At 62.4% G+C, this 56,425-nt stretch carries 51 protein-coding genes and 2 pseudogenes (2 of these 53 cut by a window edge); 24 read left to right on the top strand and 29 right to left on the bottom strand.

Annotated features, from left to right (window positions below; translation table 11 throughout):
* From LZK81_RS22105 to LZK81_RS22070, 8 genes and pseudogenes are all read left to right on the top strand, one after another.
* Positions 1–365 carry the 3' portion of an ABC transporter permease gene (locus LZK81_RS22105; protein WP_233954690.1) on the top strand. It extends 595 nt beyond the left edge of the window, so 365 of the gene's 960 nt are visible here — the last part of the coding sequence; the start codon falls outside the window, past its left edge; the stop codon is at positions 363–365.
* Complete coding sequence (locus tag LZK81_RS22100; RefSeq protein WP_233954689.1) at positions 331–1,242, top strand: ABC transporter permease; 912 nt, start codon at positions 331–333, stop codon at positions 1,240–1,242. The genes LZK81_RS22105 and LZK81_RS22100 overlap by 35 nt, the downstream gene beginning before the upstream one ends.
* Positions 1,243–1,252: 10 nt before the next feature.
* Positions 1,253–2,170: a dihydrodipicolinate synthase family protein gene (locus LZK81_RS22095; protein ID WP_233954688.1), complete on the top strand. Its 918-nt coding sequence runs from the start codon at positions 1,253–1,255 to the stop codon at positions 2,168–2,170.
* A gap of 2 nt (positions 2,171–2,172) precedes the next feature.
* Positions 2,173–3,183 carry an ABC transporter ATP-binding protein gene (locus tag LZK81_RS22090; protein WP_046605069.1) on the top strand — a complete coding sequence of 337 codons (1,011 nt, stop codon included), beginning with the start codon at positions 2,173–2,175 and terminating at the stop codon, positions 3,181–3,183.
* A gap of 3 nt (positions 3,184–3,186) precedes the next feature.
* The gene (locus LZK81_RS22085; RefSeq protein ID WP_233954687.1) at positions 3,187–4,155 is read left to right on the top strand and encodes an ABC transporter ATP-binding protein; all 969 of its coding nucleotides are present in this window, start codon (positions 3,187–3,189) and stop codon (positions 4,153–4,155) included.
* A gap of 111 nt (positions 4,156–4,266) precedes the next feature.
* Positions 4,267–4,522: pseudogene (locus LZK81_RS22080) on the top strand (MFS transporter); the annotation flags it as partial.
* A 152-nt stretch (positions 4,523–4,674) separates the two neighbouring features.
* Positions 4,675–5,217 (top strand): sigma-70 family RNA polymerase sigma factor, encoded by a 543-nt coding sequence (locus tag LZK81_RS22075; protein ID WP_233954685.1) that lies wholly within the window; start codon positions 4,675–4,677, stop codon positions 5,215–5,217.
* On the top strand, positions 5,214–5,930 hold the full coding sequence (locus LZK81_RS22070) for an anti-sigma factor (protein WP_046611159.1): 717 nt from the start codon (positions 5,214–5,216) through the stop codon (positions 5,928–5,930). The genes LZK81_RS22075 and LZK81_RS22070 overlap by 4 nt, the downstream gene beginning before the upstream one ends.
* A gap of 15 nt (positions 5,931–5,945) precedes the next feature.
* Here the strand turns inward: LZK81_RS22070 and LZK81_RS22065 are convergent, their stop codons facing one another.
* From LZK81_RS22065 to LZK81_RS21990, 15 genes and pseudogenes are all read right to left on the bottom strand, one after another.
* Positions 5,946–7,334, bottom strand: coding sequence for a M20 family metallopeptidase (locus LZK81_RS22065; protein WP_233954684.1), 1,389 nt, complete (start codon positions 7,332–7,334; stop codon positions 5,946–5,948).
* Between the two features lie 18 nt (positions 7,335–7,352).
* Positions 7,353–8,360 carry an ABC transporter ATP-binding protein gene (locus tag LZK81_RS22060; RefSeq protein ID WP_233954683.1) on the bottom strand — a complete coding sequence of 336 codons (1,008 nt, stop codon included), beginning with the start codon at positions 8,358–8,360 and terminating at the stop codon, positions 7,353–7,355.
* Positions 8,357–9,345: pseudogene (locus LZK81_RS29465) on the bottom strand (ABC transporter ATP-binding protein). Before LZK81_RS29465 ends, LZK81_RS22060 begins: the two are co-directional and overlap by 4 nt.
* Positions 9,342–10,286, bottom strand: coding sequence for an ABC transporter permease (locus LZK81_RS22045; protein WP_046626189.1), 945 nt, complete (start codon positions 10,284–10,286; stop codon positions 9,342–9,344). Before LZK81_RS22045 ends, LZK81_RS29465 begins: the two are co-directional and overlap by 4 nt.
* On the bottom strand, positions 10,283–11,251 hold the full coding sequence (locus tag LZK81_RS22040) for an ABC transporter permease (protein ID WP_326491516.1): 969 nt from the start codon (positions 11,249–11,251) through the stop codon (positions 10,283–10,285). Before LZK81_RS22040 ends, LZK81_RS22045 begins: the two co-directional genes overlap by 4 nt.
* A gap of 13 nt (positions 11,252–11,264) precedes the next feature.
* A complete protein-coding gene (argE, locus tag LZK81_RS22035; RefSeq protein ID WP_233954681.1) occupies positions 11,265–12,419 on the bottom strand; it encodes an acetylornithine deacetylase in 1,155 nt (384 codons plus the stop codon).
* Positions 12,419–14,023, bottom strand: a complete 1,605-nt coding sequence (locus LZK81_RS22030; protein ID WP_046605076.1) for an ABC transporter substrate-binding protein — start codon at positions 14,021–14,023, stop codon at positions 12,419–12,421. Before LZK81_RS22030 ends, argE begins: the two co-directional genes overlap by 1 nt.
* A gap of 322 nt (positions 14,024–14,345) precedes the next feature.
* Positions 14,346–16,307 carry a 3-hydroxyacyl-CoA dehydrogenase NAD-binding domain-containing protein gene (locus tag LZK81_RS22025; protein WP_233954680.1) on the bottom strand — a complete coding sequence of 654 codons (1,962 nt, stop codon included), beginning with the start codon at positions 16,305–16,307 and terminating at the stop codon, positions 14,346–14,348.
* 7 nt (positions 16,308–16,314) lie between these two features.
* Positions 16,315–16,710, bottom strand: coding sequence for a RidA family protein (locus tag LZK81_RS22020; RefSeq protein WP_046611152.1), 396 nt, complete (start codon positions 16,708–16,710; stop codon positions 16,315–16,317).
* On the bottom strand, positions 16,688–17,119 hold the full coding sequence (locus tag LZK81_RS22015; RefSeq protein WP_233954679.1) for an acyl-CoA thioesterase: 432 nt from the start codon (positions 17,117–17,119) through the stop codon (positions 16,688–16,690). Before LZK81_RS22015 ends, LZK81_RS22020 begins: the two co-directional genes overlap by 23 nt.
* Before the next feature lie 8 nt (positions 17,120–17,127).
* Positions 17,128–18,303 carry an acyl-CoA dehydrogenase family protein gene (locus LZK81_RS22010; RefSeq protein ID WP_233954678.1) on the bottom strand — a complete coding sequence of 392 codons (1,176 nt, stop codon included), beginning with the start codon at positions 18,301–18,303 and terminating at the stop codon, positions 17,128–17,130.
* Entirely contained in the window at positions 18,303–19,145 is an 843-nt protein-coding gene (locus tag LZK81_RS22005; RefSeq protein ID WP_233954677.1) for an enoyl-CoA hydratase family protein, read from the bottom strand. The genes LZK81_RS22010 and LZK81_RS22005 overlap by 1 nt, the downstream gene beginning before the upstream one ends.
* A gap of 60 nt (positions 19,146–19,205) precedes the next feature.
* The gene (locus LZK81_RS22000; RefSeq protein ID WP_038594288.1) at positions 19,206–19,652 is read right to left on the bottom strand and encodes a cupin domain-containing protein; all 447 of its coding nucleotides are present in this window, start codon (positions 19,650–19,652) and stop codon (positions 19,206–19,208) included.
* A 43-nt stretch (positions 19,653–19,695) separates the two neighbouring features.
* Entirely contained in the window at positions 19,696–20,508 is an 813-nt protein-coding gene (locus LZK81_RS21995; RefSeq protein ID WP_046626198.1) for an SDR family NAD(P)-dependent oxidoreductase, read from the bottom strand.
* 10 nt (positions 20,509–20,518) lie between these two features.
* Complete coding sequence (locus LZK81_RS21990) at positions 20,519–22,861, bottom strand: bifunctional salicylyl-CoA 5-hydroxylase/oxidoreductase (RefSeq protein WP_233954676.1); 2,343 nt, start codon at positions 22,859–22,861, stop codon at positions 20,519–20,521.
* Positions 22,862–23,159: 298 nt separating this feature from the next.
* On the opposite strand from LZK81_RS21990, the gene LZK81_RS21985 reads away from it, so the two are divergent.
* The 4 genes from LZK81_RS21985 to LZK81_RS21970 all read left to right on the top strand — a co-directional run bounded on the left by LZK81_RS21985 (position 23,160) and on the right by LZK81_RS21970 (position 30,917).
* Entirely contained in the window at positions 23,160–25,316 is a 2,157-nt protein-coding gene (locus LZK81_RS21985; protein WP_233954675.1) for an indolepyruvate ferredoxin oxidoreductase subunit alpha, read from the top strand.
* Between the two features lie 3 nt (positions 25,317–25,319).
* On the top strand, positions 25,320–26,867 hold the full coding sequence (locus tag LZK81_RS21980; protein ID WP_233954674.1) for an indolepyruvate oxidoreductase subunit beta family protein: 1,548 nt from the start codon (positions 25,320–25,322) through the stop codon (positions 26,865–26,867).
* 100 nt (positions 26,868–26,967) lie between these two features.
* A complete protein-coding gene (gene mprF / locus LZK81_RS21975; protein ID WP_233954673.1) occupies positions 26,968–29,550 on the top strand; it encodes a bifunctional lysylphosphatidylglycerol flippase/synthetase MprF in 2,583 nt (860 codons plus the stop codon).
* Complete coding sequence (locus LZK81_RS21970) at positions 29,547–30,917, top strand: virulence factor family protein (protein WP_233954672.1); 1,371 nt, start codon at positions 29,547–29,549, stop codon at positions 30,915–30,917. The genes mprF and LZK81_RS21970 overlap by 4 nt, the downstream gene beginning before the upstream one ends.
* A 5-nt stretch (positions 30,918–30,922) precedes the next feature.
* Here the strand turns inward: LZK81_RS21970 and LZK81_RS21965 are convergent, their stop codons facing one another.
* From LZK81_RS21965 to LZK81_RS21955, 3 genes are all read right to left on the bottom strand, one after another.
* Entirely contained in the window at positions 30,923–31,432 is a 510-nt protein-coding gene (locus LZK81_RS21965) for a MarR family winged helix-turn-helix transcriptional regulator (RefSeq protein WP_038549831.1), read from the bottom strand.
* 29 nt (positions 31,433–31,461) lie between these two features.
* The gene (locus tag LZK81_RS21960) at positions 31,462–33,051 is read right to left on the bottom strand and encodes a phytoene desaturase family protein (RefSeq protein ID WP_233954671.1); all 1,590 of its coding nucleotides are present in this window, start codon (positions 33,049–33,051) and stop codon (positions 31,462–31,464) included.
* 66 nt (positions 33,052–33,117) lie between these two features.
* Positions 33,118–33,900: a cyclase family protein gene (locus LZK81_RS21955; protein WP_046605089.1), complete on the bottom strand. Its 783-nt coding sequence runs from the start codon at positions 33,898–33,900 to the stop codon at positions 33,118–33,120.
* A 453-nt stretch (positions 33,901–34,353) separates the two neighbouring features.
* On the opposite strand from LZK81_RS21955, the gene LZK81_RS21950 reads away from it, so the two are divergent.
* Entirely contained in the window at positions 34,354–34,869 is a 516-nt protein-coding gene (locus LZK81_RS21950) for a MarR family winged helix-turn-helix transcriptional regulator (protein ID WP_046605090.1), read from the top strand.
* Between the two features lie 18 nt (positions 34,870–34,887).
* On the opposite strand, the gene LZK81_RS21945 is transcribed toward LZK81_RS21950, so the two are convergent.
* Together LZK81_RS21945 and LZK81_RS21940 are read right to left on the bottom strand one after the other, a co-directional pair.
* Positions 34,888–35,562: an amino acid ABC transporter permease gene (locus tag LZK81_RS21945; protein WP_046665284.1), complete on the bottom strand. Its 675-nt coding sequence runs from the start codon at positions 35,560–35,562 to the stop codon at positions 34,888–34,890.
* Between the two features lie 76 nt (positions 35,563–35,638).
* Positions 35,639–36,436: an ABC transporter substrate-binding protein gene (locus LZK81_RS21940; protein ID WP_233956660.1), complete on the bottom strand. Its 798-nt coding sequence runs from the start codon at positions 36,434–36,436 to the stop codon at positions 35,639–35,641.
* 373 nt (positions 36,437–36,809) lie between these two features.
* On the opposite strand from LZK81_RS21940, the gene LZK81_RS21935 reads away from it, so the two are divergent.
* Positions 36,810–37,514 carry a hypothetical protein gene (locus LZK81_RS21935; protein ID WP_046605093.1) on the top strand — a complete coding sequence of 235 codons (705 nt, stop codon included), beginning with the start codon at positions 36,810–36,812 and terminating at the stop codon, positions 37,512–37,514.
* A 16-nt stretch (positions 37,515–37,530) separates the two neighbouring features.
* Here LZK81_RS21935 and LZK81_RS21930 read toward each other — a convergent pair whose 3' ends face one another.
* From LZK81_RS21930 to LZK81_RS21910, 5 genes are all read right to left on the bottom strand, one after another.
* Positions 37,531–38,709, bottom strand: coding sequence for an alpha-hydroxy acid oxidase (locus LZK81_RS21930; RefSeq protein WP_233954670.1), 1,179 nt, complete (start codon positions 38,707–38,709; stop codon positions 37,531–37,533).
* Positions 38,706–40,562 carry an ABC transporter ATP-binding protein gene (locus LZK81_RS21925; protein WP_233954669.1) on the bottom strand — a complete coding sequence of 619 codons (1,857 nt, stop codon included), beginning with the start codon at positions 40,560–40,562 and terminating at the stop codon, positions 38,706–38,708. Before LZK81_RS21925 ends, LZK81_RS21930 begins: the two co-directional genes overlap by 4 nt.
* A 1-nt stretch (position 40,563) precedes the next feature.
* Positions 40,564–41,439, bottom strand: a complete 876-nt coding sequence (locus tag LZK81_RS21920; protein ID WP_046611134.1) for an ABC transporter permease — start codon at positions 41,437–41,439, stop codon at positions 40,564–40,566.
* Position 41,440: 1 nt separating this feature from the next.
* The gene (locus LZK81_RS21915; protein ID WP_046605374.1) at positions 41,441–42,457 is read right to left on the bottom strand and encodes an ABC transporter permease; all 1,017 of its coding nucleotides are present in this window, start codon (positions 42,455–42,457) and stop codon (positions 41,441–41,443) included.
* An 81-nt stretch (positions 42,458–42,538) separates the two neighbouring features.
* A complete protein-coding gene (locus tag LZK81_RS21910) occupies positions 42,539–44,074 on the bottom strand; it encodes an ABC transporter substrate-binding protein (protein ID WP_233954668.1) in 1,536 nt (511 codons plus the stop codon).
* Positions 44,075–44,474: 400 nt separating this feature from the next.
* On the opposite strand from LZK81_RS21910, the gene LZK81_RS21905 reads away from it, so the two are divergent.
* The 6 genes from LZK81_RS21905 (at position 44,475) to LZK81_RS21880 (ending at position 50,231) form a co-directional block, all read left to right on the top strand.
* The gene (locus tag LZK81_RS21905; protein ID WP_233954667.1) at positions 44,475–44,903 is read left to right on the top strand and encodes a hypothetical protein; all 429 of its coding nucleotides are present in this window, start codon (positions 44,475–44,477) and stop codon (positions 44,901–44,903) included.
* A gap of 10 nt (positions 44,904–44,913) precedes the next feature.
* A complete protein-coding gene (locus tag LZK81_RS21900; protein WP_233954666.1) occupies positions 44,914–46,527 on the top strand; it encodes an AMP-binding protein in 1,614 nt (537 codons plus the stop codon).
* A gap of 71 nt (positions 46,528–46,598) precedes the next feature.
* On the top strand, positions 46,599–47,024 hold the full coding sequence (locus tag LZK81_RS21895; protein WP_046605100.1) for an organic hydroperoxide resistance protein: 426 nt from the start codon (positions 46,599–46,601) through the stop codon (positions 47,022–47,024).
* The gene (locus LZK81_RS21890; protein ID WP_233954665.1) at positions 47,024–48,202 is read left to right on the top strand and encodes a thiolase family protein; all 1,179 of its coding nucleotides are present in this window, start codon (positions 47,024–47,026) and stop codon (positions 48,200–48,202) included. Before LZK81_RS21895 ends, LZK81_RS21890 begins: the two co-directional genes overlap by 1 nt.
* Entirely contained in the window at positions 48,199–49,443 is a 1,245-nt protein-coding gene (locus tag LZK81_RS21885) for an SDR family NAD(P)-dependent oxidoreductase (RefSeq protein ID WP_233954664.1), read from the top strand. The genes LZK81_RS21890 and LZK81_RS21885 overlap by 4 nt, the downstream gene beginning before the upstream one ends.
* Positions 49,440–50,231, top strand: a complete 792-nt coding sequence (locus LZK81_RS21880; RefSeq protein WP_233954662.1) for a cyclase family protein — start codon at positions 49,440–49,442, stop codon at positions 50,229–50,231. Before LZK81_RS21885 ends, LZK81_RS21880 begins: the two co-directional genes overlap by 4 nt.
* Here the strand turns inward: LZK81_RS21880 and LZK81_RS21875 are convergent.
* On the bottom strand, positions 50,210–50,752 hold the full coding sequence (locus LZK81_RS21875) for a winged helix DNA-binding protein (RefSeq protein ID WP_051903914.1): 543 nt from the start codon (positions 50,750–50,752) through the stop codon (positions 50,210–50,212). The two genes, LZK81_RS21880 and LZK81_RS21875, sit on opposite strands and share 22 nt — an antisense overlap.
* 98 nt (positions 50,753–50,850) lie before the next feature.
* Here LZK81_RS21875 and LZK81_RS21870 point away from each other — a divergent pair, with 98 nt between their 5' ends.
* Positions 50,851–51,657, top strand: coding sequence for an aspartate/glutamate racemase family protein (locus tag LZK81_RS21870; protein WP_233954661.1), 807 nt, complete (start codon positions 50,851–50,853; stop codon positions 51,655–51,657).
* Positions 51,658–51,663: 6 nt separating this feature from the next.
* On the opposite strand, the gene LZK81_RS21865 is transcribed toward LZK81_RS21870, so the two are convergent.
* Both LZK81_RS21865 and LZK81_RS21860 read right to left on the bottom strand, forming a co-directional pair.
* Positions 51,664–52,590, bottom strand: a complete 927-nt coding sequence (locus LZK81_RS21865; protein ID WP_233954659.1) for an NADP-dependent oxidoreductase — start codon at positions 52,588–52,590, stop codon at positions 51,664–51,666.
* 28 nt (positions 52,591–52,618) lie between these two features.
* Positions 52,619–53,374 carry an HpcH/HpaI aldolase family protein gene (locus LZK81_RS21860; RefSeq protein WP_233954657.1) on the bottom strand — a complete coding sequence of 252 codons (756 nt, stop codon included), beginning with the start codon at positions 53,372–53,374 and terminating at the stop codon, positions 52,619–52,621.
* A 195-nt stretch (positions 53,375–53,569) separates the two neighbouring features.
* On the opposite strand from LZK81_RS21860, the gene LZK81_RS21855 reads away from it, so the two are divergent.
* Genes LZK81_RS21855 through LZK81_RS21845 form a run of 3 tightly spaced genes read left to right on the top strand, consistent with a single transcriptional unit; the run spans position 53,570 to position 55,874 of the window.
* A complete protein-coding gene (locus LZK81_RS21855) occupies positions 53,570–54,277 on the top strand; it encodes a GntR family transcriptional regulator (protein WP_233954656.1) in 708 nt (235 codons plus the stop codon).
* Positions 54,274–55,368, top strand: coding sequence for an LLM class flavin-dependent oxidoreductase (locus LZK81_RS21850; RefSeq protein WP_233954655.1), 1,095 nt, complete (start codon positions 54,274–54,276; stop codon positions 55,366–55,368). Before LZK81_RS21855 ends, LZK81_RS21850 begins: the two co-directional genes overlap by 4 nt.
* Positions 55,365–55,874, top strand: coding sequence for a flavin reductase (locus LZK81_RS21845; RefSeq protein WP_046605108.1), 510 nt, complete (start codon positions 55,365–55,367; stop codon positions 55,872–55,874). The genes LZK81_RS21850 and LZK81_RS21845 overlap by 4 nt, the downstream gene beginning before the upstream one ends.
* Before the next feature lie 43 nt (positions 55,875–55,917).
* Here LZK81_RS21845 and LZK81_RS21840 read toward each other — a convergent pair whose 3' ends face one another.
* Positions 55,918–56,425: the final stretch of a cysteine desulfurase-like protein gene (locus LZK81_RS21840; protein ID WP_233954654.1), read on the bottom strand. 770 nt of this gene lie beyond the right edge of the window; only the last 508 of its 1,278 coding nucleotides appear in the window; its start codon lies off the right edge, out of view; its stop codon occupies positions 55,918–55,920.

Genomic DNA, 56,425 nt, shown 5'->3' with positions numbered 1-56,425 from the left:
CACTGATCATGCGCTACATGCGCTCCTCCCTGCTCGAAGTTCTGTCGCAGGACTATGTGCGCACGGCGCGCGCCAAGGGCGTCCGGGAGTTCTGGGTCATCGTCAAACATGCCGTCCGCAACGCCCTGCTGCCGGTGATCACCCTGATCGGCTCCACCATCGGCATCGCCATCGGGGGCGCGATCTTCATCGAGAGCGTGTTCGACTGGCCGGGCATGGGCCTGCTGATGGTCAATGCCGTCGTCAGACGGGATTATCCGGTCATCATGTGCGCTACGCTGCTGACCGGCGCCTGCGTCATCCTGGTCAACCTGCTTACCGACATCGCCTATGCCGCTGTCGATCCGCGCATCAAGGTGGCATAAGATGGCGAGCTTGACGCATGCCGGCTCCGCCGGTCCCATCCGACGCGCACTTTCCCGCTTTTTCGAAAACGGCGCGGCCGTGGTCGGTTTGGCCATCCTGACCCCGATCCTGGTCCTTACGCTCACTTACGATCTCTGGTGGCTCCACAAGCCCAACGACATAGACCTGCTGGCGATGAACCAGGGGCCGTCGTCGGCCCATTGGCTCGGCAGCGACGGGGTGGGGCGCGATATCATGGCGCGGCTGCTGCAGGGCGGGCGGATTTCGCTTCTGGTGGCGACCGTGTCGATGGCGATCTCCACGTTCCTCGGTTTCTTCATCGGAGCCATCGCCGGCTTTGCCGGGCGTTTCGTTGACGGTGCCGCGATGCGGTTCGTAGATCTCGCGATGACCTTGCCGCCGGTCATTTTCCTCCTGGTTCTCGCCTCGATCGTCGGCAGCGGCATAATGCCGACCATCTTCGTGATTTCGCTGCTGTCGTGGCCGGTTCTCGCCCGCATGGTACGGGCCCGGCTGCTGGAATTGCGCGAACGGGACTTCGTCGTGGCATCCCGGGGCATGGGCGCCGGCCTCTGGCACCTGCTGATCCGGCATGGTCTGCCCAATACGATCGATATTCTCGTGGTCTACGCCACCCTGCAGGTGGCAAGTGGGATCCTGCTGGAGGCGGGTCTCTCCTTCCTGGGTCTTGGGGTCACGCCCCCGGAAGCGAGCTGGGGCAATATGCTCAATGCTGCCCGCGCCACGCATGTGCTCGAAAATTACCCCTGGCAATGGATGTTTCCAGGCGGGGCGCTCGTCTTGACCGTTCTCGCCATCAACTTCGTGGGCGATGGGCTTCGCGATGCCTTCGATCCGCGCTCCGAACTCAAGTGAAAGGTTGAACATGCCTCTCTTCACCGGCGTCATTCCGCCCGTCGTCACTCCGCTCACCACGACTTTCGGGGTGGATTATCCTTCCTTCACGCGCGTCATAGACCATCTGCTCGATGGTGGCGTGCATGGTCTGTTCGTTCTCGGCTCGACCAGCGAGGTCGTGTTTCATGACGAAGCCACGCGCCGCAGCATCATCGAACATGCGGTCGACCAGGTGCGCGGCCGCGTGCCCGTCCTGGTCGGCGTGATAGACCCCACAACCGAGCGCGTGATCGCTCATGCAAAGGTGGCGCAGTCGGCGGGCGCCGACGCGGTTGTCGTCACGGCGCCATTCTATGCCCGGACAAACCAGTCCGAGACCATCGATCACTTCCGCTATATCCGGGAGGCGGTCGACACACCGGTCATCGCCTATGACATCCCTGTCTGCGTCCACACCAAGCTCGAACGCCGGACAACGGTGACGCTTGCCCGCGAAGGCACGATCGCTGGCGTCAAGGATTCGAGTGGCGATGACGGCAATCTTCGCTATGTCATGGCGGACACGGCCGATCTTCCGGATTTCTTCGTCATGACGGGATCCGAGATCGTCGCCGACAGCGTCGTGAACATGGGCGCGCATGGCATCGTGCCGGGCCTCGGGAATGTCGATCCGCACGGTTATGTCCGCTTGTGGGATCTCTGCCAGGCGGGTGATTTTGCCGGTGCGCGGGTGGAGCAGGAACGCCTGTGCCGGCTTTTCGAGATGGTCGGGGTCAGCCTGGCGCGGACCAGTGCGGGCTCTGCCGGAGTGGGGGCCTTCAAGACCGCCATGCGCAGGCTTGGGGTCATCGACACCAATGTCATGGCCCGCCCGCAACGATCCCTGAACGACGAAGAGGCGGCCGTCATCGACGGCATCCTGCGGCAAACCGGGCTTCTGGATTGACGATGAGTGCAGAGCCGATCCTCGAAATTTCCGGGCTCAAGACGGTGTTCCGCATCGGCGATCGGGAGATCGTCGCCGTGCGGGACCTCAGCCTTGCCGTGGCGACGGGAGAGACTGTGGCGCTGGTTGGCGAATCCGGCTCGGGAAAGTCGGTGACCAGCTTGTCGATCATGGGTCTTCTGCCGCGCGGCGTGGGCCGGATCGCTGCGGGTACGCTCCGGTTGAAGCGCAAGACGGGCGAAGTCGTCGAACTGCAGACTATTGACGGTGACACCCTGCGCCGGGTGCGCGGCAATGATATCGGCATCGTTTTTCAGGAGCCGCTGACCAGCCTCAATCCGGTTTTTACGATCGGCGAACAGATTGCCGAGCCGATCCGAATCCATATGGGCAAATCCCGTCAGGAGGCCTTGTCGGATGCGATCCAGCGGCTGGAGGATGTCGGCATTCCCGATCCGCGCCGACGTGCCCGGCAATATCCGCACGAACTCTCCGGCGGCATGCGGCAGCGAGCGACCATTGCCATGGCGCTCGCTTGCAATCCGACGTTGTTGATTGCCGACGAGCCCACGACGGCCCTTGATGTCACCATCCAGGCGCAGATCCTCGACTTGCTCGGACGGCTGCAGAAGGAACGCGGCATGGGCATGTTATTCGTCACCCACAATCTCGGGGTCGTTGCCGAGATCGCCGACCGTGTGGCCGTCATGTATGCCGGTTCGCTCGTCGAGACGGGTAGCGTGGCGCGGGTCTTCTCCCATCCGCGCCATCCCTATACCAAGGGGCTGATGCGTTCGGTGCCGCAGCTTGGAACCGCGACGCTTCTTCGGGAGGCGGGCACTCCGCTGCCGACCATCGCAGGGTCGGTTCCGAGCCTCATGGACCTGCCGCCAGGCTGTCCTTTCGCTCCCCGCTGTCCCTACCGCATAGAGGCCTGTTCAGAGGCCTACCCGGCGTTGGCAGACGCCGGCGAGGGGCAGTTCAGCCGCTGCATTCGATGGCAGGAGATCTGACCGATGTCACAGGAATTTCTCCTCGAAGTGAACCGGCTGGGCAAGGATTTCGCCCCGGTGGCATTTGCCCGCGGACCGGTCGTCCGCGCCGTCCAGGATGTCTCCTTCAACATCAGACGCGGCGAAGTCGTCGGGCTGGTTGGAGAATCCGGCAGCGGCAAGACCACCATCGGCCGCATGGTCGCGCAACTGATCGAACCTACCTCTGGCAGTATCCGTTTTGAAGGCTCGGAAACGACGAGCCTGACGCGCCGCGAACTCCGCGGCCTGCATGCGCGCGTCCAGTATATTTTCCAGGATCCCTTCGCCAGCCTCTCGCCGCGGATGACGATCGGCGAAATCCTCGCGGAAGGACTGGATATCCAGCGGATCGGCAGCAGATCGGAGCGGGCCGCAAAAGCTGCCCAGGCCCTCGCCTCGGTAGATCTGCCGCCCGATGCGATTTCCCGCTACCCGCACGAGTTTTCCGGCGGCCAGCGCCAGCGCATAGGCATCGCACGGGCGCTGATGCTTGCGCCCGACCTGATCGTCGCCGATGAACCGGTGTCGGCGCTCGACGTGTCGGTCCAGGCGCAGATCGTCAATCTGCTGCGCGACCTGCAGATGCGGCTCTGTCTGACCATGCTGTTCATCGCGCACGATCTCGCGGTGGTCGAATATGTCGCCGATACGGTAATCGTGCTCTATCTCGGCCGGATCATGGAAATGGCGCCGAGCCGCGAGCTTTACGCCAGCCCGCAGCATCCATACACGCGCGCCCTGCTTTCGGCTGTCCCGTCGCCGGACCCCTCGCGGCATGCGAACCGGCAGATCCTCAAAGGTGATATCCCAAGCCCCGCCAATCCCCCAAGCGGCTGCGTCTTTCGTACCCGTTGTCCGGTTGCGATCGAAGCCTGCGCGAACGTCGTGCCGCCACTCAGGGAAGGGACGAAAGGACATTTCAAGGCCTGCATCCGGGACGATTTGGACTGATCCGGCAGAGCAGGAAGGGTCTTCACCCGTGACTTGCTGAGCCGCATCGCGCGAGGCTGACGACGTTGCTGCGTGCGATGAAAAGCATGCTTTTAAACTGGGCTTAAGAGCGATGCCGCTGCCCCCGCCGAGGGCGAACTTCAGTCGTCCAGGTCGACGGCGCAGGTGTTGAGGTCGCCCAGTTCATCATCCTGCTGGTTACCAATTTTTTCTGCTGCGCCACCCATTCGGGACCGATCTCTCACACCGTGAGCTATGCGGTGACCTGCGGCATTCCGATGAAGGACTGGCGGGCATGGGTGGGCGTGTCGTCTTCGGCATCCTTGGAGACCGGTTCGGCGCCAAGCAGGTTCTCGTTCTCGGCCTGCACGGGCGACCGGCGGCGACCTCGGCGAGACAAAGGCATCGCGGATATCGGCTGCGAGGAGATAGAAGACGCTGCTGCGGGTTTTGCGACGAAGGCGCCTTGTTTTTTGAGATCGACGTTCTCTATAGATGGAGATGGCGAGGTTTTTCCGAATGCAAAGCAATGAGATCGCGGCTCTGGTCAATCGCGTGGCGATGGGTGATCGCAAAGCGTTCGCGTCGTTGTATAATGCGACGAGCCCGAAACTATTTTCGATCTGCCTGCGTATCTTGAAAGACAGGGCCGACGCGGAAGAAGCGCTCCAGGAAATCTATGTCAGGCTCTGGCAGCGCTCCAGGACTTTTGCAGCCGATACCGGTTCGCCCCTGGCCTGGTTGGCGGCGATCGCGCGTAATCATGCGATCGACATCCTCCGGGCCAGGAAGCCTGTCACAGAGGACCTTGACGATGCCTACGACCTTGCCGACGACGGCACGCTCGATCCCGAACAGCAGGTGGCCAATGCGGATGAAGGCCGTCGCATCGACAGGTGCATGCAGGAGCTCGACTCCGTGCATGCGCGTGCGGTTCGACGTGCCTATGTGGAAGGTTTGAGTTATCTTGAACTGGCGGAAGAATTGAAGGTACCGTTGAATACGGTGCGCACGTGGCTGCGCCGGAGCCTTCTGAAATTGAGAGAGTGCATGGAGCGATGACGTCGGGCGAACAAAGTCAGGGCAGGCGGCCGCAGGACGAGATCCTGGCCGGCGAATATGTGCTCGGCGTCCTGTCGCTCGAGGCCCGCCGCGCCGTGGAGCAGCGGATCGCCAACGACCGCGCTTTTGCCCGGATCGTCGAACGGTGGCAGGCGGACCTTGCTTCATTCAACGACGATTATGAGGACGTGGTGCCGGGCCAGGCGATTTTCGGCCGGATCGAAACGCGGCTCTTCGGCCCTGCCCGGGTTGCTGGGCCCTCATGGGGTCTGTGGAATTCCGCGCTGTTCTGGCGACGGCTCTCATTCGCCACGACGGCGGTTGCGGTGGCTGCCGTCGTCTATGCATCGGGCGTGATCCCGGGGCAGCAGGGATCTGCGCCGCTGGTGGCGGAATTGTCCTCGACCGATAGCCAGATCAACCTGCTTGCCTCCTACGATGCCGGCAACGGGCGTTTGCGGATCGTACCGGTCGCGGCCGGCGGTCGTGAAGAGAAGTCGCTGGAGCTCTGGCTGGTGCCCGGAAGCGGCAACCCGCGGTCTCTCGGTGTCTTTGAGCCGGATCAGGCAGGTGAGCTCGTGATACCTGCCGATCTGCGCCGCAACCTGACCGAGGGCGCGACGCTTGCCGTCAGCCTCGAACCGTTCGGCGGCTCGCCGACCGGTGTGGCGACCGGTCCTGTCATAGCGAGCGGCGCCGTGCGCAGACCTTGACGCCGAAGCTGACGATCAGGCCGCGGTTTCGCCGATATCCCAATAGAGCCCGGCCATCATCGCGAGGCCCTCGCGGACGATCGAGATCGGCAGGTGCTCGTTCGGCGCGTGCTGCAGGCAGCCCGGATAGGAATGCGGAATCCAGATGGTCGGCAGGCCGAGCAGGTCGGAAAAGATGTTGTTCGGCAGCGAGCCGCCGAGATTAGGCAGGATCGCCGGCGGGGCGCCGACGGTTTTTTCAATCGAAGCCGCCACGCGCCTGACCCATGGATGATCAGGATCGAGGCGGCTGGCGGGGAAAATCGCGTCGGTTGGATCCTTGACCACGACGCGGTCGTAAGCTGCGTCCTTCAGCGCTTTGCGGACGGCCGGGACGACCGCATCCGGATCAACGCCGACCGGGAAGCGGAGCTGCATGCGGGCGCGTGCCTTGGGCGGGATCGCGTAGAGCGGCTGGGCGAGATTGCCGCATTCCATCTCCATCACCTCGAAGGAACTCCAGGCGAAGACCTTCTCCTCGGGCGTCAGGCCCGGCTCGCCCCACCAGGGCTCGACCGGCGGATCGCCGGCGGCGGGCGTGATGTGGCAGTGCTTCAATGCTGCACGGACGTTTTCCGGGATCGACCCCGGCGTCATCTCGGGCACCTTGATCTGGCCGGTACGGCCGACCAGTGCGGTGATCGCATGGCAGAGTTCGATGCCGGGATTGGAGAGGATGCCGCCCCAGTTGCCGGAATGCTGGAAACTCTCGCGGGCATTGATCTCCATATGGAAGGACATGCCGCCGCGGGCGCCGAGGAAAATGGTCGGGCGGTCGAGCGCGAGACGTGGGCCGTCCGAGGCGATGAAGACGTCCGCCTTCAGCTCGTCCCGATGCGCTGCGCACATTTCCTCCAGTCCCAGCGATCCGGATTCTTCGCCCATCTCGATCAGGTATTTGAGGTTGAAGCCGAGCGAACCCTTTGTCGCGAGCAGCGCCTCGACGGCGGCGAGGTTCACCGCATGCTGGCCCTTGTTATCAGCGGTACCACGGCCATACCAGGAGCCGTTCCTTTCGGTCATCTCGAAGGGCGAGAGGCCTGTCTCCCACTGGCCGTCCAGGCCGGCGACGACATCGCCATGGCCATATTGCAGGACGGTGGTGAAGTGTGGATCCTCGATGCGTTCGGCGAGCAGAAACGGGCCGGGTGCCGTGTCGTTCTCGTAGATTTTGGTGGTGAAGCCGAGCCGCTCGAAAAAGGGCTGCATGTCTTCGGTGACGTAGCGCCAGAGGTCCGGCCTGTTGGCGGCGACGCGGCTGGCGGAAGGGATTGCCACGCGCCTGCGCAAGGTTTCCTTGAAGGAGCCGTCATCGAGATAGCCGATGGCCTTGTCGATCGTTGCTTGGCGGGAGGCGGTCGTCATCGGGGCATCCTTGGACATTCAGGCGGTCTTGACCTCGGCGGCAGGCGGGAAGACCGATGCGTTGGAGAGGTCGAGATCGAAATGGCAGCGGAACATGCCGCCGGTCTCGGTTGCCTTCTGCGGCGGTACGGTGTTGCGGCAAATATCCTGCGCGAACGGACAGCGGGTGTGGAAACGGCAGCCGGAGGGCGGGAAGGCCGGGTTCGGCAGCTCGCCGGCGATCGGATGCAGCGAGCGGTCGCTGGTATCCATGTCCGGCGCGGCATCGATCAGCAGGCGGGTATAGGGATGGCGCGGCTTGCGGAACAACTCCACTGACGTCGCCTCCTCGACCAGCTCGCCGAGATACATGACGCCGATCCGGTCCGCCATGATGCGCACGACCGAGAGATTGTGGGTGATGAACAGGCTGGTGAGGTGCAGGTTCTTCTGAAGGTCGCGCAGCAGATTGAGGATCTGCGCCTGCACCGACACGTCGAGCGCCGAGGTCGGCTCGTCGAGGATCAGGAATTCCGGCTCACCGGCAAGCGCCCGGGCAATGCAGATGCGCTGCCGCTGGCCGCCTGAGAATTCCTGCGGATATTTTTCAGCATCGGCCGCGGAAAGGCCGACCTGGACCAGCAGTTCGTCGACACGGGCGCGGATGGCGGCGCGGCCATTGCGCAGCTTATGTACCCGGATCGGCTCGGCGATAATGTCCTCGATCGTCCAGCGGCCGTTGAGCGAGGAATAGGGATCCTGGAAGATCATCTGCAGGCGCGGCTTGTTGCCGGATGCGTTCGGCGGGAAACTGATTTCGCCGGATGTCGGCGCCATCAGGCCGGAGACAAGGCGCGCCAGCGTGGACTTGCCGCAGCCGCTTTCGCCGACCAGGCCCATGGTCTCGCCATGGTGGACTGTGAGGCTGACGTCGCTGACGGCCTTGGTGCCGCCGGTCTCGTTCTTCTTCAGCCGCTCGAGGAGGCTCTGGTTGCGGCGATAGACCTTGCTGACGTGATTGAGGATGAGGAAATCGGAAGCGCTCATGCGGTCACCCTTTCCAGCGGATGGAAACAGGAAAAGGCAGAGCTTTCCTCATGATAAAGCGGCGGAATGGTCGCGCGGCAATCGCCTTCAGCCCTGAAACAGCGCGGATTGAAGGCGCAGCCGGGCGGAACGGCTCCAAGGCCTGGCATGGCGCCGGGGATCTGGTCGAGCCGCATCTCGCCCGTGGCCGACGGCATCGGCGTCGCACGGATCAGGCCGCGCGTATAGGGATGTTTCGGCGCATTGAAGAGTTCGCCGACCGGGCTGATCTCGGCGACGCGGCCGGCATAAAGCACCGCGACGCGATCGGCCATCTTGGCGATGACGCCGAGATCGTGGGTGATCAGCATCATGCTGACATTGCTTTCGCGATGCAGGTCTCGCAGCAGTTCGAGGATATGGGCCTGGACCGAGACGTCGAGCGCGGTGGTCGGCTCGTCGGCGATGACGAGTGCCGGATCGGCGCAGAGTGCCAGCGCGATCACCACGCGCTGCCGCATGCCGCCGGAAAGCTGGTGGGGAAAACGCTTGAACTGAACGTCCGGATTGGGCAGGCCGACGCGGTCGAGCCAATCCAGCGCCCTTTTTTCGTCTGGTTGCCGCCGAGTTTCAGATGCGCCTGGATGGTGTCGCAGAGCTGCTGGCCGATGGTGATCACCGGGTTGAGGCTGGTCATCGGGTCCTGGAACACGAACCCGATCCGGCCGCCGCGCACGCTGCGCATCGCTTTCGGGGAAAGCTGGTCGAGACGGGTGCCGGCAAGGGTGATGGTGCCGCCGGTCCGTTTCAGCGGCGGCACGAGGAGGTCGATGATCGCAGCACCGGTGATCGACTTGCCGGCGCCGGATTCGCCGACGATGCCGAGCACTTCGCCGGGATTGACGAAAAAGGAGACCTTGTCGAGTGCGGTGACCAGACCTCCGTCGCGGTTGATGGTCACGGTCAGATCGCGGACGTCGAGGAGCGGAGTGGTTGACGTCATCATGAGCGGCCCCGCAGGCGCGGATTGTAGACGTCGCGCAGGTGGTCGCCGAGGATATTTACCGACACGACGAAGAGGACGAGGATCAGGCAAGGCCAGACCGAGATCCACCATTCGCCCGACTGCAAAAAATTGTTGCCGTTGCGGATCAGCGTGCCGAGAGAGGGCGAGGTGACCGGAATGCCGATGCCGAGAAAGCTCAAGGTCGCCTCCGTAATGATGGCGATGCCGAGATTGATGGTGGCAATGACGAGGACCGGCGCCATCACGTTCGGCAGGATGTGCAGGACGATAATGGAAAGGTTGCTGCGGCCGGTGATGCGGGCGGCCGAGACATAGTCCTGGTCGCGCTCGATCATCACGGAAGAGCGGATGGTGCGGGCATACTGGACCCAGAAGGCAATGCCGATCGACATCACGACGATGGCGATCGCGGTGCCGACGCTGCGCTCGGTGCCGAGCACTGCGCGGGCGGCACCATCGATGATCATTGCGAGCAGCAGGGCGGGATAGGCAAGCTGCACGTCGGCAACGCGCATGATGAAGGCATCCACCTTGCCGCCGACGAAGCCGGCGATCAGGCCGAGGCTGCCGCCGAGGACGAGGCCGATGGTGACGGAGAGGAAGCCGACGATGATCGAGGTGCGCATGCCATAGGCCATGGCGGTGATCAGGTTGCGGCCCTGGTCGTCGGTGCCGAGCGGGAAATCGGGAGAACCGTCCGCCATCCATGCCGGCGGAATGAAGCTGTCCAGCACCGACATGCCGGAGAATTCGAACGGGTTCAGCGAGAACAGCGGCACGACGAAAGCGTAGATCAGCAGCGCGATGATCACGATCGCGCACAAAGTGGGGCCGGGTGCCCTGCGCATGGCGCGCAGAAGCTTGGCGCCTCTGCTGCGGCGAGCGGGGCCGGCCGCGGGAGTGTTGACGACAGGCGTCATGATTGCCTCCTCAACACGCGGGCGTCGATCAGCGGATAGAGCAGTTCGACGACCAGATTGATGACCATGAAGACCAGGCCGACGAAGATCAGGTAGATGGCGATGACCGGAATGTCGGCACCCTGGATCGATTGCAGGAAGAGCGAGCCGAGGCCCGGCCAGGCGAAGACGTTTTCCGTCACCACCGAAAAGGCGATGATATTGCCGAGCTGCAGGCCGAGCATGGTGATGACGGGCAGCAGCGTGTTCCTGATGGCGTAGACATACCAGATGCGCGCTTCCGACAGACCGCGGGCGCGGGCAAAGCGGATATGTTCGCTCTGGCCGACTTCCATCAGCTGGGTGCGCAGCATGCGGATGATGAAGGCGACCTGGAAGGTGGAAAGGGTCGCTGCCGGCAGGAGGATCGCCCGCCAGCCGGAGACGCTGAGAAGCCCGGTCTTCCAGAAGCCGAGATCGATTACCGTGCCGCGTCCGAACGAGGGAAGCAGGCCGAGCTGTACGGAAAACACCGCGATCAGCAGGATGCCAACGACGAAATTCGGGAGCGTGATGCCGGCCGTCGAGATCAGCATGATGAAGCGGCCAAACAGCGAGTTCGGATTGACGCCGCAATAGATGCCGGCCGGCACGCCGACCACGATGGTGATCAGCAGGCTGACGAAGGCGAGCTCGACGGTGGCGGGCAGCCGTTCGGCGATCAGGTTGGCGACCGGATCCTGGGTGCGATAGGAAAAGCCGAAATCGCCCTGCAGCATATTGCCGATGAAATGCAGGAACCGCGTCCAGAGGGGCTGGTCGAGGCCGAGCTTGGCGATCAGTTCCAGCCGCTCGTTGACGGTCGCGTCGGCAGAGAGGAGGGCCGCCAGCGGGTCGCCGATATTGGCGACCAGCAGGAAGGCGATGAAGCTGATCACGAGCAGGACGATGACCGTCTGCACGATCCGTGACGCGGCATAATTCAGCACAACAAATTCCTCAGCAGCAGCTATCCCCGAGCTGGTCGAGGAAGGCGGTGCATTTCTCGAGCTCGGAAATGGCGACCGACTCGTCCGGCTGATGGGCATCGGCGATATCGCCCGGACCGATGACGACCGAAGGGACGCCGGCGATCTGGAAAATGCCCGCTTCCGTGCCATAGGAAACATAGCGGGGTTCGGTGCGGCCGAGAAGCGCCAATAATTCCGCATCGAGCGCAGGATCGTTGTTGGGTTTAAGGCCCGGGATGCTGGCCTGGACATCGAAGACGATACCGCAGGACGGATCGATCGCCTTCATGGCCGGCTCAAGCTTTTCGGCGGCAAAACGCTTCATTCGGTCCAGCACGTCATAGGTGTTCTGGCCCGGGATGAGGCGCATCTCCCAGAAGAATTCGCATTTCTCCGAGACTATATTGCCGGCTATGCCACCGTGGATGACATTGACCTGGGTGGTCGAATAGGGCGGGTCGAGCCCTTCGAACCGTGGGCCGTTGCGCATGTCCTCTCGAATGCGGTTGATCTCGGCGATCATGTCGCCGGCGACCATGACGGCGTTGACGTAGCGGTCCGGCTGGGAGGAATGGCCGGGCTTGCCCTTGATGCGGCACCAGCCGATCAGGCCGCCCTTGTGGGCCGCGATCATGTCCATGCTGGTGGCTTCGCCAATGACGGCAAGACGGGGCTTCAGGTCGCTTGCGCCAACCCATTCGGCCATCGAGCCGACACCGGTGCAGCCGACTTCCTCGTCATAGGAAAAGGCGAGATGGATCGGTTTCTTGAGGTTCTTCTTCGCGATGCCGGGCACGGCCGCAAGACAGCAGGCAAGAAATCCCTTCATGTCGGTGGCGCCGCGGCCGATCAGGCGGCCGTTGGCTTCGCGCAGCGTCCACGGGTCGCCCGTCCAAGCCTGGCCTTCGGTCGGCACCACATCCGTATGGCCGCTGAAGATGATGCCGCCGGGCGCTTCCGGGCCGATCGTGATCAGCACGTTTGCCTTGTCGCCCTCGGGATTGGCAAAGCGCCGGACACGCCCCCCGAAGGGGGCGGTCTGGGCTTCGACATGTTTGATCAGGTCGAGGTTGGAAACGGCACTGACGGTCGGGAAAGCAACGAGACCGGCAAGCTGGCGCGAGATATCGGATGCAATCGTCATTATTTCACCGTGAAATAGCGCAGCGGGTAGGCAAGGTCGGCAGGCTGGACAACGGTGACGTTGTCCTTGACGCCCCAGAGAATGTTCAACTGGTGCAGAGGAATGAAGGCGACATCGGCTTTCATGAGCTTGAAGGCCTGGGTGATGTATCCGGTGCGCTTGGCCTGGTCGGTTTCCTTGCCGATCAGGTCGATCAGCTTGTCGACTTCCGGATTGGAGTAACCGCCGATGTTGAAGGCGCCGAGGCCGCTCTTGGCGTCACGGGTGGCGGCGATCGAGGTCAGGAAGATGTGCGCGTCATAGGTGGCCGGCGAATAACCGAGCATCGCCATACTGGTGTTGTATTCCGGCGGGTTGACCTGGGTTGCCCACTTGGCGGTCGGCTGGGCGCGCGGATCGACCTTGATATTGATGCGGGCGAGCGAGGCGGCGACCGCAAGGCAGGTCGCCTCGTCGTTCATGAAACGGTCGCTGGTGCAATCCAGCGTCACGGAGAAGCCGTTTTCGTAGCCGGCTTCCTTCATCAGCGCCTTGGCCTTGTCGACATCCGGTTTCACCGGCGCGCCGAGGGCGGCATCGAAACCGTTGACTTCCTTGCCGATCGGCAGGCCGACCGGGACCGAGAAATTGCGCATGATGCGCTTCTGGATCGCGCCGGTATCGATCGCCAGTTCCATCGCCTGGCGAACCTTCAACTCCTTGAAGGGGTTCTTGGTCTTTTCGCTGCCGAAGATCAGGCTGTCGCGCGCCACGTCCGGCTGGATGTAGATGGTGCGAAGGTCCGGGCCGGCCTGCATGTGCAGCTTCGGATCGTTCTCGATGCGCTCGGCATCCTGCGGCGGTACGCCGTCGATCATATCGACTTCGCCGGAAACGAGAGCGGACACGCGGGTCGATGGGTTGGGGATGACGAAGAACGTCGCGTTGTCGACATTGCCGGTCTTCTTGTCCCACCAGCCGGGGTTCGGTGCAAAGACCGTCTTCACGCCCGGATCGCGCTCCTTGATGATGTAGGGGCCGGTGCCCATGGCATTGCGGTTCGCGAAGGTTTCGGTGGCGTTGTTGGCGGCACCCGGCTGTACGGTGTTGTTCGCTTCGGCCCATTCCTTGTCCATGATGTACCAGTTGGTGATCTGGTTCGGCAGGATCGGGTTGATGGCGCGGGTCTTGATGCGGATCTTGTAATCGTCAACCTTCTCGATCGAGGCGATCGAATTGAGGTTTGCCTTGATGCCGCCGGCCTGGCCGCGGGTCAGCGAGAAGACCACGTCATCGGCGGTAAAGGCATTGCCGTTCGAAAATTTCACGTCCTTGCGGAGATTGAATTCCCAGGTCGTGCCGTCGATCTGCTTCCAGTCGGTCGCAAGTGCCCCCTCGATCTTCTGCTCGGCGTTACGGCGCACAAGCGGCTCGTAGACATTGGCAAGAACGGCGAAGATCAGCGTGTTCGAGACCGCATGCGGATCCAGCGTGTAGGCATCGAGCGGGCCGGCGAATTTGAAATCCGCTGCCTGGGCCATGCCGCCAAGCGGAGCGGCAATCGCGGCTACGGCGATCGTGCCCAGCAGCATCTTACGTTTGAATGCGGAAAACGAGAAAGACATCATGATCTCCTAAGCGCGACACGAGGCAGTCGGAATACGGGACAACGATGTGGAAGATATTTTATGCCTAAAATATCTAGACGGAGTTAGCTCTGAAAGTGTGAGCACGCAGCGTTCCCAGTCGTTGTTTGAGATGCCTACTTGCGAGGCTTGGGCAAACAATAGGCGATTTAAGGAAACATGCAAGCATGTTTGATCAAATGAGCGTAACTCTTTTGGCTGGGCAAATCACCGGCGCGCGGAAGCGCTTCCGAAGCGCCGAGCCAATCAGAATATCATAGATATTTCAAATATTTATAGGCTTCTTTTTGTCTGGCAGCGCTCAGGCCTTGGCAAACATCGGGCCGCCTTTGTGAGCGGGGAAACCGTAGCCGTTGATCATTACCAGGTCGATATCGCTGGATCTCGCGGCGATCCTTTCCGCCAGCAGCGCCTCGCCTTCCAAAGTCATCGCGCCGAGCATTCTTTCGAGAATTTCGTCTTTCGAAAATGCACGGGGGACGATGCCCTTTTTGGCTCGGGCGGCTTCTATGATGGCGGTCACTTCGGGATCGATCGTCCGCTTGCCGTCGGAGTAAGCGTACCAGCCTCGGCCGGCCTTCTGGCCCAGGCGGCCCGCTTCGCAGAGCGTATCGGCAATCTCGACATAACGCGCCGAACGGTTGCGGGTAGCGGCCTGCCGCTTGCGGCGCGCCCAGGCGATTTCAAGACCAGCCATGTCATAGACGGCGAAGAGACCCATCGGGAAACCGTAGTCCTCCAGTGCAGCGTCGATCTCGTGCGGCAGGGCGCCGTCTTCCAACAGGAACTCGGCTTCGCGGCGATAGGCGGAAAAGATGCGGTTGCCGATGAAGCCTTCGGTGACGCCGGTGACGACCGGCAGTTTGCGCAGTTTCTTGGCGACCGCCAGTCCCGTCGCCAGCACGTCCGGCGCGGTCTTGGCGCAGCGCACGACTTCGAGCAGGCGCATCACGTGGGCGGGCGAGAAGAAGTGCAGGCCGAGCACTCGTTCCGGGTGGGCGGTGGCGGCGGCGATCTCGTCCGGGTTCAGGTAGCTGGTATTGGTCGCCAGCACGGCATCCGGGCGGATGACCTTGTCGAGACGCTGGAAGAGGTCGGTCTTGACGGCGAGGTCGTCGAACACGGCTTCGACGACGAGATCGCAGGGAGCGAGATCGACATCTTCCGCGGTCACGGAAAGCCGCGCCTTCTGGGCTTCGAAGCCGGCCTGGTCGAGGCGGCCCGAGGCGACGTTGCGTTCCAGCAGGCCGATGATGCGCTCGCGGCCCTTTTCGGCAGCTTCGACAGTCTGATCGAGGCCGATCACCGAATAACCGGCACCAAGGGCTGCGACGGCGATGCCGCTGCCCATCAGGCCAAGGCCGCAGATGCCGATCGCCTCGACCGGGCGAGGTTCGACGCCTTCCAGACCCACGACCTTCGAGGATTCCCGTTCGGCGAAGAAGACATGGCGAAGGGCCGCCGCCTCGCGACTGTCGCGGAGTGTGAGGAAGGTGGCACGTTCGTCCGCCAGGCCTTCGGCGAGCGGGCGATTGGACGAGGTGACAAGCCGGACCGCTTCCGCGGGCGCCTTCTGGCCGCGCGCCTTGGCGAGGATTTTGACTGAAGCCTTTTCGACCTCGGCCGGATCGACAGCGGCGACGGTCAGATCGCCCGTGCGGCGGAGAGGTTTGCCGGGCAATGCCGAAGCAGCGGATATTGCAGCGTCGACGAGATCGCCTGCGGCCACCTCGTCGATGATCCCGAGCTTCAGGGCTTCGTCGGCCTTCACGGAACGCCCCGAGGTGATCAGGTCGAGTGCCGCCGGGATGCCGATCAGGCGCGGCAGGCGTTGCGTGCCGCCGGCGCCGGGTACGATGCCGAGTTTGACTTCCGGCAAGCCAACCTGTGCTGCCGGCGAAGCCACTCGGTGGTGGCAGGCAAGCGCAACTTCGAGACCGCCGCCGAGTGCTGCACCGTTCAGCGCAGCGACCACGGGCTTCGACAGGCCTTCGATCTTCTCGATGACCGCCGGCAAGGTCGGTTCCATGGCCGGCTTGCCGAATTCCTTGATGTCGGCGCCGCCGATGAATGTCTTTCCGGCGCCGGTGACGACGACTCCGGTCACATCGTCGGCCGTTTCGGCATGGGCGAGAGCCTTTTCCAGCCCGCTGCGGACATCGACGGAGGTGGCGTTGACCGGCGGATTGTCGATCGTGACGACCAGAACTCCGTTGCGGGTCGCGGCTGAAACCGTGGCGGAAAATTCGGTCGTCTTGCTCATGACTGCCTCAGGACGGAATGACGGCGGTGGCCTGGATTTCGATCTTGGCGCGGTCTTCCACCAGCGCCACGACCTGCATCGCGGCCATGGCCGGAAAGTGCTTGCCGATGATTTCCCGGTAGACCTGGCCGATGCCCTTCAGGTTGCCGAGATATTCGGCCTTGTCGGTAAAATACCAGGTCATGGTGGTGATGTGCTCGGGTCCGGCGCCGGCCTCGGCCAGCACGGCGACGACGTTCTGCAGCGTCTGCCTGACCTGGCCGACAAAATCGTCGGTCTCGAACTGGCATTGGCCATTCCAGCCGATCTGCCCGCCGACGAAGACCTGGCGGCCGTTGGCGGCGACGCCGTTGGCGTAACCGATCGGTTTTGCCCAGCCTTCAGGCTGCAGGATGGTGTGCATTATTCTTCTCCAAATGCTGTGTCAGCGCGGCGCGCATATCGTCTGGCCAGGGAATGGCCTTGTGGGTTTCGTTCGAGGTGGCGACGAGCCGCTGCTTCGCAGTCCAGAGCAGCCGGTCCCCGGCCCGCACCTCGTATTCGAGATCGACAGAGCTGTTGCCGATCCGCATAACCTTGATGGTGAAATCCATCATATCGCCATGGTAGCCTGGGCTCTTGAACGCGACGTCCAGCGTCACGGTCGGCACGCCAATCTTGCGGCGACTGATCATTTCCGGCCAGGGCGAGCCGATCGCGCCGAAAAATTCCTCGCAAACGCCGACCATGATGTTCAGATAGGAGGGGAAATAGGCGATGCCGGAAGGGTCGCAATCTCCAAAATTCAATCGGCGGGAGGTCGTGTAAGCCATGATCGTCCTCAGGCCTTCAACAGTTCGCGGGCGATGATGAGCTTCTGGACCTCGGTCGCGCCCTCATAGATGCGCAGCGCCCGGATCTCGCGATAAAGGCTCTCGGTGATCTCGCCGCTTTTCACACCGCGGCCGCCAAAGATCTGCACCGCGCGGTCGATGACGCTTTGGGCGTTTTCCGTCGCCACCATCTTGGCCATTGCAGCCTCCTTGGTGGTCGGCAGGCCCTGTACGTCACGACGCCAGGCGGCGCGGTAGGTGAGGAGTGCTCCGGCATCGATCTGCGCCGCCATGTCGCCGAAAGCGGCCTGGGTGAGTTGCAAATCGGAGAGGTGATTGCCGAACATCGGCCGCGCCTTGGCGTAGGCAATCGCTTCGTCCAGGGCTCGCTTGGCAAAACCGAGCGCTGCGGCGGCGACGGAGGCGCGAAAAATGTCGAGCGTGCGCATGGCGATCTTGAAGCCTTCGCCCGGCGCACCCAGCAGGCGTGAAGCCGGGATGCGGCAGTTTTCGAAGCGGATCGTTGCCAGCGGATGCGGGGCGATGACGTCGATGCGCTCGGCGATCGAGAAGCCGGGGTCATCGGCGAACACGACGAAGGCGGAAATGCCGCGCGTGCCGGGCGCTTCGCCGGTGCGGGCGAAGACCGTGTAGATATCGGCGATGCCGCCGTTGGAGATCCAGGTCTTCTCGCCATCGAGGATATAGTGGTCGCCATCTCTGCGGGCGGCGCAGGCCATGGCGGCGACATCCGAACCGGCTTCCTTTTCCGACAGTGCGAAGGCGGAGATCCATTCGCCGGACTGCGCTTTCGGCAGAACCTTGCGGCGCAGCTCTTCCGAACCGGACAGGCCGATAGCGCCAGTGCCGAGGCCCTGCATGGCGAAAGCGAAGTCGGCAAGGCCGTCATGCCAGGCAAGCGTTTCGCGGGTGAGGCAGGCGGCGCGGCTGTCGATCGGCTGGCTGCCACCGGCGCCGGTGGCGGCGTCGAGAAGGCCGGCGTTTCCGAGCGCTTTGACGATCGCGCGGCAGGCGCCGTCCGTATCCGAATGGTCGATAAGGCTGAGCGCGCCGGATGCCGCGAAGGCATCCAGTTTTTCGGCGAGCGCCTTGTGTCTGTCGTCGAAGAAAGGCCAGTCGAGGAAATCGCGTGCCGGTCCTTTGAGCGTCGTGGGATTGGCCATCAGTCGCCCTCGAAAACCGGCTTGCGCTTTTCGGCGAAAGCCTCGAAGGCGCGGCGGAAATCCTTGGTCGCCATGCAGATCGCCTGCGCCTGGGCTTCGGATTCGATCATCTCTTCGATGCCCATCGCCCATTCCTGGTTCAGCATGGTTTTGGTCATCGTGTGTGCGAACCACGGACCATTCGCCAGCGAATGGGCGAGCTTGACGGCCTCTGCCTCGACCGCGTCCTGCGGGTGAAGGGCGTTGAAGAAGCCCCATGCATGGCCTTCATCGGCGCTCATCGAACGGCCGGTGAAGAGCAGTTCGGCGGCGCGGCCCTGGCCGATGATGCGTGGCAGAATCCCGCAGGCGCCCATGTCGGCTCCGGCAAGGCCGACGCGGGTGAAGAGGAAGGCGGTCTTGGTTTCGGGCGTCGCCAGCCGCATGTCTGAGGCCATGGCGAGGATCGCGCCTGCCCCCATGCAGATGCCGTCGACCGCAGCGACGATCGGCTGTGGGCATTTCTTCATGGCCTTGACGAGATCGCCGGTCATGCGGGTGAAAGCGAGCAGGTCCGGCATCGCCATATGGGTCAGCGGCTCGATGATTTCGAAGACGTCGCCGCCGGAGGAAAAATTGCCGCCGGCGCCGGTCAGGACGATCGAGCGGATGTCGGAGGCGTAGACGAGATCGCGGAAAAGATCGCGCAGTTCCGCATAGCTTTCGAAGGTCAGCGGGTTCTTGCGCTCCGGGCGATTGAGGCGAACCGTCCCGACGCGGCCGTTTTCGCTCACTTCCCAGAGGAAATGTTTCGGCTGGTAGTCGCGAAAACTGTGTTTCATGTCCTTCATCACGTCACTCATATCCGTCTCCTCTCCTTTTCATCGACCGTCCCTTTCCGGGCGGCAGGACCTCTCCCGGGGTCAGTCGTTGGCGGAGGGTGGCAGGAAATCCACCTCGTGCGCGGCGGAAACCTTCACGATTTCCTCCACGTCGGTCATCTCGTGCAGCTCTTCGAAAAGCTTCTGGAGCTTGCGGGCCGGTGAGACCCAGAAGAGTGCCCGGCACGGCTTGTCGGACTTGTTGAAGTATCCGTGAGGGATGCCGCGCGGCATGCGCACCAGATCTCCGGCCTTAGCCTTGACCCATTGGCCGTCGAGCTTCAGATCAAGTTCACCCTCCTGCACAAGGATGAATTCGTCCTGGGTCGGGTGGACGTGCACAGGCACGAACTGACCCGGCAGACTGTTGGTTTCAAAGGCGAAGGTGTCGTCGCAGACCGCCTTTGGGAAATAGACCTGGCCGAGGATATTCCAGCTGGTGCCGTTATATCCGCTACCGTTCTCGGTTATGCCCTTTTCCAGTTCCATCCTGATCTCCCGGTTTTCATTCCCTGGTTCATGCCGAGGCCGACTAGCCTGCCATGACTTCTCCCCCGGCAACCGCGATTGCCTGTCCGTTGATCGACGCCGCTCCGGGCGATGCCAGCCACAGAACCGTGTCTGCGACTTCCTCCGGCTTCACCAGCCGCCCCTGTGGGTTGTTCCTGGTAAATTCCTGTCGTGCCTGCTCTTCCGTCCGTCCGGTCTTTGCGACGATCGTCTCGATGGAGCGCGCGATCAGGGGCGTGTCGGTAAAGCCGGGGCAGACGGCGTTGACGGTGATGCCGGTCCTGGCAAGCTCGAGCGCCAGCGAACGGGTGAGGCCGACGACGCCATGTTTGGCGGCCACGTAGGCCGAGACGTAGGCGTAGCCGGTGAGCCCCGCGGTTGAGGCAATATTGATGATGCGGGCGCCTGCGCCAAAAGCCTTGAGATCCGGCAGTACGGCCTGGGTCACGAGGAATACGCCGGTGAGATCGACCGACATGACGCGGTTCCACATCTCCAGCGAGGTCTTTTCGAAGGGCGCGCTCGGGCCCTCGCCGGCATTGTTGACGAGGATATCGACAGGACCGAACACGGCTCGTGCCGCCTTCAGGCCGGTGCCGATGGCTATCTCGTCGGTGACGTCGAAACCGGCCGCGACGCAGACCTTGTCCCTACCAAGCGCTGTGGCAAGCTCCTCAAGAGGTTCTGCCCGCCGGCCGGCGAGCGTCACCCGCGCGCCGGCTTCCACCAGCGCCGTCGCGATCGCCGCACCGATGCCCGAGCCCGCGCCGGTGACGAGGGCGTGACGGCTGGCAAGACTGGCACTGGCAAGACTGGCAGGGGGCGCTTCGGTCATGACGCGATCCTTATTTCGCCGCCGGGCCGACAGCCAGAGGGGCAACGGCTGCCGCAGCGCGCGCGAGGTTGGTCTCGTATTGCGCCTTGCCGGAATAATATTGTTTTGGCCAGGGAATGTCCTTCAGGCCGATCTTTGCCGCTTCATGCAGAACCCAGGCCGGATCGGCAAGATGCGGGCGGGCGACGGCGCAGAGATCGGCGCGGCCGGCGGCGATGATCGAGTTCGCATGATCGGCCTCCGAAATCGCGCCGACGGCGATGGTCGGAATGCCGATTTCGTTGCGGATCTTGTCGGAGAAGGGCGTCTGGAAGAGGCGGCCATAGACCGGCTTTTCTTCCTTCCATACCTGGCCGGACGAGCAGTCGATCAGGTCGGCACCGGCATCCTTGAACATCTGCGCGTAGATCGCCGCGTCTTCCGGCGTGTTGCCGCCTTCGAACCAGTCATGGCAGGAGAGCCGCACGGAGATCGGCTTGTTTTGCGGCCAGACCTCGCGGACCGCCTTGAAGACTTCCAGCGGATAACGCGCGCGGTTTTCATGGCTGCCGCCGTATTCGTCGGTGCGGATATTGGTGAGCGGCGAAAGGAAGCTCGACAGAAGATAACCGTGGGCGCAGTGCAGCTCCAACCAATCCGCACCGGCTTCGGCCGCGAACTTTGCGGAGCGCATATGGTCGGCGATGACACGATCCATGTCGGCGCGATCCATAGCCTTCGGAACCTGGCCGATCTTGAGGTAGGGCAGAGCAGAGGCCGAGATCAGATCCCAGCCGCCTTCTTCGACCGGCTGGTCGATACCTTCCCAGGCAACCTTGGTCGAGCCCTTGCGGCCCGCATGACCCAGCTGGATGCCGACCTTGGCGCCTGAATTGTCATGTACGAAGGTGACGAAGCGTTTCCAGGCGGCCGCCTGTTCCTCGTTCCAGAGGCCGAGGCAGCCGGGAGTGATGCGGGCGTCGGGCGAGACGCAGGTCATTTCCCCAAACACGAGGCCGGCGCCGCCGAGCGCGCGGGAGCCGAGGTGGACCAGATGGAAATCGTCCAGCAGCCCGTCCCTGGCGGAGTACATGGCCATCGGCGACATGACGATACGGTTCGGCAGATGGGTTTCGCGCAGCGAATAGGGCGTAAACATCGGCGGCAGGGTGCGGCCGTTGCCGTTCACCTCGATGCCGTTTTTCCTCGCGAACCAGCGCTCGTAACCCTCCAGCCATTTTGGGTCGCGCAGGCGAAGATTCTCGTGGCTGATGCGCTGCGAGCGGGTCAGCATCGAATACATGAACTGTTCCGGCTCCAGCGTATCGGCATAACGCTGGCCAACCACTTCGAACCATTCCATGGCGTTGCGGGCGGCATTCTGGATGCGGGCGACGTCGACGCGGCGGATTTCCTCGTAGGTTTCGAGGACTTCCGGGATCTTGTCCTTCGAATGGCCGAGCTTGTTGAACTGGTTGCTGAGCTCGATCGCGTCATCGATGGCGAGCTTGGTGCCGGAACCGATCGCAAAATGGGCGGTATGGGCGGCATCACCCATCAGCACGACATGCGAGTTACCGTTGAAATGGCTCCACTTGCCGCAGATCAGGCGGTTGAAGTTGAGCCAGGCGCTGCCGCGCAGGTGCCGGGCATTGGTCATCAGTTCGGAGCCTTCGAGGACTTCCGAGAACAGGTCCTGGCAGAAATCGATCGAGCCCTGCTGGTCCATCTGGCCGAGGCCGTGCTTTTCGTAAGCTTCTTCCGTCGTTTCGACGATGAAGGTCGAGGTCTGGTCGTCGAACTTGTAGATATGCGCCTGGAACCAGCCGTGATCCGTCTTGCGGAAGTCGAAGGTGAAGGCGTCGAACAGCTTGTTTGTGCCGAGCCAGATATAGCGGTTCGGACGCACGACGAGATCCGGTTCGAAGACCTCCGGATAACGGTTGCGGATCTTCGAGTTGAAACCGTCCGACGCGATGATCAGGTCCGCATCCGGATAGTCGACATCGCCGTTGGAATCGGTTTCAAAAACAAGCTCGACGCCGAGCGCCTCGCAGCGGCGCTGCAGGATGTTCAAGAGCTTCTTGCGGCCAATGCCGACAAAGCCGTGGCCGGAGGTGCGCTGGCGCGTGCCCTTGAACAGCAGCTCGATATCGTCCCAGTGGTTGAAGGCGTCCTCGATTTCGGCCGCACTTTCCGGGTCCCACGCCTTCATCGACACCATGGTGGCATCGGAGAAGACGACGCCCCAGCCGAACGTGTCGTAAGGCTTGTTGCGCTCGACAACGGAAATGGAATGCTCGGGATGCAGCTTCTTCATCAGGAGCGCGAAATAGAGACCGGCCGGGCCGCCACCGATACAGACGATGCGCATATCCAAGTCCTCCTTGACGTTCAGTCGCTCATTATTTTAAGTTTAAACTATATGGCGTTTGATCGACCCGTCAAGCGGATTTGCGGCAACGCCGGCAGTTTTCATGCGGGATCGGCCAAATAATATGCATTAGCATATATAATGATACCTATTGCTGATCCTCGTATCCTGTCCGACGCTCGGCTTAAGCAGGACTTACCGTTCCGGCAGCATTTGTGAATTGACAAATGGCGGGTGTCGAAAATATGCTTTTGCAAATGATTATGGATTGAAGCCGACAAGGCGAAGGGGAACTGCCATGGCCGAGCGATCTTTTGCGCGCGAAGTCGAAGATCTCAAACTAGGAGAAGGCGAGATTTTCCGCGGGGAAGGCATTCTCGCCATCACCAAGGCGCTGCTGCAATCCGGCGTTTCCTATGTCGGCGGTTACCAGGGCTCACCGATCTCGCATCTGATGGACGTACTGGCCGATGCCAAGGACATCATGGAGGATCTCGGGGTTCATTTCGAGACCTCGGCCTCGGAAGCGGCAGCGGCGGCGATGTTGTCTGCCTCGGTGATGTATCCGGTGCGCGGCGCCGTGACATGGAAATCGACGGCCGGTACCAATGTCGCGTCGGACGCGCTTTCCAACCTGTCTTCCGGCGGCGTCAATGGCGGCGCGCTGATCATCCTCGGCGAGGATTTCGGCGAAGGTTCTTCGATCATGCAGGAACGCAGCCATGCGTTTGCGATGAAGTCGCAGATGTGGCTTCTCGACCCGCGTCCCAACCTGTCGGCAATGGTTCAGGCCGTGGAAGATGGCTTCCAGCTTTCGGAAGCCTCCAACACCCCTGTCATGCTGGAGGTACGCATCCGCGCCTGTCACGTGCATGGCCAGTTCGTCGCCAAGGATAACCAGCGGCCAAAGTTCACGCTCCGCGAGGCGCTCGAAAACCCGGTCCGTGACGTCAACCGCATCGTCCTGCCGCCGGCGAATTTCGGGCAGGAGAAGGACAAGCTGGAGCGCCGCTGGCCGGCTGCCGTCAACTTTATCAAGGAGAAGAAGCTCAACGAGTTCTTTGGCCCCGAAGAAGGCGAGATCGGCATCATCACGCTCGGCGGTCTCTATAATGGCGTCATGCGCGGCCTGCAGCAGCTCGGCCTGGCGGATGTCTACGGCAATTCGTCGGTGCCGATCTACGTGATGAACGTCGCCTACCCGACGATCGACGACGAGGTGGTCGATTTCTGTCTCGGCAAGAAAGCCGTGATCATGGTGGAAGAAGGCGCGCCGGAATATGTCGAGCAGACGCTCCATACGCTGATGCGCCGTCGCGATATCCAGACGCGCCTGCACGGCAAGGACATCCTGCCGCTCGGTGGCGAGTATACCGCGCCCGTGATGATGAAGGGGCTGAAGACCTTCATCGAGAAGTATGACCGACTGCTTCTCGGCAACCAGCCGCCGGTGCCGGATCCGAGCGATGTTCTCAACGACCCCAAGGTGAAGGCTCTGGCCGAAGTCGTGCCGGCACGTCCGGCTGGTTTCTGTACCGGCTGTCCGGAGCGGCCGATCTTTGCGGCCATGAAACTGGTCGAAAAGGAACTCGGCGAACATCATGTCTCGGCCGATATCGGCTGCCATCTGTTCTCGATCCTGCCGCCGTTCAATATCGGCGGCACCACCATGGGCTACGGCCTCGGCCCGGCTTCCGCTTCTGCCTTCAATGTCGAGGCGGACAAGCGCTCGATCGCGGTCATGGGCGATGGCGGCTTCTGGCACAACGGCCTTGCGACCTCGGTCGGCAATGCGGTGTTCAACAAGCAGGACGGCGTCATCCTCGTCGTCGACAATTTCTATTCGGCGGCGACCGGCGGCCAGGACATCCTGTCGTCACGGGCGATCAACCCGAACCGCAAGACCAACAATTCGATCGTCAATGCGGTAAAGGGCATCGGAGCCACCTGGGTGCGCCAGATCGACCGCACCTATGATGTCGCCAAGATGCGCGACACGCTGAAGGAGGCGCTGACGAGCAAGGAAAAAGGCCCGAAGATCATCGTCGCCTCTTCCGAATGCATGCTGAACAAGCAGCGTCGCGTGAAGCCGCAGTTCAGCCAGGCGGTCAAGGACGGCAAGCGTATGGTGAAGGAGCGTTTCGGGGTGGACGAGGATGTCTGCACCGGCGATCACGCCTGCATCCGGCTGTCGGGCTGCCCGTCGCTGTCGGTCAAACACACGGACGATCCTTTGAAAGACGATCCGGTCGCGGCGATCGACAATAGCTGCGTCGGCTGCGGCAATTGCGGCGAGGTTTCCGAGGCCGCCGTTCTCTGTCCATCCTTCTACCGCGCCGATGTGATCATGAATCCGACCGGTTGGGACAAGTTCCTCTCGAAATTCCGCGCTTCGGTGATCGGCTGGCTGCAGGCCCGCCGTGCCGCCGGCCGCGTCGTGTTCGCGGAGGCTTGATCGATGAACGAGACCGTGAACCTCAAGGCGCTCTACGCTTCCGACAAGCCGCTGGCGCTTGCCATCATGGCCATGGGCGGCCAGGGCGGCGGCGTGCTCGCCGACTGGATCGTTGGCCTTGCCGAAGAACAGGGCTGGATGGCGCAGTCGACCTCGGTGCCGGGTGTCGCCCAGCGCACGGGTGCGACGATCTACTACATCGAGATGCTGCCGGCCCGCGACGGCGTATCGCCGATCTTTTCGCTGATGCCGACGCCGGGCGATGTGGATGTCGTGCTTGCCGCCGAGTTGATGGAAGCCGGCCGCTCCGTGCTGCGCGGGCTCGTCACGCCGGACAAGACCACGCTGATCGCCTCGACGCATCGTTCCTTCGCGGTCGGCGAGAAAGAGAAGCCGGGCGACGGTATCGGCGATCCGACGGTGGTGGTCGGCGCGACCGACTTCGCCGCCAGACGCACCATCGCCTTCGATATGGATACGCTGGCAACGAAAAACGGCAGCGTGATTTCTGCCTCGATGTTCGGCGCACTTGCCGCGGCCGACGTGCTGCCTTTCCCGAAGGAAGCTTTCGAGGCGACCATTCGCGGCGGCGGCAAGGGCGTCGAGCCCAGCCTGCGTGCCTTCAATGCTGCCTATGAACGCACCAAGGCCAAGCCGCGGGACGAAGTCACCGCCTCGGCGCCGAAGCGTTTCGACGTGATGCCGGAAACCGCCGGCCATCCGGACCTCGATCGGCTGGTGCATCGCATGCGCGCCGAATTCCCCGAGGTCGCCTGGCCGCTGCTGTTTGCCGGGGTCAAGAAGCTCACGGATTTCCAGGATCCGGCCTATGCCAGCGAATATCTCGATCGGGTCGGCAAACTTCATGTGCTCGACCGTGCCAATGGCGGCGAGGATCGCGACTATGCCTTCACCGTCCAGTCCGCTAAATACGTCGCCGTCGCCATGGCCTACGACGACGTGATCCGCGTCGCGGATCTCAAGACTCGCGGCACCCGGTTCGACCGCGTCGCCAAGGAAGTCGGCGTGAAGCAGGATCAGATCCTCTACATGACCGAATACATGCATCCGCGCATGGAAGAGGTCGTTGGGACCATGCCGAAGCGGCTCGGTCTCTGGGTCGAAAACCGCCCGAAGGTTTTCGCCTGGCTCGACCGCCGCATCAACAAGGGCCGCCGAGTGCAGACCGGCACGCTGTTCTGGTTTCTGACGCTCTACACGCTGGCAGCCTTGCGCCGTACCCGTCGCGGCACGCTGCGTCACTCACGCGAAACCGAGCATCGCGAAGCCTGGCTCGACGCGGCAACCTCGCTGCTCCCCCGGAACTATGATCTCGCAGTGGAAGTGATCAACAATCGCCGGCTGGTGAAGGGCTATTCCGATACCCATGCGCGCGGGCTCTCGAAGTTCGACCGGGTGATGTCGGCGCTGACGACCTTGGCGGACCGCGACGACGGTGCGGCCTGGATGAAGCGCCTGCGCCAAGCGGCACTCCTGGACGAAAGCGGAATTGCGCTGGACGGGGCGCTGAAGACCGTGTCCACGCTTTAGGTTTTAAGCATACAGACACATTATAGCCGCGATCCCGTTGCTTTTGCTGCGCATCTGACCAAACTCTAGATGCGTAATTTTTCCAGCACCGGCAGCCCACATGGAATCCACGGTTCGTCAGCCAAGTCGCTTTCGAGACATCCTTGAGACGTACCGTCCTTACCTCATCGCCTTGGCGGCGCTGGCGGTTTTTGCGTTCACGACATTTGCCATCTACAACCTCACCAACGAGGTCAGCTACGACGACGTCATCGAGGCGCTCGGCAATACGCGTTGGTCTTCGATCGGGCTTGCGGTTTTCTTCACGGCACTGAGTTTCGCGGCGCTGGTCGGATATGACATCAACGCGATTACCTATATCGGCCGGACGCTGCCTTTCGTGCCTGTCGCGATAACGGCCTTCAGCGCCTATGCGGTCGGCAACACGGCCGGTTTCGGAGCCCTCAGCGGCGGAGCGATCCGGTTCCGCGCCTATTCGCGCCTGGGGCTTTCGCCCGACGATATCGGTCGTGTCATCGCATTTGTGACGCTCGCCTTCGGCATCGGGCTTCTGGCAGTCACCGCGCTCGCGTCGCTGGTCACGGCACCGAGGATAGGAGCAATCCTCGACATCGACGGCACCTGGGTTCGCGCCGGCGCGATCATGATCATCCTCGTGCTCATCGCTCTTCTGATCCTCGGGCGAGGCGGACGGACGGTATCCGTCGGACGCTTGAGCATCCGCCTGCCGGACAGCCGTACGTCCTCGCAGCAATTCCTTATCACGGCGCTTGATGTCGCCGCCTCCGCCTCCGTCCTCTACGTGCTTCTGCCGCAGACGGAAATCGGCTGGCCGTCCTTCCTGGCGATCTATGCAACCGCCGTCGGCCTGGGTGTCCTCAGCCATGTACCTGCCGGCCTCGGCGTCTTCGAGACGGTGATCGTCGCGGCACTCGGCAACACGGTCAGCCTCGATGAAGTGCTCGGCAGCCTCGTCCTGTACCGCGTCATCTATCATGTCCTGCCGCTGCTCATCGCCACGCTGGTGGTGATTGGTGTCGAAATTCGCCAACTTGCCCATCACCCCATTGCATCGACGCTTCGAAAGCTTGAATTCCGCCTCGCGCCGCCGCTTCTGGCGACCTTCTCGATGATCGCCGGCGCAATGCTGATCTTCTCGAGCGTGACGCCGACGCCGGATTCCGACATCAATTTTCTTGGCAACTACCTGCCGCTGCCGGTGTTCGAGGGCGCGCATTTCCTTTCCAGCATTCTCGGCCTCCTGCTGTTCGTCGCGGCGCGCGGCATCGGCCAGCGGCTGGACGGGGCGTGGTGGACCGCCATGGTCTGCACCTCTCTGGCGCTGGTTTTCGCCTTCATGCGGGCGATCGCGCTTTTCGAGGCGACGTTCCTGATCATCCTGCTGGTCAGCCTGTTCCTCAGTGCCAAGCAGTTCAAACGCCGGGCGTCGCTGTTCGGTCAGGTGCTGACGCCGAGCTGGATCGCCGCCATGTTCATCGTCGTGGCTGCGGCGATCACGGTGCTGCTCTTCGTCTATCGCGAAGTGGATTACAGCCGCGAACTCTGGTGGCAGTTCGAATTTTCCGAGGAAGCGCCGCGCGGACTGCGCGCGGTCCTTGGCCTTGCGATTTTTGCGGCGACGATCTCGGTGTTCAGCCTATTGCGGCCGGCGGCCCGACGTTCGGCACTGTCCACGGCGGACGATCTCGATCGGGCGATCCAGCTCGTCATGGCCCAGGACAATGCCGACGCCAACCTCGTCCGGATGGGCGACAAGCGGCTGATGTTCTCCGAGAGCGGCAATGCCTTCATCATGTACGGCATCCAGGGCCGCTCCTGGATCGCGCTTTTCGATCCGGTCGGACCGCAGGAGGAGACAGCGGATCTCGTCTGGCGTTTCGTCGAGGAAGCCCGTGCTCGAGGCGGCCGCGCCGTGCTCTATCAGATTTCGCCCAGCCTCCTTTCGCATTGCGCCGATGCAGGCCTCAGGGCCTTCAAGCTCGGCGAATTGGCGATCGTCGACCTGTCCAGCTTCGACCTCAAGGGCGGCCGGCTGGCCGGGCTTCGTCAGGCCGTCAACAAAGGTGCACGCGAGGGGCTGGAGTTTTCCGTCATCGACCAGCCGGATGTGATGGCGCATATCGAGGAATTGCGGCGCGTGTCGGATGCCTGGCTCGAAGACCACAACACGCGCGAGAAGACCTTTTCGCTCGGCGCTTTCCGGGATGACTATGTCAGTGCCCAGCCGGTTGCGGTGCTCAAGAAGGAGGACCACATCGTTGCCTTCGCGACGCTGTCGCTCACCGACACGAAACACGAAGGCACCGTCGATCTGATGCGCTTCATGCCGGATGCGCCGAAAGGCTCTATGGATTTCCTGTTCGTGAAGATTATGGATTATCTTCGCGATGCCGGTTATGGACATTTCAATCTCGGCATGGCGCCGCTTTCCGGCATGTCCACGCGGGAGGCGGCACTCGCCTGGGACAGGATCGGCAGCGTTGTTTTCGAGCACGGTGAACGGTTCTACAATTTCAAAGGGTTGAAGGCTTTCAAGTCGAAGTTTCATCCCGCCTGGGAGCCCCGTTATCTGGCTGTGGCAGGGGGCGTCAGCCCCGCCATCGTGATGATGGACGCAACGCTTCTGATCGGCGGCGGCTTGAGGGGAGTGGTTGGTAAATGATGTATCTGCGTTTTCTTGCTATCGTGTTTGCAGCGCTGCTGTTCGGTGTCCCGATGGCGGCTGCCCAGGATCAGCAGGATTACCATACGGGCCTTATCCCGCAGCCGCGCATCCTCGTGCCGAACAATGGCAGCGAACTTGAAGGCATCGTCTTCCTGATTTCAGGCGGGCAGGGCTGGGGGGCTCGGGAGGACACGGAGGCGCAGAAGCTGCTCGCCGCCGGTGCCGCCGTGGTCGGCATCGATTTCCCCTCCTACATCAAGTCGCTGGCCACCGACGACGGCGACTGCATCTATATGGTTTCCGATATCGAGGACGTCTCCCAGCAGGTGCAGCGACGGATCGGCAATCCGCAATACCGCCACCCGATCGTCGCCGGCATCGGAGAAGGCGGCGCGTTGGCGCTGGCGATGATCTCCCAGAGCCCGAACGCGACGATCGAGGAGGCGATTGCCGTCGATCCGCTGGCCGGCATCCCGCTCGCCAAGGAGCTCTGCACGCCGGCATCCAAACAGAAGGTCGGCGATCGCACGGTCTATGGTTTTGACGACGGCGCAGTACCGGCGGCGGTGACGATCGTTTCCACGCCTTCTGCCGATGCGGCGGGCAAGGCGCATGGACAGCGCCTGAAACAGGATCATCAGGAGGTCGAGCTGATCAACTCCGGTGAGGCGCCGGATGTGGCGCTGTCACAAGTGCTGGCCACCCGCATCGCGGCTGCCGGCCGGACCAACCAGCCGCTCGACCTGCCGCTGAACGTGCTTCAAGCCAAGCCGGCCATGAACACGATGGCGGTGATCTTTTCCGGCGATGGCGGGTGGCGCGACCTCGACAGCGAAGTGGGGGGCTATCTGCAATCCCAGGGGATTCCGACGATAGGGCTGGATTCGCTGCGGTATTTCTGGTCCGAGCGCAGCCCCCAAGCGACGGCGGACGACTTGGCGAAGATCATCGAACATTATCGCCGGCAATGGGGCGTTCAGAACGTGTTGCTGGTCGGTTATTCGTTCGGCGCGGATGTGCTGCCCGCCACCTACAACCTCCTGCCGGACGCAGACCGGGCTCGCGTCAAGCAGATCACGCTGCTCGGCCTGTCGCATGAAGTGGACTACGAGATTTCCGTGACCGGCTGGCTTGGCGTCTCAGGCGACGGCAAGGGCGGCGATCCGATGACCGATATCGTCAAGATCGATCCGAAGCTCATCCAATGCGTCTACGGCACCGATGAGGACGACGACCCTTGCCCGACCTTGAAGGACAAGGGCGTCGAAGTCGTGCCGATCGAGGGCGGACATCATTTCGACGAGAACTACCAGGCGCTCGGCAAGCGCATCCGCGACAGCCTTCAGACACGGCTGACGAAATAGATCGATCAGATCTCGTGCTTGCGGATGTTGAGGAGGATCTTGTGAAGCGTGCCCGTGAAGGCGCGGTATTCCTCCTCGTCGATGCCGTCGAACATCCGCAGCAGTGAATCGTACATGGTCGGCCAGAAGCGCCCAAAGGCGGCGCGGCCTTCCTCGGTGATCGTCACATCGCGGATGCGCATGTCCTCGGCACGGGGCGTGCGGCGGATGTAACCCTGGTCCTCGAGGGAATCGAGCGTGCGGCTCATGGTCGACTGTTCGATGACCGCGAACACGGAAAGCTCGTTGATGGTGAGCGAAGCAGAGACGCTAAGGACCGCGAGTGTGCGCATCTTGGCGGTCGACAAGTCGTATTCGCGCAGTTCCTCCGCCATGTTGGAGTTCCAGCGGGAGATGATGCGGTTCATCAGGTAGGGTGCGAAGTGATTGAGGCCGATCTCGCCCATGGTCGGCCGATTTTCCTGATCGCCCTCCTGATGCCAGCGCAGCACCACGCCTGAAAACCGTTCTGCCATGAAATCCATCTCTCCTAAGCCGCCTCGCTTCAACGCAGCGACGATGCGAGCAGAAAGCCCGAGCCGCCGGCAAGCCCCGGTCCCGGATGGGTCGAGGCGCCGATATGATAAAGGCCCGGCACGTGGGTGCGGTGGTTAACAGACGACTTGAAGGGCCGCCAGAGGAAAAACTGGTCGAGCCCGCAGAAGCCGCCATAGGGATCGCCGCCGACAAGGTTCCTGTTCATCGCCTCCAGATCGGCCGGAGAATAGGCCCGGCGGGCGAGCTTGATCTCGGCAAAATTCCCGATGTGGCGGGAAAGCAGAGCCTCGACGCGGTCGGCATAAAGTTCGCGCAGCTCGTCGGTCCAGCGGCCGTCGGCAGGTGCGGCGATCTCACCGGCCGCATCGCCCTTGATGAAACGCGGCGCTTCGGGAAGCTGCAGCCAGAGTATCGACTTGCCGTCCGGCGCACGCGAAGGATCGAAGCTGGCGGGCTGGCCGACGCAGACGGTCGGCTCGGCGGGCAGCAGCCCGCGTTCGCATTCGTTGGTGGCGCGCGAGACGCCGTCGAGGCCGGATGTCAGGTGCAGCAGCGCCACCTTGGCGAGATCCGGATCGCCTCTCCAGCGCGGTGGTGCGGAGAGGGCGTAGTGGATCTGCATATTGCCCTTGCCGTAGCGATAGCGGGCGACGCTTTCCCGGATTTCGGCGGGTGCCGGCTGCGGCCAGTCCTTCAGCAGCCGGTCATAGATCTGGTTCGGCGTCGTGGAGCAGACCACGCCGGCTGCAGCTTCGATCGTCTCGCCGTTTGCAAGCCTTACCCCGGCGGCCCTGTTGCCTGGGCCGGGAAGGATACGTTCGACATCCGCGCCAGTGCGGATCGCGCCGCCCTGATCCGTGATCAGCCGTTCGAAAGCCGCGACGAGGTTGGCCGCGCCGCCCTTGACGATCGGGCAGCCGGCGAGCTCGATCGCAAAACCGATGACCTTCAGCATTTCGGCCGAATAGGCGCTTTCCGGCGCCAGGCCGCAATGCAGGACCCAGGGCGCCCAGAGGGCGTGCGCCGCCTCGGATTTGTAGGTGGTTTCGAGATAACCGCGCGCCGGTGTCAGCGCATCGCCGAACCAGGCGGCGAGTTGGCGCAGGCCCATGCCCCAGCCCTGTTTGGCGACTGTCTTCAGCGTCGTGCCGGACCAGAGTGCGCCGCCGAGCAGTGAAAACAGGAAGGCGGCATCGGCGCCGAGAACGTTCATTTCCTTGTCGAAAGTCTTGCCGTCGCCGGCCGCGAGTGCCTCGAACGTCGCGATATTGCGCTGGCGATCTTTTGAGAAGATGACGGAAGAACCGTCCGGGCGCAGCACGCCGGTCGGCAGGTCGGCATGGGCGAATTCCAGGCCGCGGGCCTCGAGATCCTTGCCGAGTGCGCCATAGGCGGGCGAGGTGAGGAACAGCACCATGGTGGTGGCCATCACGTCGTGGATAAAGCCCGGCTCGGTGATCTCTTCCGTGCGCAGGCAGCCGCCGATGCGTTCGCTGCGTTCCAGCACGAGAACCTTCTTGCCCTTCTTACCGAGCATGGCGGCGGCGACCAGTGCGTTGATGCCGCTGCCGACGATGATGTAGTCGAAATCCGCCATGCCGCCCGTCTTCCTGCTGGATAAGGAAAGGGCCGGAACCTTCCGGGTCCGGCCCTTTCGATCGGATCAGGCGATCAGAGCCAGCGCACGGACCGGCGAACCGGTGCCCTTGACGAGCTTCAGCGGTGCGGCGATCAGCACGGCGCCCTTCGGCGGCAGCTGGTCGAGGTTCGACAGCGATGCAAGGCCGTATTTGCCGGCGCCGTGCATGAGGTTATGGGCCGGGAAGGGCGGGTTCATGCCGCCGGCCGAGCCGGCATCGGTGCCGATGGTTTCCTGGCCCCAGCCGACAATGTCCTTCGAAATCAGGTATTGGATCGCTTCGGCGGTCGGGCCGGGAGAATGCGGGCCGTTCTCGTCGGCATTCAGGAAGGTTTCGGTCGAGCCGTTGCGCTTGTACCAGTCGGAGCGCATCAGCACCCAGCTGCCGGCCTCGATCGCGCCATGCTCGGCTTCCCATTCCTTGATGCTGTCGACAGTGAGCAGATAATCCGGGTTTTCGGCGGCTTCCTTGGAACGGTCGATGACGTTGACCGGTGCCACGAAATTCTGCGGCGGGATAGTGTCGGTCGTGTTGTTCGGTTTGTCCTTGCCGGTGATCCAATGACATGGCGCATCGAAATGGGTGCCGGTGTGTTCGCCGAGTTCCAGCCAGTTCCAGGCCCAGAACGGACCGTCCTCGTTGTATTCGGAGATCGTGTGGACGGCGACCTTCGGCGTGTTCTTGCCGAACTGCGGCGGCAGGTAAAGAACGGGGGTATCCGGCCCGAGCGGCGCCGTCAGGTCGACGACCTTGACCGAGCCGGAGAGGAGAGCGGAAGCGAGAGTGGTGAGCGTTGTGGAAGACATGGTGCCGGGTTCCCCTTGAATGACCGGTTTCGTTAAGCCGCGCGGCAGCCGGTTTTCCTCTCCGGATGCCGCTGAACGATGAGGAAGCCTATTGCAGAAAATATGAGGATGCAAGCAATTGGGCGAAGCTGCGTCGAGCAAATTCACGTGCTCGATCCCTACGGAAGAACATCGATCACTTCCGTGAGAAATAGCCTGTTGCGGACTCGGTGAAGGGCAAGCATGAGTAGCGGTCCGCTTATCGACAGATTGCCTGCTCTTGATGCAGTTTTCAGAAAATGTATGCATATGAATAAATAACGGGACGGGGAAGACGGCTGGTGATGCGGTGATCATCGGGGCAGCCATATGGATTTGCGGGCACCATCCCTGAAGGACCGTCAGAGCACGAACCTTTGACATTTCAAATATCTACTTCTAGACGGTGGATCGGCTACAGAGGCAATATTCGGAATGGCAGAAGCGGAAGCGATCGACGTCGATCTGGAGATCATCGTCCAGGGCGCCCACGGGCGGTCGAAGCCCGAGCTGCGCCTGTGGTTGCGGATGCTGTCCACGACCAAGCTGATCAGCCAGGAAATCCGTCGCCGCCTGCGTGCCGAATTCGGCGCGACGCTGCCGCAGTTCGACCTGATGGCACAGCTCTATCGCGAGAAGGACGGGCTTCGCCTCGGCGAGCTCTCCAAGCGCACCATGGTCACCAACGGCAATGTCACCGGGCTCGTCGAGAGGCTCGAAGCCGATGGTTACGTCCAGCGGGTGACGCCGCAGGGCGACCGGCGCGTGACGGTCGCAAAACTCACCGAGGCGGGTGTGACACTGTTTGCGGCGATGGCCGCGGCGCACGAAGGCTGGCTGCAGGACATGATGGCGGATATCGACCCGCATGCGGTTGCGGCGCTCTGGGCGGAGATCGGCACGGTCAAGACCTCCGCCAACAACCACCTTTCCGGCGCCGCCTTCGAATAGGCCTCGCCGCCTCTGGCGTCAGCGCTTCTTTTCCTTGTTGAACCTCTGTTCGAGGAGATTGACCAGCCGCACCATCGGCCAGAGGAAGGCGATGTAGATCAGCGCAGCCCCGATCAGCGGTGTCGGGTTGGCATAGAGCGCCTGTGCGTCCGTCGCCTCCTTGAGGAGTTCCGGCAGAGCGACTGTGGAGGCGAGCGACGTATCCTTGAACATCGAGACGCAGTTGTTGGTCATCGGCGGAATGACGATGCGGATCGCCTGCGGCAGCACGACCTTCCGCAGTGTGACGAAGAAAGGCAGGCCGAGGGCCGCCGCGGCCTCGAACTGGCCGCGAGGGATGCCCTCGATGCCGGAGCGGAAAATCTCCGCCGAATAGGCGGCCATGACGATCGAGAAGGCAAGGCCCGCGGATGTCCAGGAGGACAGGCGGATGCCGACGAACGGCAGCGCGTAGTAGATGAGGATCAACACCACCAGCATCGGCGCCGCGCGAAAGATGTCGATGTAGAAAACCGTCAGATAACGCACCGGCTTCGGTCCGTAGAGGCGCAGGAGCGCTATCACCAGGCCGATCGGAATGCCGATGCCGATGCCCGCCACGCCGAGCAGGAAGGTGTTGATCAGTCCGCGCAGCAGCGCCGGAAACGCGTCGCCGAGAACCCCGAGGTTGAAGAATGTATCGAGGAGGGTCATTTCCTGGTGCCTCTAAGCTCACGAAAAAGCCGGCCGTCGCCGGCCGGCATGATTAGGCGCGTTATCGGTAGCCGCCTCAGGGCTTCGGCAGCGGCTGGTCGACGGCGGAGGCGGAACCGGCGGCCGGATCGGAGCCGAACCACTTCTTGTGGATTGCGGCCAGCGTGCCGTCCTTCTTCATGGCGGTGATCGCGTAGTTCGCCTTGGCAAGCAGCGGATGGTCCTTGGTCATCATCAGGCCGTACTGTTCACCGGTCCTGATGCGCACCTTGACGGCGAGGTCCTTCATCTTGAGGAAGGCGTATTCCATGCCCGGAACGTCGCTGACGGCCACATCGGCACGGCCGGCGGAGAGATCCATCAGCAGGTCCTGCTGGGCGTTGTAGCTCTTGATGTCGGTAATGCCGTATTTTTCCTTGTTGTCCTTGGCCCACTTGTCGCCGGTGGAGCCGGCCAGGACGCCGACGACCTTGCCCTTCAGGTCTTCGACCTTGGACACGGTCGCTTCCTTGCGGGTGGCGATGCCCATGTCAGCATCATAATAGGCCTGCGTGAAGGACTGGCTGCCGAGGCGCTCCTTGGTGATGGTGATCGAGGAGATCGCCACATCGATACGCTTGGAAGCGGTGGCGGCAAACAGCGCCTGGAAGCCGAGGTCGGAAATCTCGACCGTCATGCCGAGGCGCTTGGCGACTTCGTTGACGATGTCGACCTCGAAACCCTCGAAAGTACCCGTAGCCGTCTTGTATTCGAAGGGCGGATTGCTCGGATAGGAGCCAACGGCAAGCGCCGCGGCGGATGCCAAGCCGGCGCTTGCGACGGACAGGGCAGCAGCGCCCGCAAGGCCGAAAAAGGCGCGGCGGAAAAGGCTCATGGTCATGATTGCGTTCCCTCTGTTTTGGTGCCCGGCGGGCTTTTTTCCTGCCGGATCGGATGCGAAATTGTTCTTGATGGCCGGCAGGCGGAGTGACGTGACGCAAGCCCTCTCCCAAGAGCTATCCGGCGGCGTCCCTATCCTCTTCAACGCGCGTGGGAGCGGATCGTGATCGAAAATCCAGCAAGATTCAAGCGGAAAGATTGAAGCTTAAATCATGTCCGGGCGGGTCGTTTTGGTCAGGCAAACAGGCTTGAAAAATAGTTTAGGTCTAAACTTGTTTTTCGCCGCTGGCGGTTCGATAGTGGGCCACCGCTGGGGAACAGAGGCCGCCCGTAATCGTTGCGGTCCCATAGAAGCAGGAAGCCGAGCCATGCGTTTTGCCTATTTCGCCTTTTTCGAGAATGTCGATGGAAGTCAGCTCGCCGTGAGCAAGGCGGACGTCGAGACCGTCGCTGAAATCATCAAGCTGACGCCGGGGCTGACCACCGCCAATCTCTACACGCCTGAAGTCACCAAGGACATGTATAACAAGGATGAGCAGTCTCCCATCTTCGGCATGCAGCTCTATTTCAACGATCTTACCGACCTGGAAGACGCGATGGCGCCGGCTGGCCATTTGCATCAGCTTGCGGCTTCGGGCGTGCTGTCGAGCATTCGCGGCGCCAGGGGCACGCAGCAGGCCATGTATGCGCGACACTTTCCGGTCGACGACGCCAAGCTCGATGTCGCTACGAACGGCAACCCCTGTTCCTACGTGGTCCATTATACCGGCCCAGCCGAAGACCTGAACGTCTGGATGCACCATTATGTCAGCCATCATCCGCCGGTGATGCGCACCTTCCCGGGCATCCGCAAGATCGAGGTTTTGTCGCGGATCGACTGGTGCGGTTTCCTCCCCTGGGAGCGGGTCAATCACATGCAGCGCAACCGGGTGATGTTCGACAGCCCGGCAGCACTGCAGGCAGCGCTGCAATCGCCGGCGCGCATCGCCATGCGGGAGGATTTCAAGACCTTCCCGCCCTTCGAAGGCGGCAATTCCCACTTCCCGATGGAGACGCAGATCATCGTCCCCTGATGGACGGTGAGGCCGCTCAGAGCTTTATATGGTCGCGGTCCAGATCGGCGACCGAGCGGCAGCCGAGAAGCGCCATGGTGCGGCGGGTTTCCTCTTCGAGGATGGTGATGGCGCGGGCCGCGCCAGCCTCGCCGCCGGCTGCGAGACCATAAAGTGTTGCACGTCCGGTCATCACCGCATCGGCGCCGAGCGCCAAAGCCTTGACGATATCCGTGCCGCGGCGAAAACCGCTGTCGGCGAGGATGGTGATCCTGCCCTTCAGCTTGTTGGCGATCTTCGGCAGGATGGTGATCGGCGATGGCGCACCGTCAAGCTGGCGACCGCCGTGATTGCTGATGACGATGCCATCAGCTCCCGCATCCGCGGCTAGTTCCGCGTCGCGCAAAGTCATGACGCCTTTGACGATCAGCGGCTTTTTCCAGATTTTCCGCAGGTGGCGGATGTGGCTCCAGTGAAGGTCCGGCTCTACCTGCTCGCGCGACCAGATGGCCGTGCGAGCGAAGGTCTGCTGGTCGGTGGGCAGGAAATCGAGCAGGTTTCCGAAGGGCGGGATGCCACGCGCCATGACCGACAATGCCCAGCGCGGATGGCAGAGGATATCCAGCTTGTGGCGGAAGGTCGGGTCCATGCCGGAGCGATAATTGCGGCGATCCCATTCGCGGTTGCCGAATGTCGCTGCGTCGGTGGTCACCATCAGCGCCTGGCAGCCGGCTCTTTCGGCGCGGCCGACCAGTTCGTCCATGAAGGTCTGGGAGCGGAAGACGTAAAGCTGCATCCAGTGGGAGAGGTTCGGGATGCCGGAAAGCTCTTCGATCCGCATGTTGGAGACGGTGCTCTGGGTGAAGGTGATGCCAGCCTTGGCTGCGGCTTCAGCCAGCAGCCGATCTCCCTGATACTGGAAGAGACCGTTGAAACCTGTCGGCGCGATGATGAAGGGCAGCCGCATCTTTTTGCCGAAGATTGTCGTCGAAAGATCGGGCACGCCGACACCGGTCAGCGTCGAGGGGCGGAACTCGATTTCCGAAAAGACTTCGCGGTTGCGGCGGAGCGTCCATTCGTCTTCTGCACCGCCCTCGAGATATTCCAGCACGAAGGCAGGCAGGCGGCGACGCGCCATGGCCTGCAAGTCGGCGATGGTGACGGCGCGGCCGACATCCCGGCCGCTGTAATATCTGCGTCCGGTGATCGCCATCATTCGACCTGGTAGCCGGCTTCCGCAAGCACCGGCGACCACTCGGCGTTGACGTCATCCGGCGGCACGGCGGCGAGCAGACTGCGGGTATAGGCATGTTGCGGATTGGCAAACACGGTTTCGGTCCTGCCGCTTTCCACCACTTCGCCGCGATACATGACCATCACCCGATCGCAGAGATAACGGACGACGGAGAGGTCGTGGCTGATGAACAACATCGAGAAGCCGTGCTCGTCGCGAAGCTTCAGCAGAAGGTCCAGAAGCTGGGCCTGCACCGAGACATCGAGGCCGGAGACGATCTCGTCGGCGACGAGGATGCGCGGCAGGGTGCAGAGCGCGCGGGCGATGTTGACGCGCTGTTTCTGTCCACCCGAAAGCTGCGAGGGAAAGCGCATCGCCGCATCCGGGGGCAGGCCGATTTCCTTCAGCAGTTCGGCGGCGCGGTCCATGCGCTCGCGGGTGCTGTTGTGCAGCCCGCTCGCCTCGTTCGCCTGGGTGACGATGCTGCCGATCCGCCGCCGCGGGTTGAGCGCCGATTGCGGGTCCTGGAAGACCATCTGGATGTATTCGCGGCGATAGGCCCGGTCCGCATTTCCATTGGCGGTGATGTCGCGGCCGGCAAGCGTGATCCTGCCATCGGTCGGCGTATCGAGGCCGACAACGAGGCGGGCAAGCGAGCTCTTGCCGCTGCCGCTTTCGCCGACGATGCCGACGAACTCACCCTCGCCGAGCGAAAAATCGACGCTGTTGACCGCCTTGAAGGCGCTGCGCTTGGCGAACGGGCTCCAGGCGGTCGTATAGGCCTTGGTCAGCTTCTCGCCGTTGAGATGGATCCTGGCCGATGCGATCTCGCGGCCGGGCGCCAGCGGCGGCGGCACGATGTCCGGCGTCTTTTCGGTGCGAATGCAGGCAGCGATATGGTTCGGGCCGATATCGGCAAGCGGCGGTTCGGCCCGGGTGCAGGCCTCGATCGCATTCGGACAGCGGGAGGCGAAGCGGCAGCCCTTCAACTCCTTCAGCACCCGCAGGCCCGGCATGCGCTCGGGCAGGATGAAAAGGCCGCGGCGCGGGCCTGTGATCGTCGGGTTGGCAAGCTGCAGGCAGCGCGTATAGGGATGCGCCGGTGCCGAGAAAAGCTGTTTTGCAGGACCGCGCTCGGCCGGCCGGCCGGCATAGAGCACCATGATCTCGTCGCTGATCTGCGAGGCGAGGCGCAGGTCGTGGGTGATGAAGATCACCGCCGTGCCATCGCGCTTCTGCATTTCGGCGATCAGCTTGACGATGCGGGCCTGGATCGTCACGTCAAGCGCGGTGGTCGGTTCGTCGGCGATCAAGAGACGCGGGCGGCTGGCAAAGGCCATGGCGATCAGGATGCGCTGGCACATGCCGCCGGAAAGCTGGTGCGGATATTTTTCGAGCAGCGCCGCGCCATGTGGCAGATGTACGGATTCGAACTCCTTCAGCGCTCGCTCGCGCCAATTTTCACCGGGTGCGAGGCCGATGCGCAGAAGATGTTCCTTGATCTGCTGGCCGACCGTCAGGACCGGGTTGAGCCCGGAAAGCGGCTCCTGCGGGATGAAGGCGATGTCGCGGCCGAGCAGGTTGCGGCGGCGTTCCGGCAACATGCTCACTAGGTCCTCGCCATCGAAGGCGAGCGTACCCTTGGTGACCGCAAAACCCTTCGGCAGGTATTGCGAGATGGTGCGGCCGATCATCGACTTGCCGGCGCCGGATTCACCGACCAGACCGAGGATCTTGCCGGGTTCCAGCGAGAAGTTGAGGTCGGTCAGGACCGGGAAGCTTTCCTTGGCTCCGAGCGATTCAACGCAGAGGTTCTTTGCTGAAAGAATGGCCATGTCAGGTGCGCTCCGTCTGGGTCAGGCGCGTATCGAGAGTGCGGCGCAGGCCGTCGCCCAGGATATTGAAACCGAAGACCGCGAAGAAGATCGCGAAGATCGGCGCGATCAGGTTGAACGGCGCCTCGTAGATGTTCTGGCGCGCATCGGCGATCATCTGGCCCCAGGCCGCCGTTTCCGAGCCGACGCTCATGCCGACGAAGGAGAGGATCGCCTCGACGATGATGGCGACGCCCATTTCGAGGCTCATCAGTGTGATGAGCAGCGGCAGTGTGCCGGGCAGGATTTCGCGGGTGATGGTGCGCCAGTGCGAGAAGCCGATGAGCTGTGCGGCGGAGACGTAGTCTCGCCGGCGCAGGACGATGACTTCGCTTCGCAGCACGCGACAGAAGCGGGTCCAGTCGACCAGGATGATGGCGAGCACGACGTTGCGCAGCCCGGTGCCGAGGCCGACCATCAGGATCAGAGACAGAATGACTGGCGGAAAGGAGAGCCAGATCTCGACGATGCGGCCGATCACCCAATCGACCCAGCCGCCGAAATACCCGGCCACGTGGGCGAAAAAGGCGCCGATGATCATCGCGCCGATTGAGGCTGTAAACGCCACGGTGAGCGCCACGCGGGCGCCGAAGATCAGGCGGGAGAGGACGCAGCGGCCGAGGCTGTCGGTGCCGAGCGGAAACATCGTGTCGCCGCCATCGGCCCAGACGGGCGGGGTCAGGATCGATAGCAGGTTCTGTTCGTTCGGATCGTTGGGCGCCAGATAGGGGGCAAAGATCGCACAGACGGCCAGAATGAAGATGATCACCAGGCCTGTCTGGACGCGGCCGGATTTCAGCCAGAGCGGAAGCGGTCGCCCTTTAGCGTGCTGTTGCATGTCAACGCACCCTCAGTTTCGGGTTGAGGATCAGGTAGAGACTGTCGACCACGATGCTGATCACCAGAACGGCGACGCAATAGGTGAGCCCCGCGCCCTGGATGATCGGAAGGTCGGCGTTGCGGATCGCATCGACCATCAGGTTGCCCATGCCCGGGTAGGAATAGATGATCTCGACCAGCAGCGTGCCGCCGAACAGGAAGCCGAACTGCACGCCCATCAGGCTCAGCGTCGGCAGGATGGCGTTCTTCAGGCCGTGGCGGATCAGGATGCGCTTTTCGGAAAGTCCGCGAAGCCGGGCCTGCTGGATGTAGTCGTCCTGATAGGCATCGAGCAGGCTCGAGCGCAGCACGCGCATGAGCGACGGAGACAGCGCGATGCCGAGTGCGAGGCACGGCAGGATCATGTGTTGGAGCGCATTGAGAAAGGTCGGGATATTGCCGGTGATCAGGCTGTCGAGCAGCAGGAAACCAGTGACGAGTGGGCGCTCGAAGCCGGGGCTGAGACGGCCGGTGAAGGGCAGGACCTCGAAAAAGACACCGAATATGAGGAGCAAGAACAGGCTCCAGAGGAATTCCGGAAGCGAGAGCAGCAGGATGGAAACGAAATCCATCACCGCTTCGGCGCGGGTGCCGCGCACGTAGAACAGGAAGAGGCCGCCCGCGAGGCCGAAGACGGTTGCGACCATCATGGCGATGACGGCAAGCTCGATAGTCGCGGGCAGTGTCGAACCGATCAGGCTTGTCACGTCCTGGCGGAAATGGATGGAGCGGCCGATATCACCATGGAAGAGCTTGTTCAGCCAGATGCCATACTGCTGATAGAGCGGCAGGTTGAGGCCCATTTCGGTGCGCATCGCCTCGACTTCCTGAACCGTCGCATTGGGCGGCAGGGACATGGCGGCCGGATCGACCGGCAGGATGCGCAGGATGCAGAAGAGAAGCGCGGAAACAAGTAGAAGGATCGGTATCGCGGTCAGCACGCGCTTTACCAAAAGCTTGGCAATGGTCGCAAACATGCGCATGCCCCGTATTACGATGTTAGGGAAGGGGTCCGGATCGGCTCCGGACCCAATAAAACAGATCAGTCAGATCTTCGCTTACGACCAGGACATGGTGCTGCCTAGGACCCAGGCATTGCCATATTTGACGTAGTTGAGGCTCTTCTTTTTGACCAGCGTCTGGACGCTCTGCAGGATCGGAATATTGGCGCCGGTTTCGACAGCTTCCTGCGCTACGGCCTTGTAACCGGCGATGCGCTTCTCGTAGACAGGCTCGACGAAGAGCTTGAGGATCTTGTCGCCGATCTCCATTCCCTTCCAGGCGCCGAACGGCATCTTCGGGTTCATCAGATAACCGGAGAAGATTTCCGGGTCGCCGGTGGCGTTGTCGAAGCTGTAGAGCGTCGCTTCCGGCAGCTTGCCGCCGCGGTTGAGCTCGAAATATTTCGAATATTCGATCTGTTCGAGTTCGACCTTGAGGCCGACCTTCTGCCACATCTGCACCAGGGCGCGGGCAATATCGAAATCGCTCGGGAACTGACCGTTGGTCGCGGCGAGCTTGAAGGTCGCCGGTTTGTCGGACGTGTAACCCGCATCGGCCAAGAGCTTCTTCGACAGTTCCGGGTCGTAGGGAAACTTGTAGTCGGGTAGGTAGCCCGGCGTGCCGGGGGTCGCCGGAATCGAGAGCGGCACGGCGGCACCGCCGTAGAACGCCTTGGAAAGTGCTGCCTTGTCGATCGCGTGGTGGGCGGCGAGACGGACGGCCTTGTCGGTAAAACCCAGGTCGTTGCGCATCTGCAGAAGGATCAGGCGGGTAAAGGGGTTGATCTCTGCCGTCAGGCCTTCGGTCTTACCAAGGCGCTCAGCTTCACGGACCGGAATATTGACGGTGAGATCCACCTGGCCGGATTGGATGGCGGCGGTACGGGCCGATGGATCCTTGATGATGTCGATGGTGACGCGCTTGATCTTCGGCTTGGTACCGAAATAGTCGTCGTTGCGCTCGAATACGATGCGCGAATTCATCTGGTAGTCGACGAGCTTATAGGGGCCGGTGCCGACCGGCTTTTTGGCGAACTCTTCCGGGCCGACGGATTCGATATATTTCTTCGGCACGAGGTAGCTGCCGAGGAACGCAAGCCACTGCGGCGCGGTCGGCGTCGGGGCGGAGAATTTCATCACGCCTGAGGTCGGCGAAAGGATCTCGATATCGGTGAGCGTACGCCAGGAATTGGCGATGTCGAGCTTCAGGCCGGACTTGATGCGGTCGACGAAGGTGTACTTGAAGTCCTCCATCGTCATCGGATCGCCATTGTGGAACTTCACGTCGCTGCGGATCTCGAACGGCATCGAAAGGCCATCCGGCTTCAGTTCCCACTTGGTGATGAGATTGCCGATGAGCTTCAGGTCCGGCGACTGATCGAGCGGCTGGTCGAAGACCATCTTGAAGAGCGGCTGCGCATCCGGGACGAAGCGAAGGTTCGGGTCCCAGGAGGGCACGTCGGACGGCCAGCCGATGGTGACGTTGTCGGTATCTGCAGCGAAGGCGATTGTGGCCTGCGAAAGCACGGAGCCGCTGACCGCGGCAAGGCCGAGCATCTGCAGGAGATTTCTGCGGTCGATTTCAAAAGTCATGACGATCCCTCTGGTTTGCCCGTCGATCGCGACCGACGGACCTGCGGCGGTTGGTGAAACGCAAGCCTGCAATCCTGCCAGGGGCTTCTCTTGATTTTCGATGCCGCTTTTTGCGGTCGTCCCCTTAACAATTGAGGGATCGTAGAACGAGGTATAAATTACTTCAAGCCTAAAATTTCCGATCGCCAGAAATTGAGAATCCCATCGACTTCTGCGTGTAGAAGGCCGGAAACGTCGGGTTTTGCCAGCCTGCAGGTTGAGAGCGTGATGAGCGGCGATCACCAAAGCGGTCACCGTAGGCCGGCGGCACAAAAACCCGTTGACGTTCTTTCCAATTATTTTATGCTTAAAATGTCTTTTAGAAAAATGACGCCTTAGCGCGACTGAAAGAGGGACGCTCATGATCGATCCGCATTGTCATTCCAGCAGCATCATGGTGGAGCGCCCGGCGGCGGTCGCCTTCGAACTCATGTCGGACGGGCTGAAACAGGGCCAGTGGGCCTGGGGCAGCCTCAATCGCACCGAGGTGGAGCCTGGCCTCTTCCGCGGCACCTCGACCTTTACCGGAAAGCAGACATTCGTGCGGCTCAATGTCGACCAGCCCCGCTTCCAGGTGGATTACGAAGTCGGTGCGGCCAAGGACGCCATGCAGTTTCGCAATATGTCTCGCGTCATCCCGGGCGAACTGCTGCGCATGGGGCCGGACAAGTGCGTGGTGACGCTGCTGACCTGGCGGCTGGAGACGCAGACGGATGCGGAGTGGATCCAGTTCGGCACGATCCACGAGGCTGAAATGTTCCTGATCAAGGGCATTCTGGAACGGGCATAAGGACAGGACCATGCATTCTCCCTACCTCCTATTCGAGAACCAGGCGCTGAAGAGCCCGGACGCGCCGATGCTGATCGCACCGGCCAGCGCCAAGCTGCCTTATGCGCCCGGGGGCTTTCGCTATAGCTACGGCGAGGTTTTCACGCGCGTCGGTCTTCTGAAGCAGACGTTCGCGGCGGCAGGATATGGGATCGGAGCCCGCGTGGCTCTCCTCCTCGAAAACCGTCCGGAATTCTTCGACTACTGGCTGGCGCTGAACGCGATCGGCGCCTCGATCGTGCCGATCAATCCCGATCTGCGCCGCGACGAACTGCTCTTTCAGCTCGATATGGCCGAGGCTTCGCTGATGGTCGTCATCCGCGCGCGGCTGGATGATCTGCGGGACATCTCGCCCGGCAAGGTGGCGGTGATCGCTGCCGGCGACGACATTCCGCCTTCGCCTGAAACACGAGAGGCACGACCCGGCGGCCGGGATGCCGAATGCGCTCTGCTGTTCACCTCCGGCAGCACCGGCAAGCCGAAGGGCTGCATCCTTTCGAACATCTATTTCGTCGGCATCGCCGAATGGTACACGACGCAGGGCGGTATCGCCGAAATGGGCGAGGGAGCCGAAGTGGCGCTGACGCCGTTGCCGATGTTCCATATGAACGCGCTTGGCTGCACGGCTGTCGGCATGATCATGAAGGGTGGCGCGATCGTGCCGCTCGACCGGTTCCATTCGAGCAGTTGGTGGGCGTCGATCGCCGATTCCGGCGCGACGATCATTCATTGCCTCGGCGTCATCCCAGCGATCCTGCTGCAGCTCCCGACCGTCGAAGCAGAGCGGGCACACAAGGTGAAATTCGCGTTGGGACCGGGCGTCGATGCCCGGCACAAGATCGAATTCGAGAAGCGCTACGGCATCCCGATCGTCGAAGCCTGGGCGATGACCGAAACCGGGGGCCGGGCAGTGACCACCACCGCGGCGGACGAGTATACGCCAGGCCTGCGCTGCATCGGCCGGCCGCGTGCCGGCATGGATTTTCGGATCGTCGATGATGCGGGGAACGACGCGGAACTCGGCAAGCCGGGAGAACTGCTGGTGCGTGCCCAAGGCGCGAACCCGCGCGACGGTTTCTTCAGCGGCTATTTGAAGGACGAGAAGGCGACCGAGGAGGCCTGGGAAGGCGGCTGGTTCCATACCGGCGACGTCGTTTATGCCGACGAGAAGGGGCTTCTCTATTTCTTCGACCGCAAGAAGAGCATCGTGCGGCGCAGCGGCGAGAATATCGCCGTGCTGGAGGTGGAGGCGGCCCTTGCCAAGGATCCGGCGGTCAAGGCTTCGGCGGTAACGCCAGTGCCGGACGACCTGCGCGGCGAGGAGGTTTTTGCCTTCATCGTCGAGAGCGAAACTGCCGGAGCGGGCGAGCCGGCCGAGAAGGCAAAGCGGATCATCAAGGCCGCCGGCGCCCATATCGCCTATCACAAACTGCCCGGCTACGTGGTCTTCATCGACAGGCTGCCGGTGAGTTCGACCCAGAAGCTGCAGCGCGGCGAGATCAAGACGATGGCGGCAAAGGCGGTCGAGGATGGCTCGGCGATCGATCTCAGGAAGCTGAAGGCGTCCATCCGAAAGGCGGGATGAACTCCCTTACGATCCTTGTTCGCTTCTGATATACTATAAATCACAGCTTAAATCATGATATGGAGGCATGCATGACCCCGGAAAAGATCCTCTATGAGACGTCCGTTACCGCGCATGGCGGCCGGGAAGGAAAAGCGCAGAGCACGGACGGCAGCTTTGCCGTCAATCTCTCGGTGCCGAAAGGGCTCGGCGGCCCGGGCGGCGAAGGAACCAATCCGGAGCAGCTTTTCGCCGCCGGTTATGCGGCCTGTTTCCTCGGTGCGGTGAAGCTCGTGGCGCGCACCAGCAAGATCGCGCTGCCGGATGACGTTTCGATCACCGCCAAAGTCGGCATCGGCCCCGTGCCGGTCGGTTACGCGCTGGCGGTCGAGCTTGTGGCGTCCTTGCCCGGCATCGAGCGCGCAGTCGCGGAAGAAGTAGTCGCCGGTGCGCATGAGCGCTGCCCCTATTCCAATGCGACGCGCGGCAATGTCGACGTCAAGCTGACGGTCGCCTGATGGTTTTGTCCCGCGCGCGGCAATCTTATGACGGCGTGGTTCTGGCGGTGCCGGTGACGGTGCCCTACCAGCGCTATTCCATCGAGACCGCGCACTGGTGGATGGGCAAGGCGCTCAGGGCATTGGCGGAAGGCGCCGGCATCAGCCATCGGGATTTTGATGGCTTTTCGGTCGCGAGCTTCACGATGGGACCGGATGTCGCGGTCGGTCTGACCCAGCATTTCGGGTTGTCCCCGCGCCATATCGACCACGTGCCGATGGGTGGGGCTGCGGGTATCGTCTCGCTTCGTCGGGCGGCACGGGCGGTGCAGGCGGGCGATGCGGATATCGTCGCCTGCGTGGCGGCCGACACCAACCGGGTCGACAGTTTCCGCAATCTGCTGGCTGGCTTTTCCCGGTTTTCGCAGGATGCCGTCTATCCCTATGGTGCCGGCGGCGCCAACGGCAGTTTTGCCCTGATCGCCCGGCATTACATGGATCGCTATGGCGCGACACGCGAGGATTTCGGCAAGCTCTGCGTCGCGCAGCGCGACAATGCGCTGCGCAATCCCGATGCGCTGATGAAGAAGCCGCTGACGCTGGAGCAATACATGTCGGCGCGGGCGATTGCCGAGCCGTTCCATCTGTTCGATTGCGTCATGCCCTGCGCCGGTGCGGAGGCCTTTCTGGTGATGCGCGAGGAGACGGCCGTTTCGCTCGGGCTTCCCTTTGTCCGGCTACTGTCGGCCATCGAGCGGCACAATGCGTTTGCCGAGGATCCGGTGCAGGTGCGCGGCGGCTGGGTGGTTGATCGCGACGAGCTTTACGGGATGGCGGGTTCGAAGCCGGACGACATGGATTTTGTCCAGACCTACGACGATTATGCGGTGATCTCGATGATGCAGTTCGAGGATCTGGGTTTTTGCGCCAAGGGCGAGGGCCCGGATTTCGTGCGCCATCACACGTTCACGATCGACGGGTCCTTTCCGCACAACACGTCCGGCGGCCAGCTTTCGGTCGGCCAGGCGGGAGCCGCGGGCGGGCATCTTGGGCTTACCGAAGCGATGCGCCAGCTTTTAGGGACGGCAGAAGGCAGGCAGGTCGAGGATGCGAAGCTCGGGCTGGTTTCAGGTTTCGGGATGATCAACTACGACCGGGGGCTCGCTTCTGCAGCCGCCATTCTGGCGAGGGCATCATGACCGGACCCTTCCTCAAGCCGAAGCGAAAGAACCCGCTCGCCCGCACCACTCAACCGCTGCTGCCTCCCTCGGCCCGCAGCCGCAAGGCGCACGGGCTAACGCTCGCTGCCGCGACCGGCCGCTTCGTGCTGCAATGCTGCGGCGAATGCGGCCGCTACACCTATCCGGCACGCGAGGCCTGCCCGAACTGCCTTTCGTCCGACCTGACGTTCAGGGACGCGCCGACCGGTGGTTCGCTGCTGTCGGAAACGCGGATCGAGGTGACCAGCGATCCCTATTTCCGTGAACACATGCCGTGGCGCACCGGGCTGGTTCAGCTCGACTGCGGGCCGATTGTTATCGTGCATCTGCATGGCGGTTGCGGCGGACCCGGTAGCCGGCTCAAGCTGTCCTTGCAGCTGGACCGGGCCGGACAGGCCGTGTTCTTCGCCAAACCCGTTTTGGAGGTGTCGCACATGGAAGACGATCCTCAATGGCGCGAGATGACCGCCGATCCGAGACACCGGCGGGTTCTGATCACCGACGGGCGGAGCCCGCTTGCATTGCCGCTGGCGCAGGCACTGAAGAAAGCGGGAGCGGCCAGGATTTTTGTCGGCGTGACAGATCGCTGGAAACCTTTCGACCAGCAGGCGTCGCTGGAGGCGATCGAAGGTGTCGAATTCGTCGATCTGGATCTGACGAGCGAGCGTTCCGTGCAGGACCTGTCGATGGATATCGGCGCCAAGGTGGAGATCCTGATCAACACGGCCGATCATGTCCGGCCGGCGCATCTCTTCGATGCGGGGGCGGCCAATGCGGTGCGTGAGGCGATGGATCATACCGTGATGGGACTGATGCGCCTTGCCCAGGCTTTTGGACCGGTGATGCGTTCGCGCGGCGCCGATGGCGCGGCTGGAGCCGCTGCCTGGGTCAACGTGCTTTCGGTCCACGGACTCAGCAATGCGCCGCAGTTCGGCGTCCATTCCGCCGCGCATGCGGCGTGCCTGTCGCTGTCGCAATGGCTGCGCACCGAGCTTAGGCCGGGCGGTATCCGGGTCATCAACGCCTTCACCGGGCCGCTCGATACCGAATGGTTCCAGACCGTACCGCCGCCGAAGGTGGCGCCAAAGGCCATGGCGGATGCCGTTCTCGACGGATTGAAGCGCGGTTTGGAAGACATTTATGTCGGCGATGTCGCCAAGGATATCGAGGCGCGGTTGTTCGACAATCCGAAAGCCGTCGAGCGGGAGGCTGGTCAATGAGCGGCGATATTCTGGGAAAATTTGCGGGGGCATTGGCGAGCGGTGCGGTCCGCGTCGTCGACCTCACCCACACCCTGTCGCCCGATTTCCCCGTCATCGTCATGCCGCCGGAACTTGGGCAATCCGCGCCGTTCCGCATGGAGAGAATTTCCCGCTACGATGGCGGCGGGCCAGCCTGGTACTGGAACAACCTCTCCTTCGGCGAGCACACCGGCACGCATTTCGATGCGCCGATCCATTGGTATACGGGCCGCGATCTACCGCTCAATTCCGTCGATACCCTGCCGCCGGCCGACATGATCGCGCCGGCCTGCGTGATCGATTGTTCTGTCGACGCGGCCAAGGACGCGGATTTCCTGCTGACCGTTTCGGACGTCATGAAGTGGGAAGAGCAATATGGTCGCATCCCGGCGCGCTCATGGGCCCTGCTCAGAACCGATTGGTCGAAGAAGTCAGGCGCCGCCTATGCAAACCTGCTCGCCGACGGCGCCCATACTCCGGGGCCGGATGCGGAGGTGATGCGCTGGCTCGTGGCGGAACGGGACATCATCGGCTTCGGCACCGAGACGATCGGCACGGACGCCGGCCAGGCCGGGCATTTCTCGCCGCCCTATCCGGCGCACCATTACCTTCATGGCGCTGGCCGATACGGGCTGCAATGCCTCACCAATCTCGACCAGCTGCCGCCGACCGGTGCGATGGTCGTGGCAGCACCGCTCAAGATCCAGGACGGTTCGGGCAGCCCCTTGCGCGTTCTGGCGCTCGTTCAGGAACGCTCCACCAGATGAGATCCACTCGCCACGCGCCGGGCGGCGGTGTCGTAGAAGCTCGTGAGCAGCTCCAGCATTTCGGTCGCCTCGCCAAGCCCCTGTTCCGCGTGATCCATTTTCTGGATCAGCGACACGAGAAGCTGCCGGCGCAGAGCCCGATAATCCTGGGTAAGCTTGGTGCCCTTGCGGGTCGGCGTGTAGAGCGTGTCCTTGCGCGACCGGCCCTTGACCCGCTCGATGAGCTGCAGCGTCTGCAGCTTCTTGATGGCGTATTGGATGTTGGCGGTGTCGTCGCGGCCGAGCAGACGGGAAATCTCGCCGAGCCCTTTCGGCTTGTTGCGATAACGGATCGTGTGCAGGATGGCGGTGTCGAGGCCGCTCAGGCCCGCGCCGGCAAGCTCGCTTGAACTTTCCGACTGCCACCGCAGGAAGGCGGCGGAAATTCGCCAGAGCGACCATTCGAACTCGGTCAGCGCCGCTTCCGACATCTCGACGGTCGTGTCGCTCAGCGGGTTTTCAGGCGTGGTCGACACAGTCATGCGGCTCTCCGGGGTGTTTCTGTACCCGGAGTAAAGCCTTAAATTGGGGTTTTGACGAGTGCGAATCGCACCCGGAAAATGAACGAAACGAGGGGAACATGCGCATCTTCTGGCAAAGTTTCATCGATGCCACTGCAAGCGCCGCCTATATGACGCGGCTCTCGGACTATCTGAACAGCATTGCCGAGCCGGGCACGACAGTCGACGTCTTCGGCATCAGCCCGCCGGACCGTCATTTCGGGCGGCTGGCGGAGTTCCGTTGCGCGGCGATCGCCATCGACAACGGGCTGGAGGCGGCGAGCCGTGGATATGACGCCGTCGTCATCGGCCATTTCCAGGATCCCGGCCTCTATGAGCTCAAGTCGGCGCTGACCATTCCGGTGATCGGCGCCGGCGAGGTCTGTATGCATTATGCGGCACGGCTGGGCCGGCGCATGGCGCTGGTCACCCTCGATGACGTCTTTCAGACCTGGCATTACGAGCAGGCCGATCTCTACGGCCTCGGCGGCCGGGTGAAGCACGTCGTCGGCATGAATTGCGAACCTTCGGATTTCAGCGCCGCCTTTGCGGGCGACGAAGACGCGCGGCGGCGGATGCTTGCCAATTTCACCGCTTGCGCTGAGCCGTTGGTGCGCGACGGCGCCGACGTCGTGGTGCCGGCAGGCGTTCTGCCGGGACTGCTGGTCGGCGGCGAATACGGGTTCAAGGTCCTGCATGCGCCGGTCGTCAATACGGCGGCGGTGGCACTGAAGAGCGCCGAGATGGACGTGCGGCTGCAGAAGATCAACGGCATAGAGGTCAGTCGCGGGCCGTTCTGCGCGCTCGCCAACGAGCACGCGATCGAGGATTTCCGGACTTTTGTCGCCAAGGGCCGTCAGGCGCCGCTGTTTCCGAGTGGCACCTGAAGAACGTCACATCGTCAGTATCAGGCGTCCGCGCGAAATGGCGCCTTTTTCCATCAGGCGATGGGCTTCGGCCACTTCCGACAGCGGCATGGTGCGGGCAACCTGGGGCTTGAGCAGGCCGGCGCCGGCGAGATCCATCATTGATTGCAGCGCCGACTTGTCGTCGGTGATCATCGCCCGGGTGACCTTGACGCCGAATTCCTCGCCGCGATCCCTGATCGGGTCGGCGACCAGCCAGACCATATGGCCGCCCTTCTTGAGCACCTTGTAGGACTTGTCGTGGACTTCGCCGCCCATCAGTTCGAAGACGATATCCTGATCGGTGAGGCGTTCGGAAAAGTCATCCTCGTCATAGGCGATCACCCGATCGGCGCCGAGACCGAGCACATAGTCGCGATTGGTCGAGCGGCAGGTGGCAGTGACGTGGGCGCCGAGGTGGTGGCAGAGCTGGACCAGCAATCCGCCGACTGCGCCCGAACCGGAATGCACGAGAACCTTGTCGCCTGATTTGACTTCCGCAGTCCGCACTGCGATCCAGGTGCTCAAGCCGGCATTGGTCAGCGCCACCGCATCGACGGTCGAGAGGTTGTCCGGAATTTTGACAGCATGCTTTTCATCGACAGCGATCATTTCCGCATATCCGCCCTGGGCGAAAACGCCGGCCATGACCGCGGCCCGGTCGCCTACCTTGAACTCGGTGACGCCGTCGCCGATGGCGATCACCGTGCCGCCACCGTCGCGGCCGGGCACACTCGGCATCGGTAGGGTGAAGTGACTTTGCAAGTGTCCGGCGCGGAGCTTCCAGTCGAAAGGCGTGACGCTGGCAGCCTCGAGCTTCACCAGGATCTGGCCCGGTCCGGCGACCGGATCGGGCAGGTCGACATAATGCATCGCATCGGCCGGGCCGTGTTCGCTGTACTGGATGGCTTTCACGTCGTCACTCCTGGAAAATTGATGCAGCTTATGCGGAGCGCGCGGTGGCGACCTCGGCAGCGATGCCGGCGCCGAGGAACCTCGTATCGCTTGAGAGCAGATAGAAGCTGATGCCGGCTTCCGACCATTTTCCGACGTCATCGGCGGAGGGGCGGAAGATGCCGACGGCCTTGCCCGCTTTGCGGGCAGCCCTGGTGATCGTCAGAATGGCCGCATCCAGCTTCTCGGCTCCATCCGGCCCCATTGCGCCGATCGAGACCGAGAGGTCGCCGGGGCCGATGAAGACCACGTCGACGCCCTCGACGGCGACAATTTCCTCGACATTGGCGAGCCCTTCGGCGGTCTCGATCTGGATCGCGAGGACGAGGCTTTCATTCGCCGACTTCAGATAGTCGGGAATGCGGTAGCCGTAGCCCGCGGCGCGTCCCGGGCCGACGCCGCGTTCGCCGATCGGCGGATAACGGGTCGCCAGAACGGCAGCCTTGGCCTGGGCGGCGTTCGAGATCCGCGGCACCAGCACGCCGGCAGCTCCGGCGTCGAGCACGGCGGCTATCGATTCCGGGGCGTGGCCGGGAACGCGCACCATGGCGGGCACGCGATGGACATCCGAGGCACGGACGAGGTTTTCGATCAGCTCGCGGCCGATCTGAGCATGTTCGGCGTCGACGCAGATGAAATCGAGACCGGCCGCAGCGGTCACCTCGATTGCGACCGGATGCGGGATCGCCGCGAATGTGCCGATGACGCGCTCATGGCCAATACATTTCCTGCGGAAGTCGCTCATCGGGATACCTTGTGAAGTCTGCTGAAACGGCTTTCAAACCTGCGTCAAATTAAAGTTTAAGCCTAAAATTCCTGGAGCTGCAAGCGAATTAAACAGTATACTGAAAATTACATGAAATAGGGAGTGTATATGCATTATGGAAAAATTTGCTTGATATAAGACAGAATCAGTATACGGTTTTCGCAGGAGATTTCGATGTTGAAGCCGACCGACAATCTGGTGGATGCGATCTATGCCGATCTGCGGCTGAAGCTGCAGCGGAGTGCCGTTTCGCCGACGGATCGCTTGGTGGATACCGAGATCGCCCATGCCCACGGCATTTCCCGCATGCCGGCGCGAGAGGCGCTGCTTCGGCTGGTTTCTGAAGGTTATCTTGTCGGCACGACGCGCGGCTTTGCAGTGCGGGAATTGTCGCTGGACGATATTTCCGGGCTTTTCGAGGTGCGTCGCCAGCTCGAGCCGCGCGCCGCGGCCTGTGCGGCCCGCGACATGACGCCCGAGATCGAGGCGGAGATCACGGCGGCGATGAACCGGGTGGAACTGGCGCTGGGTGCGAGCGATATTCCGGCCCTGCTGGCGGCCAATGTCGATTTCCGCAATGCGTGGCTGAAGGCCGTCAACAATCCGCATATGGCGGCGACGATTTCCCGTTTCATCGATTATTTCCAGTCGGTGCGGCTCGGCACGTTCGCCGATCCGGGTGCCGCCTACCAGTATATCGACGGTCTTTCCCGCATTCACGCAGCCTTCCTCGCGCACGATCCGCTGATGGTCCAGGACCGCATGACGCTTTTCATGTTCGCGGCCGAGGAGGCCTATCTCTCCGTCCGGCGGCGCCAGTTGCAGGAGGCGCAGACCGCGCGTCCCGTCCGCAGAAGAATACAAAAGAGAGGAACAGCATGATCAAGCCGCATCCGCTGAAAGGCCCCAGCAGACTGAAACTCGGCGTCTTTTCGCCGAATGCAGACGGGGGGCTGGCGATTACCGACGTGCCGGAACGCTGGCAGGCGCGTTGGGAGGACAATCTCAACGCCGTGCAGATCGCCGATCGGGGCGGGCTCGATTTCTTCCTGCCGATCGCCCGCTGGAAGGGTTTCGGCGGCAAGAACCGGGTGCGCGAATGGTCGTTCGAGACGTTCACCTGGGCAGCGGGCCTTGCTTCCGTCACCGAGCGGATCGGGCTGTTCATGACCGTGCATGTGCCGCTTGTGCATCCGCTTTACGCGGCAAAGGCGCTGGCGACCGTCGATCACATCAGCAGCGGCCGGGCGGGCCTCAACATCGTCTGCGGCTGGAACCCGAAGGAATTCGGCATGTTCGGCGTGCCGCTGGTCGAGAAGGGCTACGACCAGGCCGACGAATGGCTGGAGATCATGGAGCGGGCCTTTACGTCCGACGCGCCATTCGATTATGACGGCACCTATTACAAGCTCAAGGACGTCGTCAGCCGGCCAGCCAGCCTGCAGTCGCCGCGGCCGGTCACCATGAATGCCGCCTTCGGCGGGCCGGGTCGGGATTTCGCGGCCAAGAACTGCGAGTACCTGTTCACGACGTTCACGGAGATTGCCGAGGCCGGAAAACACGTGGAGGACATCAAAGTCCGCGCGGACAAGCTCGGGCGCGATGTCGGTGCCTATACGGTTTGCCATGTCGTCTGCCGCGAGACCCAGCAGGAGGCCGAGGAATATTACGAGCGTTATGCGGTGACGATGGCAGATCACGCGGCGGTCGATGCGCATATGGCCGGCAAGAAGGAATTCACCCAGTCGCACGACAAAAATGCTTACGATCTTTATCGAAAGCGGTTTGCAGGCGGCGCCGGCGGTTATCCGCTGATCGGCACACCGGAAAAGATAGTCGAAGACATGATTGCGATCTCCGAACAGGGGTATTCCGGTATTGCCATGTCCTTCGTAAACTACACCTATGAGCTGCCTTTCTTCTGTGATCGCGTCATGCCTTTGTTGAGGAAGGCGGGGCTAAGGGTCGAATGACGATAAATATTCAAAGCGACGAAGTGGACGCGACGCGGCTCGCCTTCCGGGAAGGCATGGCGCAACTGGCGGCGGCGGTGAACATCGTCACGACAGACGGGCCGGGCGGGCTTGCGGGCTTCACGGCTTCGGCCGTCTGCAGCGTGACGGACCGGCCGCCGACGCTGCTCGTCTGCCTCAACCGGTCGAGTTCGGTCGCCGGCATGTTCGAGAAAAATCGCGTGCTCTGCGTCAATACGCTGGCCGCAGGCCACGAGCCGATGTCGAGGCTGTTCGGCGGTTCGACGCCGCAGAACGACCGGTTTGCGGTGGGCGATTGGGTGCTCGGCGCGACGGGATCGCCGCGGCTGACGGATGCGATCGTCTCGTTCGATTGCGAAGTGGAAAATGCGGTCGAGAGCGGAACGCATCACGTACTGTTCTGCCGTGTCGTCGGGATTGCCCACGGGCCGGCGGATGAAGAAGCACTCGTTTATTTCCGGCGTCGCTACCATCACCTCAAATGAGATGAAGATCTCCGCGGTAACGAGTCCCGCGGAGGTCTTTGCATTATCTGGCCTTGGCGATGATCTCGCCGAGCACCGTGTCGAAACGGTCGATTTCTTCCACCTTGTTGTAGTGGACCATGGAGACCCGCATGCAGCCGCTTTCTATGGTGAGCCCGAGGCGTTTCATCAGGCGCGGTGCGAACATATGGCCGTCGCGGCTGCCGATATTGTTCTTGCCGAGTTCGACTGAGAGATATTGCGGCGTCAGGCCCGGAATGTTGAAGCAGATGGTCGGAACGCGCTTTTCCACCTGGGCTTCGTCGGAAACGCCGTAGATTGTGGCGCCATGCTTCTTCAAGACCGACAGCATCTTCTTCGACAGCGTCTGCTCGTAGGCGCGGATGGCGCCCATGGCGGCGGCAAGCGCATCGCGGCGCGAATGTTCGCCGTCGGCAAGGAACCTGCGGCCGAGGTCCTCGAGATAGAGCACGGCGGCATTCATGCCGGCGACGTTCTCATACGTGAAGGTGCCGACCTCGATCTTGTAGGGCGGAACGTCCGGAATGAAG

The organism is Neorhizobium galegae (assembly GCF_021391675.1).
Taxonomy (GTDB): domain Bacteria; phylum Pseudomonadota; class Alphaproteobacteria; order Rhizobiales; family Rhizobiaceae; genus Neorhizobium; species Neorhizobium galegae_B.
This window is presented reverse-complemented; position numbering and strand designations above follow the sequence as displayed.

Excerpts from the sequence above, each read along its gene's own strand:
- LZK81_RS22045 (WP_046626189.1), bottom strand. The coding sequence starts at position 10,286 with ATGACGCCTGTCGTCAACACTCCCGCGGCCGGCCCCGCTCGCCGCAGC.
- LZK81_RS21895 (WP_046605100.1), top strand. The coding sequence starts at position 46,599 with ATGACCCCGGAAAAGATCCTCTATGAGACGTCCGTTACCGCGCATGGC.
- LZK81_RS21880 (WP_233954662.1), top strand. The coding sequence starts at position 49,440 with ATGAGCGGCGATATTCTGGGAAAATTTGCGGGGGCATTGGCGAGCGGT.
- LZK81_RS21845 (WP_046605108.1), top strand. The coding sequence starts at position 55,365 with ATGACGATAAATATTCAAAGCGACGAAGTGGACGCGACGCGGCTCGCC.
- LZK81_RS21940 (WP_233956660.1), bottom strand. The coding sequence starts at position 36,436 with ATGAGCCTTTTCCGCCGCGCCTTTTTCGGCCTTGCGGGCGCTGCTGCC.
- LZK81_RS22000 (WP_038594288.1), bottom strand. The coding sequence starts at position 19,652 with ATGGAACTGGAAAAGGGCATAACCGAGAACGGTAGCGGATATAACGGC.
- LZK81_RS21855 (WP_233954656.1), top strand. The coding sequence starts at position 53,570 with ATGTTGAAGCCGACCGACAATCTGGTGGATGCGATCTATGCCGATCTG.
- LZK81_RS21915 (WP_046605374.1), bottom strand. The coding sequence starts at position 42,457 with ATGTTTGCGACCATTGCCAAGCTTTTGGTAAAGCGCGTGCTGACCGCG.
- LZK81_RS21945 (WP_046665284.1), bottom strand. The coding sequence starts at position 35,562 with ATGACCCTCCTCGATACATTCTTCAACCTCGGGGTTCTCGGCGACGCG.
- LZK81_RS21955 (WP_046605089.1), bottom strand. The coding sequence starts at position 33,900 with ATGTCTTCCACAACGCTCACCACTCTCGCTTCCGCTCTCCTCTCCGGC.
- LZK81_RS22010 (WP_233954678.1), bottom strand. The coding sequence starts at position 18,303 with ATGGCCAATCCCACGACGCTCAAAGGACCGGCACGCGATTTCCTCGAC.
- LZK81_RS22015 (WP_233954679.1), bottom strand. The coding sequence starts at position 17,119 with ATGGCTTACACGACCTCCCGCCGATTGAATTTTGGAGATTGCGACCCT.
- LZK81_RS22090 (WP_046605069.1), top strand. The coding sequence starts at position 2,173 with ATGAGTGCAGAGCCGATCCTCGAAATTTCCGGGCTCAAGACGGTGTTC.
- LZK81_RS21860 (WP_233954657.1), bottom strand. The coding sequence starts at position 53,374 with ATGAGCGACTTCCGCAGGAAATGTATTGGCCATGAGCGCGTCATCGGC.
- LZK81_RS22020 (WP_046611152.1), bottom strand. The coding sequence starts at position 16,710 with ATGCACACCATCCTGCAGCCTGAAGGCTGGGCAAAACCGATCGGTTAC.
- LZK81_RS21935 (WP_046605093.1), top strand. The coding sequence starts at position 36,810 with ATGCGTTTTGCCTATTTCGCCTTTTTCGAGAATGTCGATGGAAGTCAG.
- LZK81_RS21965 (WP_038549831.1), bottom strand. The coding sequence starts at position 31,432 with ATGGCAGAACGGTTTTCAGGCGTGGTGCTGCGCTGGCATCAGGAGGGC.
- LZK81_RS21985 (WP_233954675.1), top strand. The coding sequence starts at position 23,160 with ATGGCCGAGCGATCTTTTGCGCGCGAAGTCGAAGATCTCAAACTAGGA.
- LZK81_RS21960 (WP_233954671.1), bottom strand. The coding sequence starts at position 33,051 with ATGGCGGATTTCGACTACATCATCGTCGGCAGCGGCATCAACGCACTG.
- LZK81_RS21995 (WP_046626198.1), bottom strand. The coding sequence starts at position 20,508 with ATGACCGAAGCGCCCCCTGCCAGTCTTGCCAGTGCCAGTCTTGCCAGC.
- LZK81_RS21900 (WP_233954666.1), top strand. The coding sequence starts at position 44,914 with ATGCATTCTCCCTACCTCCTATTCGAGAACCAGGCGCTGAAGAGCCCG.
- LZK81_RS21850 (WP_233954655.1), top strand. The coding sequence starts at position 54,274 with ATGATCAAGCCGCATCCGCTGAAAGGCCCCAGCAGACTGAAACTCGGC.
- LZK81_RS21920 (WP_046611134.1), bottom strand. The coding sequence starts at position 41,439 with ATGCAACAGCACGCTAAAGGGCGACCGCTTCCGCTCTGGCTGAAATCC.
- LZK81_RS21980 (WP_233954674.1), top strand. The coding sequence starts at position 25,320 with ATGAACGAGACCGTGAACCTCAAGGCGCTCTACGCTTCCGACAAGCCG.
- LZK81_RS21885 (WP_233954664.1), top strand. The coding sequence starts at position 48,199 with ATGACCGGACCCTTCCTCAAGCCGAAGCGAAAGAACCCGCTCGCCCGC.
- LZK81_RS22070 (WP_046611159.1), top strand. The coding sequence starts at position 5,214 with ATGACGTCGGGCGAACAAAGTCAGGGCAGGCGGCCGCAGGACGAGATC.
- LZK81_RS21890 (WP_233954665.1), top strand. The coding sequence starts at position 47,024 with ATGGTTTTGTCCCGCGCGCGGCAATCTTATGACGGCGTGGTTCTGGCG.
- LZK81_RS22060 (WP_233954683.1), bottom strand. The coding sequence starts at position 8,360 with ATGAGCGCTTCCGATTTCCTCATCCTCAATCACGTCAGCAAGGTCTAT.
- LZK81_RS22030 (WP_046605076.1), bottom strand. The coding sequence starts at position 14,023 with ATGTCTTTCTCGTTTTCCGCATTCAAACGTAAGATGCTGCTGGGCACG.
- LZK81_RS21870 (WP_233954661.1), top strand. The coding sequence starts at position 50,851 with ATGCGCATCTTCTGGCAAAGTTTCATCGATGCCACTGCAAGCGCCGCC.
- LZK81_RS21910 (WP_233954668.1), bottom strand. The coding sequence starts at position 44,074 with ATGACTTTTGAAATCGACCGCAGAAATCTCCTGCAGATGCTCGGCCTT.
- LZK81_RS22085 (WP_233954687.1), top strand. The coding sequence starts at position 3,187 with ATGTCACAGGAATTTCTCCTCGAAGTGAACCGGCTGGGCAAGGATTTC.
- LZK81_RS21970 (WP_233954672.1), top strand. The coding sequence starts at position 29,547 with ATGATGTATCTGCGTTTTCTTGCTATCGTGTTTGCAGCGCTGCTGTTC.
- LZK81_RS22095 (WP_233954688.1), top strand. The coding sequence starts at position 1,253 with ATGCCTCTCTTCACCGGCGTCATTCCGCCCGTCGTCACTCCGCTCACC.
- LZK81_RS21950 (WP_046605090.1), top strand. The coding sequence starts at position 34,354 with ATGGCAGAAGCGGAAGCGATCGACGTCGATCTGGAGATCATCGTCCAG.
- LZK81_RS22100 (WP_233954689.1), top strand. The coding sequence starts at position 331 with ATGCCGCTGTCGATCCGCGCATCAAGGTGGCATAAGATGGCGAGCTTG.
- mprF (WP_233954673.1), top strand. The coding sequence starts at position 26,968 with ATGGAATCCACGGTTCGTCAGCCAAGTCGCTTTCGAGACATCCTTGAG.
- LZK81_RS22075 (WP_233954685.1), top strand. The coding sequence starts at position 4,675 with ATGCAAAGCAATGAGATCGCGGCTCTGGTCAATCGCGTGGCGATGGGT.
- argE (WP_233954681.1), bottom strand. The coding sequence starts at position 12,419 with ATGACGATTGCATCCGATATCTCGCGCCAGCTTGCCGGTCTCGTTGCT.
- LZK81_RS21930 (WP_233954670.1), bottom strand. The coding sequence starts at position 38,709 with ATGATGGCGATCACCGGACGCAGATATTACAGCGGCCGGGATGTCGGC.
- LZK81_RS22005 (WP_233954677.1), bottom strand. The coding sequence starts at position 19,145 with ATGAGTGACGTGATGAAGGACATGAAACACAGTTTTCGCGACTACCAG.
- LZK81_RS21905 (WP_233954667.1), top strand. The coding sequence starts at position 44,475 with ATGATCGATCCGCATTGTCATTCCAGCAGCATCATGGTGGAGCGCCCG.
- LZK81_RS21875 (WP_051903914.1), bottom strand. The coding sequence starts at position 50,752 with ATGACTGTGTCGACCACGCCTGAAAACCCGCTGAGCGACACGACCGTC.
- LZK81_RS22025 (WP_233954680.1), bottom strand. The coding sequence starts at position 16,307 with ATGAGCAAGACGACCGAATTTTCCGCCACGGTTTCAGCCGCGACCCGC.
- LZK81_RS21990 (WP_233954676.1), bottom strand. The coding sequence starts at position 22,861 with ATGCGCATCGTCTGTATCGGTGGCGGCCCGGCCGGTCTCTATTTCGCG.
- LZK81_RS21925 (WP_233954669.1), bottom strand. The coding sequence starts at position 40,562 with ATGGCCATTCTTTCAGCAAAGAACCTCTGCGTTGAATCGCTCGGAGCC.
- LZK81_RS22065 (WP_233954684.1), bottom strand. The coding sequence starts at position 7,334 with ATGACGACCGCCTCCCGCCAAGCAACGATCGACAAGGCCATCGGCTAT.